This window comes from Bacteroidales bacterium (assembly GCA_035342335.1).
Lineage (GTDB): Bacteria > Bacteroidota > Bacteroidia > Bacteroidales > JAGONC01 > JAGONC01.
In genome coordinates this window covers 115344-172235 of sequence record DAOQWY010000005.1, presented here as the reverse complement: position 1 = coordinate 172235, position 56892 = coordinate 115344, and the positions used below count along the sequence as shown (strand labels likewise).

Annotated in this window: 39 protein-coding genes (1 of these 39 cut by a window edge); 17 read left to right on the top strand and 22 right to left on the bottom strand. The window is 49.2% G+C overall.

Going from position 1 to position 56892, the window contains the following annotated elements; genetic code table 11:
• The 7 genes from PKI34_04395 to PKI34_04365 form a co-directional block, all read right to left on the bottom strand.
• A partial coding sequence (locus tag PKI34_04395; protein ID HNS17047.1) for a hypothetical protein occupies positions 1 to 397 on the bottom strand: 397 nt, incomplete at its 3' end.
• A gap of 524 nt (positions 398 to 921) precedes the next feature.
• The gene (locus PKI34_04390) at positions 922 to 1878 is read right to left on the bottom strand and encodes an FISUMP domain-containing protein (GenBank protein ID HNS17046.1); all 957 of its coding nucleotides are present in this window, start codon (positions 1876 to 1878) and stop codon (positions 922 to 924) included.
• Between the two features lie 214 nt (positions 1879 to 2092).
• Positions 2093 to 2503, bottom strand: coding sequence for a nucleoside diphosphate kinase regulator (rnk, locus tag PKI34_04385; GenBank protein HNS17045.1), 411 nt, complete (start codon positions 2501 to 2503; stop codon positions 2093 to 2095).
• Between the two features lie 110 nt (positions 2504 to 2613).
• Entirely contained in the window at positions 2614 to 3672 is a 1059-nt protein-coding gene (locus tag PKI34_04380) for a T9SS type A sorting domain-containing protein (protein HNS17044.1), read from the bottom strand.
• Between the two features lie 20 nt (positions 3673 to 3692).
• Positions 3693 to 5006, bottom strand: coding sequence for a T9SS type A sorting domain-containing protein (locus PKI34_04375; protein HNS17043.1), 1314 nt, complete (start codon positions 5004 to 5006; stop codon positions 3693 to 3695).
• Between the two features lie 26 nt (positions 5007 to 5032).
• Positions 5033 to 11167, bottom strand: a complete 6135-nt coding sequence (locus tag PKI34_04370; protein HNS17042.1) for an RHS repeat-associated core domain-containing protein — start codon at positions 11165 to 11167, stop codon at positions 5033 to 5035.
• Positions 11168 to 11558: 391 nt separating this feature from the next.
• Positions 11559 to 11861 (bottom strand): hypothetical protein, encoded by a 303-nt coding sequence (locus PKI34_04365; protein ID HNS17041.1) that lies wholly within the window; start codon positions 11859 to 11861, stop codon positions 11559 to 11561.
• Positions 11862 to 12313: 452 nt separating this feature from the next.
• On the opposite strand from PKI34_04365, the gene PKI34_04360 reads away from it, so the two are divergent.
• From PKI34_04360 to PKI34_04345, 4 genes are all read left to right on the top strand, one after another.
• Positions 12314 to 16993, top strand: coding sequence for an FISUMP domain-containing protein (locus PKI34_04360; protein HNS17040.1), 4680 nt, complete (start codon positions 12314 to 12316; stop codon positions 16991 to 16993).
• A gap of 47 nt (positions 16994 to 17040) precedes the next feature.
• Positions 17041 to 17892: a hypothetical protein gene (locus PKI34_04355; GenBank protein ID HNS17039.1), complete on the top strand. Its 852-nt coding sequence runs from the start codon at positions 17041 to 17043 to the stop codon at positions 17890 to 17892.
• Between the two features lie 92 nt (positions 17893 to 17984).
• Positions 17985 to 18884 carry a VOC family protein gene (locus PKI34_04350; protein HNS17038.1) on the top strand — a complete coding sequence of 300 codons (900 nt, stop codon included), beginning with the start codon at positions 17985 to 17987 and terminating at the stop codon, positions 18882 to 18884.
• 60 nt (positions 18885 to 18944) lie between these two features.
• Positions 18945 to 20906, top strand: coding sequence for a hypothetical protein (locus PKI34_04345; GenBank protein ID HNS17037.1), 1962 nt, complete (start codon positions 18945 to 18947; stop codon positions 20904 to 20906).
• 16 nt (positions 20907 to 20922) lie between these two features.
• On the opposite strand, the gene PKI34_04340 is transcribed toward PKI34_04345, so the two are convergent.
• Genes PKI34_04340 through PKI34_04330 form a run of 3 tightly spaced genes read right to left on the bottom strand, consistent with a single transcriptional unit; the run spans position 20923 to position 23350 of the window.
• On the bottom strand, positions 20923 to 22965 hold the full coding sequence (locus tag PKI34_04340) for a copper-translocating P-type ATPase (GenBank protein ID HNS17036.1): 2043 nt from the start codon (positions 22963 to 22965) through the stop codon (positions 20923 to 20925).
• 3 nt (positions 22966 to 22968) lie between these two features.
• The gene (locus tag PKI34_04335) at positions 22969 to 23136 is read right to left on the bottom strand and encodes a heavy metal-associated domain-containing protein (GenBank protein ID HNS17035.1); all 168 of its coding nucleotides are present in this window, start codon (positions 23134 to 23136) and stop codon (positions 22969 to 22971) included.
• Position 23137: 1 nt separating this feature from the next.
• Positions 23138 to 23350, bottom strand: coding sequence for a hypothetical protein (locus PKI34_04330; protein HNS17034.1), 213 nt, complete (start codon positions 23348 to 23350; stop codon positions 23138 to 23140).
• A 161-nt stretch (positions 23351 to 23511) separates the two neighbouring features.
• Between PKI34_04330 and PKI34_04325 the strand changes: the two genes are divergently transcribed.
• The gene (locus PKI34_04325; protein HNS17033.1) at positions 23512 to 24870 is read left to right on the top strand and encodes an alpha-amylase family glycosyl hydrolase; all 1359 of its coding nucleotides are present in this window, start codon (positions 23512 to 23514) and stop codon (positions 24868 to 24870) included.
• Positions 24871 to 24949: 79 nt separating this feature from the next.
• Here the strand turns inward: PKI34_04325 and PKI34_04320 are convergent, their stop codons facing one another.
• The 5 genes from PKI34_04320 to PKI34_04300 all read right to left on the bottom strand — a co-directional run bounded on the left by PKI34_04320 (position 24950) and on the right by PKI34_04300 (position 28646).
• Entirely contained in the window at positions 24950 to 25615 is a 666-nt protein-coding gene (locus PKI34_04320) for a hypothetical protein (protein ID HNS17032.1), read from the bottom strand.
• Between the two features lie 92 nt (positions 25616 to 25707).
• Complete coding sequence (locus tag PKI34_04315; protein ID HNS17031.1) at positions 25708 to 26475, bottom strand: LytTR family DNA-binding domain-containing protein; 768 nt, start codon at positions 26473 to 26475, stop codon at positions 25708 to 25710.
• Positions 26476 to 26478: 3 nt separating this feature from the next.
• Complete coding sequence (locus tag PKI34_04310) at positions 26479 to 27636, bottom strand: histidine kinase (GenBank protein HNS17030.1); 1158 nt, start codon at positions 27634 to 27636, stop codon at positions 26479 to 26481.
• A 12-nt stretch (positions 27637 to 27648) separates the two neighbouring features.
• Positions 27649 to 28023: a hypothetical protein gene (locus PKI34_04305; GenBank protein HNS17029.1), complete on the bottom strand. Its 375-nt coding sequence runs from the start codon at positions 28021 to 28023 to the stop codon at positions 27649 to 27651.
• Between the two features lie 140 nt (positions 28024 to 28163).
• Positions 28164 to 28646 (bottom strand): hypothetical protein, encoded by a 483-nt coding sequence (locus tag PKI34_04300; GenBank protein ID HNS17028.1) that lies wholly within the window; start codon positions 28644 to 28646, stop codon positions 28164 to 28166.
• A 157-nt stretch (positions 28647 to 28803) separates the two neighbouring features.
• Between PKI34_04300 and PKI34_04295 the strand changes: the two genes are divergently transcribed.
• Positions 28804 to 29955, top strand: a complete 1152-nt coding sequence (locus PKI34_04295; GenBank protein ID HNS17027.1) for a TlpA disulfide reductase family protein — start codon at positions 28804 to 28806, stop codon at positions 29953 to 29955.
• A gap of 82 nt (positions 29956 to 30037) precedes the next feature.
• On the opposite strand, the gene PKI34_04290 is transcribed toward PKI34_04295, so the two are convergent.
• The gene (locus PKI34_04290) at positions 30038 to 31141 is read right to left on the bottom strand and encodes an OmpA family protein (GenBank protein ID HNS17026.1); all 1104 of its coding nucleotides are present in this window, start codon (positions 31139 to 31141) and stop codon (positions 30038 to 30040) included.
• 364 nt (positions 31142 to 31505) lie between these two features.
• Here PKI34_04290 and PKI34_04285 point away from each other — a divergent pair, with 364 nt between their 5' ends.
• A complete protein-coding gene (locus PKI34_04285) occupies positions 31506 to 32372 on the top strand; it encodes an SPFH domain-containing protein (protein HNS17025.1) in 867 nt (288 codons plus the stop codon).
• Positions 32373 to 32487: 115 nt separating this feature from the next.
• On the opposite strand, the gene PKI34_04280 is transcribed toward PKI34_04285, so the two are convergent.
• On the bottom strand, positions 32488 to 34125 hold the full coding sequence (locus PKI34_04280; GenBank protein HNS17024.1) for a C69 family dipeptidase: 1638 nt from the start codon (positions 34123 to 34125) through the stop codon (positions 32488 to 32490).
• A 358-nt stretch (positions 34126 to 34483) separates the two neighbouring features.
• Here PKI34_04280 and PKI34_04275 point away from each other — a divergent pair, with 358 nt between their 5' ends.
• The 9 genes from PKI34_04275 (at position 34484) to PKI34_04235 (ending at position 48827) form a co-directional block, all read left to right on the top strand.
• Positions 34484 to 35131, top strand: coding sequence for a DUF47 family protein (locus PKI34_04275; protein HNS17023.1), 648 nt, complete (start codon positions 34484 to 34486; stop codon positions 35129 to 35131).
• An 11-nt stretch (positions 35132 to 35142) separates the two neighbouring features.
• Positions 35143 to 36876: an inorganic phosphate transporter gene (locus tag PKI34_04270; protein HNS17022.1), complete on the top strand. Its 1734-nt coding sequence runs from the start codon at positions 35143 to 35145 to the stop codon at positions 36874 to 36876.
• A 36-nt stretch (positions 36877 to 36912) separates the two neighbouring features.
• Positions 36913 to 38496 carry a porin gene (locus PKI34_04265; protein HNS17021.1) on the top strand — a complete coding sequence of 528 codons (1584 nt, stop codon included), beginning with the start codon at positions 36913 to 36915 and terminating at the stop codon, positions 38494 to 38496.
• Between the two features lie 29 nt (positions 38497 to 38525).
• Positions 38526 to 40550 carry a lamin tail domain-containing protein gene (locus PKI34_04260; GenBank protein HNS17020.1) on the top strand — a complete coding sequence of 675 codons (2025 nt, stop codon included), beginning with the start codon at positions 38526 to 38528 and terminating at the stop codon, positions 40548 to 40550.
• A gap of 67 nt (positions 40551 to 40617) precedes the next feature.
• Positions 40618 to 41265, top strand: coding sequence for a hypothetical protein (locus PKI34_04255; GenBank protein ID HNS17019.1), 648 nt, complete (start codon positions 40618 to 40620; stop codon positions 41263 to 41265).
• Positions 41266 to 41268: 3 nt separating this feature from the next.
• Positions 41269 to 41736 carry a CYTH domain-containing protein gene (locus tag PKI34_04250; GenBank protein ID HNS17018.1) on the top strand — a complete coding sequence of 156 codons (468 nt, stop codon included), beginning with the start codon at positions 41269 to 41271 and terminating at the stop codon, positions 41734 to 41736.
• Positions 41737 to 41755: 19 nt separating this feature from the next.
• The gene (locus tag PKI34_04245) at positions 41756 to 43366 is read left to right on the top strand and encodes a DASS family sodium-coupled anion symporter (protein HNS17017.1); all 1611 of its coding nucleotides are present in this window, start codon (positions 41756 to 41758) and stop codon (positions 43364 to 43366) included.
• A 301-nt stretch (positions 43367 to 43667) separates the two neighbouring features.
• A complete protein-coding gene (locus PKI34_04240; GenBank protein ID HNS17016.1) occupies positions 43668 to 47480 on the top strand; it encodes a tail fiber domain-containing protein in 3813 nt (1270 codons plus the stop codon).
• 168 nt (positions 47481 to 47648) lie between these two features.
• Positions 47649 to 48827, top strand: coding sequence for an MFS transporter (locus PKI34_04235; GenBank protein HNS17015.1), 1179 nt, complete (start codon positions 47649 to 47651; stop codon positions 48825 to 48827).
• Positions 48828 to 48833: 6 nt separating this feature from the next.
• On the opposite strand, the gene PKI34_04230 is transcribed toward PKI34_04235, so the two are convergent.
• Complete coding sequence (locus tag PKI34_04230; GenBank protein ID HNS17014.1) at positions 48834 to 51323, bottom strand: OmpA family protein; 2490 nt, start codon at positions 51321 to 51323, stop codon at positions 48834 to 48836.
• A gap of 160 nt (positions 51324 to 51483) precedes the next feature.
• Here PKI34_04230 and PKI34_04225 point away from each other — a divergent pair, with 160 nt between their 5' ends.
• On the top strand, positions 51484 to 52908 hold the full coding sequence (locus PKI34_04225) for a glycosyl hydrolase 53 family protein (GenBank protein ID HNS17013.1): 1425 nt from the start codon (positions 51484 to 51486) through the stop codon (positions 52906 to 52908).
• 8 nt (positions 52909 to 52916) lie between these two features.
• Here PKI34_04225 and PKI34_04220 read toward each other — a convergent pair whose 3' ends face one another.
• The 4 genes from PKI34_04220 to PKI34_04205 all read right to left on the bottom strand — a co-directional run.
• On the bottom strand, positions 52917 to 54152 hold the full coding sequence (locus PKI34_04220; GenBank protein HNS17012.1) for a nucleoside recognition domain-containing protein: 1236 nt from the start codon (positions 54150 to 54152) through the stop codon (positions 52917 to 52919).
• 98 nt (positions 54153 to 54250) lie between these two features.
• A complete protein-coding gene (locus tag PKI34_04215; GenBank protein HNS17011.1) occupies positions 54251 to 54718 on the bottom strand; it encodes a hypothetical protein in 468 nt (155 codons plus the stop codon).
• A gap of 150 nt (positions 54719 to 54868) precedes the next feature.
• Complete coding sequence (locus tag PKI34_04210; GenBank protein HNS17010.1) at positions 54869 to 56050, bottom strand: cation:proton antiporter; 1182 nt, start codon at positions 56048 to 56050, stop codon at positions 54869 to 54871.
• 29 nt (positions 56051 to 56079) lie between these two features.
• Positions 56080 to 56892: the 3' portion of an alpha/beta hydrolase-fold protein gene (locus tag PKI34_04205; protein HNS17009.1), read on the bottom strand. 633 nt of this gene lie beyond the right edge of the window; the window shows 813 of its 1446 coding nt (coding positions 634–1446); the start codon falls outside the window, past its right edge — the gene reads right to left on this strand; its stop codon occupies positions 56080 to 56082.

Here is a 56892-nt window from a genome sequence, read left to right as displayed (position 1 = left end):
CATACGGAACGGATAACAGCTCGGAAATGCCCATCAGCTCAAAATTTGTTCCCCCCGACGGATCCATTTCAATGCGCAGAAAGTGACATTCCCCTCCCCAGTCAATGGCAGCCATGCTGCCGGAAATGCTCTTGCCCCTGCCGACCTCAATATTGACAAGTCCCAACTCACTGGTAGTAACCGAATGCACCTCCTGGTAGATTTCCGGTCCATTCGTAGCAGATTGCAAGATACTGATCTGCAGGCTGATGTCCTGGCTGGCCAGTACCTGTCCTGTTTTATCCCTTACCACGGCCTGATACTTGAAGGATGGCGGTGCCTGGGACCATGCTGAATGACTCATTTGAAAGACCATTACACCGATAAGGATGATGATCAAGGATACATTTATCTTCATGATGATGAGATTTAGTTGAGTGATGATAGAATTGCCCTGTAAGTTACGACAATATTACCTAAAAGTCAATATCATGTCTGAAAACGATGTCGATGTAACGATGTAGCGATGTAACCATGTAGCGATGTAGCGATGTAGCGATATTCGAAGGATTCATTCTTTATCCCGATGTGAAAGTGTTGAAGGAAATGAAGCAGGTCCCTGCTTGCGCAGGGATGACGGGTCGCAGAGCGATGGGGGAAAAGGTCCCTCACTTCGTTCGGGATGACGGGCGCGCAAGGAGTATTAAAGGAAGCGGCGCGGCACACATCTGAAAATTCACAATGGTGTGCCGCGCCGCTTCCTACTCTGATTTATCGCGAGCCGTCATCCCGAGTGAAACGAGGGATCTGTCAAATGTCAACGATCGCCGTCATCCAAAAGCACAACGAGGGATCTCTTTACCCTCTGGGTACCGTCATTTAACGCTCTGGTTCCGCCTGCGGCGGAATTCAATTAATTCATTCGCCCTTCGCGCTCTGCGCTCACGGCGCAAGCGTATCCTTGAGGCAACGGACAGAAAATCCATACTCCTTACTGTAGTTGTACCGATTTACGTTTGCTGAACTGTATTTCAGGTTTCGAAACCATGCGTAACTGGTAAGCATCTGCGATGATGACCAGAAGTACCCTAAGGCGCCAACATAGAGGAAGTACCCAAAGGTGCCATGGCGGTACCCCCCTGGCAGAGCTGTGAAACCAGATTCATTGGTAGCTCCCTCATTAGGTGAATTCCAGTGGCTGATTCCGGCTTCCTTCAGGTTGCCACCGGAATCTAAACCACGCCATCCTTCTGCATCCCATACAGGATCGCCAACAGGATACTGGCTATCTACTGTACCTTCCAGAATTTTCCATTCATTATCAGTTGGAATATGCCAGCCAATCGGACAGATACCCTGTGCTCCTTCAGTTGTCACATATTGCATGGCCTCACGCCATTCATACATGCCGCCATAAATATCACAATAGGCAGTAATGTCATTGAAACAATACTTTTCAATAATCCCGTTGTTAGTTTGCAATTGCCCACCTGTAGTACTGTTAATCTTCGTTCCTATATTCAGATTTTCAGCCATCCAGCACTGTGTTCCAATCTGTACGGTATTATAGGTCTGTCCTTCATAGAGCACTGGTGCGACACATGGACAGGGAATACCTGGCACCTGCATGATGATGTTCACCAGGGCGATGATGTCCAGCACGTTGATGAAACTGTCGGCATTGATGTCCGCTGCCTCCTCGTTAAACGGATCGGGACTGGCTCCCATGATGTGGTTAACCATAGTGATAATGTCCAGTACGTTGACAAATCCATCCTCATTCACATCGCCGCACAGCATATCGTCCTCCGGCACACTTGGAAAAGATGCCTGTACATTGTTTGTGAAGGCAAATAACATTACCGAAATCAGGATAATCAACGTGTATAACCGTTTCATGGCAGAAAGAATTAAGGTTATTTAGCCCTTAAATATACATATTTTAAGCAGGTTAAACAAATGAGTGATGATATCCGGACTTATTTTATGAACGGAGCTGATTTCTGAATACAAACCAGGAGTTTTTCAACCAGCGGGATGGATGGGTTATGAGAAAAAGGTCCCTCACTTCGTTTGGGATCCGTCATCCGTATGTCAGTGATATACAGATTTTTCAAAGGTGATAATCACCTGCCGCTTCGGGCTGGTAGATGATCTCATCGATTCGGATCCGGGTGAGCCCCGCTGGTACGATCCATTCAATCTCATCCCCCACCTGGTATCCAATCAGCGCAGTGGCAATGGGGGAAAAGATGGATATTTTGTTTTCCTTGACGTTCGCCAGTCTCGGATATACGATCTGGAACTGAACCTGCTTGTTATTGGTCAAAAAGTTCAGCCTGACGATCGAATTCATCGTCACCACATTGGAGGGTATGGCTTCAGGTTCCAGGATCTTTGCCGAGTCGAGCTCCTTCATCAGGCTCTCTGCTTCAATATTGGTGATGGACTTGAATTGTTTTGCGTCGGCAATGCATTTCCTGATCCGCGCATAATCCAGTTTATTTATGATGAGCTTATTCATGTTCAATAGGTTATTATTCATCATTCCGTGGCAAAGATACCCAATAATTCAGTATTGCAAACGATTGAGCCAGGATAGGGTATGCGCTGTTCGAATGGATGATTTTTAATTTATTTACCCTCTCCGAATTGATGGACTACCCTAACCGTCTCCGATCTTCCGCTATTGACTACCCTAACCAGGTACATCCCGGAAGGATAAGCCGCCAGGTCCAGGACGGTTTTACCGGTGCCGATCCCTTCTTTTAGGAAAACCCCCCTGCCATGGAAATCATAGAGGATGATCCTGTTCAGCTCACCTGCATCTGCTGAACTGATTTCGACAATCAATTGCCCGAAAACAGAATTGGGGTAGATGTGTACATATTCATGTTCCGCTGTCCGGCCATCAAGTCCTGTCATCTTATCCGTTTGGAAATCAAAATGATTCAACTGGTCATTCCCTGCAGTAAATATAGTAGCAGGCTTGAGCGGTTCGCTGCAACCTTCATCATCGATAAAGGCATGGAGATAACTTCCCGGTTGGGCATGAAAACCGGTTCTTAGCTTGATGTTATTACCGGCAACCAGGGCGAGTTCACCACCATTCTCAACAATCACGGAGGTTGCATTTCCCGCAACGAAAATGGAGTGGATGGCATCATAACAAAAAGCTTCATTATCAGCGATCGTAATATTTTCCAGAACCAGGTCGTAGTCTTCGCCTTCCAGGAATTCAAGAGCTGACAACCCGAAGCTGTGCCACAACCCATCCCAGTTCGTACAACCGCTGCAGCCGGTCTGATACGTAGCTTCTGCTTCATATTCCTGTGAATCACTCTGTCGGAACACTTTCCACGTGATGGGTTCTCCTTCTGTAAAACCCTGTTTTCCAGCCATATAAGCGTCCTCACCCCAGGCACTTACAGGTATGTTTGAAGTGCCGTTCCAGACAGAAGCACCGCCACATTTTAATGTTTCATTATCAGAAAAAAATACACCAACATAATCTCCTGGACTCAATGGTTCACCGTCAACATTCGGATCTGCACCCAGGGGAATGGCAATGATGTGGAAAGTTGACGTTGTTGTGTATTCCCAGCCAGGGGGAAGTTGTGCATCGTTCAGTAAGGGTATGCCCAGAAATAATCCGGTAAGAATAATCCCAATTCCTGAATATTTTGTTACCATGGTTTATCTTTTTAAATGCCTTATTTCGTTATGATGATCCTGCAGTAACCTGACCTTTCAAAATGTTGAATCCAAATGACATAGGTTCCCGGAGGCAAGGGTCCCAGCTGGACTGAACTGTGGGTGCCTGGTTGTCCGCAGTTCAGCTTCTGCTGTCTCACCAGCTGCCCGTGCATGTCATAAACGGAAAGGTCTGCATCCTGAACCGGGGAACGGAATGAAATCAGAAGTTCACCTTTCGAAGGATTGGGAAAGACATTGAAATAGTTCCCGGCGCTGAAGTTCTCCACTTCCAGCGGCTCAAGGGCGATCCGAATAACAAGGGACAATCCGTTTGTCTGAAAAGTACCTTTGTTGGACAGATCCGTTGAAAAATCCACGATCATCCTGAATTCCTGGTTCGTAGTAGGCCTGAATAACCTGAACGTCATAGGTTCATCTTCAGTCAGGCCCTCGGTGATCTGGTGTGTGGTGAAATCATCTCCAAAGGCAGTCAATCCAACGGGTGTCTGTTTATCAACCACTTCCAGCACTCCTGAACACAAACCGGCTGAATTAAAGACACCGATCACGTCGCCGCTCTCCAGGCTGATCAATGCATCCGTTCCAAAAGCAATGCTGTGTGAATGAGGGGTTGGGTACGCGTCGTTCCAGGGCTGGTTGATCGGGATTATGTCATCGCCCTGGTCAGGACCTTTTGCACCATCTCCGGGATAGGTGACACAACAATCATCGGTGACCAGAATCTGGTAGGCTTTCCCGGTATTTAGCGTTGTCAGGGTATTAATTGACATTGCAGGCCAGTACATCCCCACGCCGGCAATCTCCTTGACGATGATGAGTGTATCTCCCAAAGAATCAAGCAGATCGGTAGTCGTAACGGCAGCAGGGGAAAGCACCGGAATCACATTCCACCCGCCGGTCAGCGAGACCTGAAGGTCTGCGACCGGAAATCCACGAAACGGCAGGATCACCTGGCTGCTCATCTTGATGATATAGCCAGCATATGGATTCCAGGTAATGATGGTATTGATGTCCATCGAAGGCCAGTACACTTTTTCCCTGTCGAGCATGATGATAAGATGGGTATTTGCAGGCTCCAGGAGGACTTCGATGGTATCGTTCCCGGGGTCCAGGTAACTTGAGATGCCACTCCACCCGACCGGCATCGTGATGAGTTGTTCCGTAACGGGAACCAGGATCTCATCCCCGCCGCTGCCCAGTGTGCCACCCTGGTACCCCCCCGAATAAAAGAACTGGGCATCTGTCCTTGAAGGAGTAAAAACATAAAGGAGGATCATCAGGATCAGCTGTACGATGGATTGTGTTTTCATGGGAAGCAGGTGTTTCACATTGGTAATTATTTCGGAAGGTAATGATTCGGTTTGAAGTAGTATTTGCTTTGCAGGTAGGATGTCCAGATATAATCAGGATTGGCCCAGGGCGGGATCGGATCCCACATGATCTCATCATCCGGAAACAAGGGAGCCCGCATGGACCGCCAGGGTTGTTTTTCATCACCTGGCGCTTTGCCCTTCGATCCTGGTGTTCTGGAGGGAGGTTCAGCGGGCTTGGGCGGTTCCTCTGGCACTACGGTTTTTTGTCCCGGAGGGACTGGGCCAGGTGTGGTATTGGTAAGTAACCTGATTGGATCATCCTTGTATTCATTCTTCGGAGCACCCTTCTTTTTTTCATAACTGAGGAGGGTAATTGGTCTGATTTCAGGCTTGCCCTCCTTTATGATTTCTCCCAGATCCTCATCCCAGGAATCCCACCAAAATTCAACGAACTCAACACTTGCTCTTGCTCCTTGAGCTGCTTTCTTAAGCAAATCTATTGCATCCTCATATTCACCTGAACTAATGCCGCCTATGACTTCACCAGCGATGCCTGACACCACACCCAGGACGTTGCCTACTCCCGGAATCAGACCTCCGATCGTACCCATCCCATTGATAAAAGAGCCTGCATCCCCTGCCTGTCTTGCACGTTCCGCAGCTTTTTCAGCTTCTTCGATTTTTCCATGGTCAACGTTAACCTTCAGCCAAATCGCCAGGTAAAGTCTAAAATACGATTTCCAATGTTCCTGCACGATCCAGTGATCTCTCATTTGATAAGCTTCCTTGGTATCTTGATTTATATACAGCTCGGGTGGCCCGTACCAATCTTCCATCGGACCAAACAGTTCCTGAACCATATAAAAAGAAAATTCAATATCAGGAGGATGTGGGATGGCAATCTTACGATATTGTCTGGGTATAAGAGGTTTATTGGGATCAAAATCAAGACCCCACTCTAATTTTAATATTTTAAGCCCTGAGGGGTCGACCAGATTCACCGGATTGTTCAAAACATAGGTATACAGATTGGTTCCATTGACCATACCGGCCGGATCCTTGCTCAGGTACCTGCCAAGTTCAGCATCATAAAACCTGTTCCGGTAAAAATAAAGATTGGTCGCAGGTTCAAATTCTCTTGCGGTGAACTTATAGGGTTGCTCGAAGGTGTAAGCTTCCAGGAAAATATCTCCAAACGGATGATAATCATAGCTGCAAGCAACATTGCCTGCCTGGTCAGTCAGCGCGACGACGCTTCCCAGTCCGTCCTCAGTATAAAAGTAGGTCTCATCTTCCCTTGTAATGCTAAGCGGTTCATCAATGTCAGGACCCTGCAGGTAGGTTGCCAGGGCTTCTCCTGCCTGATCATACTCTGCAAGGGCATTATGCAGATCAGGATGCTGATAGTCGCTCCACCAGCTGTCGTAATCGTAAAAATAGAAGGTTGTGTTGGGATCTGAGCTGCTGCAACGCTCTCCTGTGGGAGTGTAGGTGTTGAGCTGTTCAAACGAGGGTCCCAGTACCTGTGTAAGCCTGTCCTTTTCATCATAGAAAAACTGAGTGACGCCATCGGGCCCCATCCTGATCAACTGATTTCCATTGTTATCATATTCATAAAAATGGATTCCATCAGAGGTCAGACGGTTATCCTCATCATAGTCGTAATAGGTCAACAATCCGTTGATCATTTCTGAAGTGCGGTTGCCAGCGGCATCGTAGGCGTATTCCGTAAGTCCCTCCGGTGTATTGACACTGATGAGCTGGTAAGCATCGTCGTAGGAGTAAGCATGGAATACAGGTCCGGCCAGGTCTTCCGTCCTGTTCCCGACATTGTCATAGAAGTAGGAATGGCTGGCAATGGTTTCCCTTGCGCTGATGGTAAGCTGGTTGGTCAGCCGGCCGGCATCATCGTAGGCATAAGTAGTCTGTATCCCGTTGGGCATCACCATGCTCAACCTGTTGCCGGCCGCATCATACCCGAAAGATAACGTACCCTTTGACGGATCGTTGATACTGACCACCCTGTTGGCATCATCGTAGCTGTAGGTGACCGTCCCTTTTTCCAGACCGGTATAACTGATCCTTCTGCCTGCTGGATCATAGGTATAATATACCGTTTTTGTGAACAGGCCGTGAAAATTGTGCGCAACCGAGGTCAGCCGGTTCAGGGCATCATAGGTCCTGTTGATGATACAGCCACATCCCCCTGTGTTCTGACTCAGGATCAGATTTCCCACGCCATCCCATCCGTAAGCGTCTGTCTCGCCGTCTGGATAGGTTTCCAGGATCCGGCGGTTTCGCTGGTCATAAGTATAGCTGATGGTACTTCCGTTTGCATCGGTGCGGGAGCTGATCTTTCCGACAGGATCATAGGCGTAGCTGGTGATGAAGTTCATCGGGCTTTTCTCGGAAGTGAGCCGGTTCGCGGCGTCATAGGTGTAGGTGGTGGTATTCATTTTACCGTCGGTAACGGTAAGGCGGTTTCCACCTGCATCATACGTATAAACAGTCATGCGGCCCAGGGGATCGGTGATCAGGACCGGGAGGTTCACGGCATCAAAAACATACGTGGTCATCTTGCCGTTGGCATCGGTCACTGAGGTGAGATTGCCATTGGGATCATAACCATACGCAGTAGTTCCTCCCATTGGCCCGGTAACGGAAACCAGCTGGTTCAGACCGTCAAAACCGTAGGTGGTTGTCTTGCCGTTGGCATTGGTGAAAGATGCCCTGTTCCCTGACGGGTCGTACGTATAATAAGAGCTGTTTCCAAGGGCATCGGTCACCGAAAGGATCCGGCCGAAGGGGTCCCAGCTAAAGGAAAGGGTATTTCCGTTGGGATCTGTTTCGGAAAGCTTATGCCCGGCAGGGGTATATGAATATTGCGTCAAACCTCCAAGGGCATCGGTCTTCATGGTCGTCCTGTTTAACAAATCATAGGTGTATGAGGTGAGATATCCGTTGGCATTGGTTTCCGAAAGTTTATTTCCATTGAAATCATAGGCGTGGAATCTGATGTTTCCGATCGCATCCGTTTCGCTGAGAAGCCTGTTCAATGCATCATAGGTAAAAACGGTCGCATGGCCGTTTGCATCGGTGATGCTTGTTCTGTTGCCTGCCTGATCATATGCATAGGATTTAACATTCCCCAGCGGATCAGTCACGGCAACCAGGTGGCAGCAATTATACAGGTATTGTGTGGTATGATTGTTCTTGTCCTTAAAGCTTGTTACTTTCCCAGTTCCGTTATAGGCATAGGTTTCAGTATAACCAGCGGGATCGGTCACCGAGGTGATCCTTCCCAGCGGATCACGGGCATATTGTGTCGCCGATCCATTCCGGTCCGAATAGGCAATCAGGTTGCCGGCCGGATCGTAGGCAAAAGTTTCGGTATTTCCCTGGGGATCCGTCGTAGCGATATGTTGCCCTCTTACATCGTAAAGAAAAGCAGTGCTGTATCCTCTTTCGTCTGTGAAACCAGTCAGCTTTCCGGCCGGATTGTAAGCATAGTTCCTTGTATACCCCATTGGATCCACGACAGATGTCACCTTATTCATGAAATCATATCCATAGGTCCAGGTATTGCCCGCCTTGTCCGTGGTATTGACCGGGTTTCCCGCGGCATCGTACGAAATGGTCTCCGTGTTACCGTAAGGATCCGTAAGCCCGGCCTGTCGTCCGAGACAATCATAGGTAAACTGCGTTGTGCCTCCATTTTTTTCCGTGTGGCCGGTTTGATTTCCCATCAGGTCATAGGTAAATGACTCGGTTCCTCCCAGCGGATCCTGGGTGGTGGTCAATCGGTTATGGCAATCATAGGCATAGGTAAACAGGCTACCCTTCCGGTCTGTGTATGAGATTCTGTTGCCAACCTGATCAAAGGTGAACGATTCCTGAATTCCTAACGGGTCAATGGTGGTGATGAGCCTATTCAGACAATCATAGACATAGGATGTTGTATTACCATCACGGTCGGTTTCCGTGAGCTTATTTCCAGCCGGGTCATAGGAAAAACTATCGGTTAAGCCAAGAGGATCCGTGATCCCGGTATTCCTCCCCATGCAATCAAAAACAAAGGTCGTGGTGTGGCCATTCTTATCCGTTACAGCAGTTCTGTTTCCTGCCGGATCGTATGCATAGATCATCTGGTAACCCTTAGGATCCGTCGTTCTGAAAAGGTTTCCCCTGCAATCGTGCTCTAAAATGGTCGTCTGACCGGTTTTGTCTGTTTCACTGATCAGCAGTCCCGCAGGATCATACGTATACGTTTCTGAATATCCGTTGGCATCGGTTGTGCCCGTTAACTGCCCCCGGCAGTCATAGGAACGGGTAATCGTATGTCCGTTTTGATCCGTATGGCTAATCCACTGGCCAATGGCGTTATAGGCATAGGTTTCCGTACTGCCTGAACAATCTGTTTTGCTCACCATCCAATCCCTGACATTATAGGAATAATAAGTCGTCTGGCCATAGGCATCTGTAACGGAGATCAAGTTACCCGCCTCGTCCCAGTTGGTGGTGGTTGTACCGCCTGATGCATCTAAAGTTGTGAGGATCCTGTTGGCAGCATCATAGGTGTATGATGTGGCGCAGCCTTTTGGGTCCGTTACACTCAGCAGACTGGAATTTTCATTATAGGTATAATTCGTCGAGTTGCCCATCGCATCCGTTCGGGCTGTCATTCGGTTGAGGATATCGAAGGTAAAGGTGGTTGTGTATCCATTTTTGTCAGTCGTACTCAGTTCGTTTCCGACACCATCATACGTCCGTAACTCAGTGAAGGCAAGGGCATCCGTGGTGCTGATCTGATACCCGTGTTCATTGTAACCAAACAGGGTCGTACAGCCATTGTTATCCGTAAAACCGGTCATGTTTCCAAACGCATCGTATGCATAGCTTTGCGTATGGCCAAGGCAATCTGTCCGGCCGGTCTGATTCCCTGAAGCATCGTATGAAAAAGTAGTAGAATTTCCATTCCTGTCGGTTATGCTGGTTACCTGATTGAAATTGTCCTCATAGGTCATTTGCTCTGTGAATCCCAGGCAGTCAGACACACTCAGTATATTGCCCCGGTCATCATAGGTAAGGAGGAGCGTTGCTCCGGTTTCACTGGTATAGGTTATGATGTTGTTCTGATCGTCCCATACGAATTGAATGGTGTTTCCGTCGGGTTGCCGGATGCTGACTACGCGCTTTAAATCATCAAATGTATAGATAAAACTTCTGTCCTCTGCCGAAACAGCTTGAGAAACAGTCGTTTTACTTTCGATGGGATCATAACTGAATGCCTTGATCATATTCACTGCCGGACAGGCGACACTTGCAACGGCCCCCTCCGTGTTGTACGTGATTTCAACATCGCTCCCCCTGGGATCCGTAATGGTGGTCATGTTGCCCGACGTGCCATATGAATAGGTATAGCTGTAGTCCAGAGGACCTGTTACGCCTGTCAGGAACCAGTACCCTGCTGACTGATCGTAGGCATAGCTGAAAATCCTGTCAGGAGTTGTATTGGGGTCCGTAATGGTGGTTAAATGGTTGTCCGTCCAGCCCAGAACCAGTTGTCTGCCCGACGGATCGGTGATCGTGGTCAGGTGCCCGCTCACATACGATAATGTCATCGTATTCCCGTTCGGATCCACGATCCTTGTGAGCTGTTTGTGCCCCGGATCCTCAAAATAATATTCGTATCCTGATTTTGTTCGCAGCAGGTACTTGTCAGGCTCATATTCGGAGAAGCTATCGTGTACACCGGCAGGTGGCTCATAGGCAGTGCCATCCCATACATACTCGTCAGTCTGACCATCCATCCTTTCAAGAATGATCGTATCCACTGAAAGGTCATTTTTGATATAGTACCTCAGGCTGTAGGTATGCGACCAGCCATGACCGTAACCCCAGTCTCGCTGTGTCCTTCCGCTGTTGTAGTAAAAAGTAATGTCCATCGACAAACCTTGGCCGGGAATGACCAGGTCGGACCGTTCGTGAAGAAGGTTACCGGTATAGGTATTCACAAAGATCCCCGGCCAGGGACCTGGTTCATTGGGTACTGTTTCCCTTAATGCAAACACATTTGGGATGGCTATGAAAGTGGCATAGCTAAAAAAAAATGCAATCAGTACCGCCTTGAATAAACAGGGAGTAGATTTTCGAATCATGGGAGGGATTTTAAGTGGTGAAATGATTCAAATTGATGCCCAAATATAATCAATGCTTCTCTGAAAACCAAATTTTTGCAGTAAAAAAAAACAGGTCTACTGCGACAAATTGATCTTTTCCCATTTTTTGCAGTAGCAATGCATCCATCTGCCCCAGTTTGATGCCGTTTTCCTTTACCTCACCGGCTGTCGGCACACCCGGAAAATTCCTGTGCTGCTGAATGTACCCCTCCAATTCCAAACATTGCCTGTGTTCAAAAAGACCCCCTTGCCCGAATTCAAATACTTGATAGGCAACACTACTGACCTGAGTTTCCGTAGTGGAATGAAAACCACTCCATCTTCGTCATCAACGATGAGCCTCCCCACATACCATCCTGGTTCCAGTCGATCAGGAAATACGTTGAATCAGGTTCTGGCCAACGATCGTAAAGGGCGCCGGAATGATCAGGCCGGCATCGCCATCCCCCTGCCCTTCGTAGGCATTATAGGGTGCAAATCCCGGACAAAGCCTGGCATTTCCGTCTGTTTCCATATCAGGCGAAGACCCGAACAAGCCCCCGGGTTTATTGTGCTCTATCCAATCGGCTGATAATACGGTTTTACAGGTAGTGAACTGACCCAGTGTTCCCGTGGCAGGGTAAGCCAGAGAGCCTTCGGGGGCATTTCCAAATTCAGGCGCTTGTGCATACATCGGTTCAATGTTTTAAAAGAAACCACAGACACCGGAAATGAACAGAAATATCAGCTTCTTCATAGCCAGGGAATTGAGAGTTGATGACAGCTTGATCTTTAGCAAATAATTTATAATCAATTCAATAATCAAAACTAAAGTTTCATAAGGGAAAAACTGAAGGATTCGTATTGGATAATGGAGTTCCGCCTCAGCAAGCTCAAATAAGGTTGAACCCGGTCAGCAATGAAAATTGAAAGATGCATTCCATAAGGTAAAAATCCATTCCGCTTCACCTGAATAACCAATGAGTAAGAATCGTCCAGAGTGACATAAATATAGTGATTATAAAAAGTAAAAGCAAGTATTATTTTTGGGAAAGGATCGCAAAAAAAACACTTGACAGGCCCATAATCATTTTCTACCTTTCAGGCAGGAATTATTTGCATTGAATAATTTTTAAGCTACTTAAAATGAACAGATTAACCATCACCCTGATCCTGTGTTTGATCAGCAGTCTCATCTTCGCCCAGGTCCCCCACTCCTTCAGCTACCAGGCCGTGGTCCGAAACAGCAATGGGGAACCACTGGCCTACCAGCTCACCAGCTTCCGGATCAGCCTGCTGCAGGGCAGCGACGTTGGTCCAACCAGCTACCAGGAAACCCACCTGGCAGCCACCAACTTCTTCGGAATGGTGAACCTGAAGATCGGGAGAGGCGACGTGATCATCGGTGCATTTGACACGCTTTCCTGGGGTTCAAACAGCTACTTCATCAAAGTGGAAGCAGACATTTCAGGCAAGAATAACTTTACGGTAATGGGAACCACCCAGCTACTTTCGGTTCCCTATGCCCTGTATGCTGAAAAAGCGGGAGGTGGGAAGCGGGAGGCGGATCTTGATTGGGAGGTGATTGGCAATGACGTGGTAACGGGTCATGGTGGGAGTTACCCCGCCGGGAATGTCGGCATCGGGAATAATGCTCCCGGATCGTTGCTGTATGTGGCAAAGAACACCGGGGAACCCGCCATCACCATCCGGAACATGGGAGGTGGCGGGGGAGCCACCTATTCGATGGTGGACGACTTCAGCGGTGCCAGCTGGAAATTCAAGGCCACCACCTTCGGGGGATTTAAGATCCGGGACCAGGCAAACGCCCTGGATGTGTTCACCATTGAACCTAACAGCGCCGCAAATTCACTGTATATTAAAACAGGAGGCAATATCGGAATCGGGACCACCCTGCCCGCGTTTAAGCTGGATGTGTCCGGAAACGTCAATGCATCCGGCTATTATAAAGGAGGTATCCCATTCCTGCCGTCGGGACTTCAGGACCTGGATGGCGATACCAGGATCAATGCCGAAGAAAATCCAGATGAGGACATCATCCGGTTTTACACCGGGGGACAGGAACAGATGAGAATGATGGATAAACGGATGGAGATCATCAATCCTGACAGAAATATTTTTATTGGTGAACACAGTGGTGAAAACAATGCCGGAGGCATTCACAATGTATACCTGGGCCGGCTTGCGGGTCAAAACAATACAACGGGATCCTATAATGTCATTTTGGGTGATTCCGCCGGCAGGGATAACTCGGAGGGATATAACAACGTCTTTGTGGGTGCCTGGAGCGGAACGTTGAACACCACCGGCATCTGCAATGCTTTCTTTGGTGCGGATGCAGGTGAACGGAACCAGACAGGCACGCGAAACGCCTACCTTGGCTACGGTGCAGGTTATAAATCCACAGGATCAAGGAATACGTTTGTGGGGAGCCATGCCGGGGTGTACAACACAGCTGGTGACAACAATACGTTTGTCGGACAGGCTGCAGGTTATAATAATTCAGGCAACCTGAATGTATTTATCGGGAAATCGGCGGGCGCCAATGAAGGCGGATCAAATAAGCTCTACATAGCCAATTCGGATACATCCGGGCCACTGATCTATGGTGAATTCGACAATAGAAAACTGCATTTTCATGCCAATACATTTCTTATCGGAAAGTCCAATCAGATACTAAGTTACTCCGGCAATGTGGTACTGGGTCCAGGGGCTGGTTTTACCAACGGGCAGACAGGCTCGAGTTCGCAAAATGTTTATATCGGTCAGAATGCAGGTTATGACGATATAGAGAGTGATAATAATGTATTTATCGGAGCCCATAGCGGTAATAAAAATACCAGAAGCCAGGGGAATGTCTTCATTGGAGCTGAGGCTGGCTGGCGCAATACAACAGGAGGAGCCAATACCCTCCTTGGGATGAATGCAGGGCGTCTGAACCAAACGGGTCAGGGAAATGTATTTATCGGGTACTGGGCAGGAAGAAATGAATTTAGATCCAATAAATTGTACATCGCTAATTCAGAAACTGCAGAACCCCTGATATATGGCGATTTTGCAGAAAAACGGGTGAAAATGTGGGCCGACAACCTGGAAGTGGAAGGCAAGACCAGCAGCAGGGATGGATACAATGTGGATGGAGACGACGGCATCTATGATACAGTTTTCATGATCACCAGCTTCGATTTTGCAAGCCAGAAGATCAAATTCCGTAAACAGGTGATCAAGGGAGGCATCATCATCGAACTGACAGGTGAATCGGCTTGGGCAGACAGCATCAACAAGCAGTACCTGTTCTGCGACGACGGACTGACGGATGAACGGGATGGCCGGAGTTATCAAACCGTGCTGATCGGTGATCAGTGCTGGATGGCGGAAAATCTCGACGTGGGAACCAGGATCGATGGAACAATTGAGCAATCGGACAATGGAACCATTGAAAAGTATTGCTATTATGACAACGAAACGAATTGTTCTACATATGGAGGACTTTACTCCTGGAACGAACTGATGCAGTATAAGACCACACCCGGTACACAGGGGATCTGCCCCAAGGGCTGGCACGTTCCGACCGACGAAGAATACAAGATCCTGGAAGGCACGGTCGATAGTTTGTACAAGGTCGGGAATGCGCAATGGGATCTGTTCGGCTGGAGGGGATATAATGCAGGTAAAAACCTGAAGTCAGCGGTCGGATGGGGTAGTGGAAACGGAACGGATTCAGCCGGATTTCATGCCGTGCCGGGAGGAATGCTGCTGTTTGGTAATGACTTCATCGAAGATAGCACCTCTGCTTTTTTCTGGACCTCTTTTTCCGACAATTCGCGGGCATATTTCAGGCAACTCTACCGTGACTACAATACGATTGCAAGAGATTCATCCAATGCTTTCGTGAACGGCTACTCTCTTCGTTGCCTTAAAGGAGCCGGCATTGACCTTCCAACAGTGGTCACAGCAATGATCACCAACATCACCGACACGACTGCAACCGGAGGTGGCAACATTACATCGGATGGAGGCGCTCCCATTACATCACGAGGCGTGGTATGGAGCACGCAGGAGAATCCAACCCTATCTGAAAGTTCAACCACAGACGGGATGGGTAAGGGAACATTTACAAGCATTTTGACCGGGCTGATCAACGACACCAGCTACTATGTAAGAGCCTCTGCAACCAACAGTGCAGGAACAGCTTACGGGGAACAGGTTGGCTTCACCACAAGAGGGAGTCCGTGTCCCGGAATCCCATACGTGGAATGGCAAGGTACAACCTACTCGGCGATACTGGTCGGCAACCAGTGCTGGCTGAGGGAAAACCTGGATGTCGGTTCCATGATCCATGTCGGCCTGAAACAGCAAGATAACAGCATTCTTGAGAAATACTGCTATGGGAACGATCCGGAAAACTGTATAAAATATGGCGGTCTGTACCAGTGGCCCGAGGCCATGCAATATGTCACCCAACAGGGTACACAGGGTATTTGTCCTCCCGGCTGGCATATCCCCCGGGATGATGAAATGAACGTTCTGGCAGGCTTCGCCGACAGTCAATTCGATGCCGATGATGCACTTTGGTACAATGCGGGCTTTCAGGGTTTCGATGCAGGAAAAAACCTCAGGTCCATTTTCTCCTGGACGACCAATGGAACTGATCTGTACGGATTCTCTCAACTGGGTTCCGGTTTTGCATGGGTAGGTACCAACTTCGGTTATTTAAACGCTTATGGCATTATGTGGACCTCCTCGGAAATTGAGGGTGCAAATACCGCTTGGGACAGGGAGATCTATCACAGTCAGGATGGCATCGAACGCTGGCCGGCAGATAAAGGAAGTTTCGGGCTGTCCATCAGATGCCTCAGTGATGAAACTGCCCTGCCTGCGATTACCACGACACCCGTATCCAACATCACGGAAATTTCTGCCACCAGTGGCGGGAATATCACCGATGACGGCGGGAGTGTCGTTACGACTCACGGCGTGGTGTGGAGCACATCCGAATACCCCACCCTGAATGATAATTTCACTACCGACGGAGCGGGAACCGGTGAGTTCATCAGCACTATGACCGGATTCACTTCCAGCACGCAGTACTATGTCAGGGCGTATGCGACCAATGCAACAGGGACTGGATACGGCAACCAGATTCGTTTCACCAGCGGCGGTCAGCCCTGTCCGGGTACACCAACGGTCCTTTATGATGGACAGACCTACCATACGGTCCTGATCGGCAGTCAGTGCTGGCTGGAAGAGAACCTGAATGCGGGTACCATGATCGAAGGCATTAATAATCAGACCAATAACGATATTGTTGAGAAATATTGCTATAACGACGATCCGAATAACTGCCTGGTTTATGGGGCGTTATACCAATGGAATGAAGCCATGCAATATAACACCGTCGAAGGATCGCAGGGCATTTGCCCCGAGGGATGGCACATCCCCACCGACCAGGAACTGAAGACACTGGAAGGAACCGTCGATACTCAGTATGGATTGGGTGACCCGGTCTGGGATGAGGCTGGCTGCCGGGGCAATGATGCCGGTACCCACCTCAAATCCTTCTCCGGCTGGCCGGAATGGTGTAATGGTGATAATCTCTCGGGATTTAATTATCTGCACTCGGAGGGCTATCGCCAAACGGACGGGACTTTTATAGCTGCAGAAGGCGGATCGCCTTTGTGGTCTTCGTCCCAGTACAATGGTAACAGCAGCTGGCCGCGTACATTCCCATGCTACATGGGTGGATTATGCAGGAATTATGACGATAATCGGTACGGTTGGAGCATCCGGTGCATCAAAAATTGATTTTAAAAAAATCCTGTTGTATCTTTATACCTATAAAGCACCCTGCCATGAATATCAAATCCCATTTTATCCTGACCACTGTGGCACTCCTGCCGTTATTGCTGACAGGCTTCTCAGGCAATTTAATCACAACCTCCTTTCTTAAACCAGTTTCCCGTGACATCCTCCAGGGAGACTTTACCGGAACGTATACCCTGAGCTATGAAGGAACCACCCTGACCCTTGCCATCCAGCAGGATCCCACTGGTTCGATTAAGGGGACACTGACAAGCACTACTGGAGTCCATTACCAGCTTGAGGGACAGGTGACCGAAGGCGTTGCAGTGGGAGCTTGTTATGATCAACAGGGGGGCGTCTATTTCGAGGCCTATTTCGCCGATCAGCAACTGGTCTTCACCATGATCGAACCGGATGAATATAACATGCCCAATTACAACACGGCACAGACCCTGACTTTTAACCGGTCAGGGACGGGTACGCAGATTCCGGGAATGGGAGCTCCCCGGACGGCCGAACAGAAACAGCCCTCGGGAAATGCTCCCGCCCCTGCTTCGGACATTATGAATCAGTTAGCCGGCAGCTGGACCACCACGACCACCAATACGCAAACATGGATCACGTTCCGGCCGGATGGAACCTTCTCTGATCAGTATGAATCCTCCTACTCCGGAAACTTTGATAATCAGTACGGCGGCAATGAGGGCAACTGGGGAGCATACAACCAGCAAAACGCCTCCGGAACATGGACGGTCAACGGGACCAGGGAGCAGGGCATCATCACGGTTATTTATAATAATGGCCAGCAAAGGAATGTTGAATACCGCGTCCATATGGAAAAAGGACAGACCTACTGGAACGAATACTGGTTCAACGATGTGTTCTATTACAGGGAAAGATAGTGTTGTTCTTTTATCCTTCCACCAATAATAATTTCTTCAATAATATACGAAATCTTTATATGTTTGCGTTTTTAAAAAAATTTCACCTGCTTATGAAGCCCGGATTCTTCCACCTCCTCGTTTTGTTCGGTGCATTTTCCCTGCTCAATCAAGCATCTTTTGCCCAGCCTGCATCCCCTGTAAGGCCTTTCCAGATGACCATCATGGTCAGTGACCTTGGAAGATCAATCGCCTGGTACAAGGAAATGCTCGGATTTGGATTATCCGAAAAATACAACGTCGCACAGCAAAAATCAAAAAACGCCATCCTTCAACTGGATGGCTTCTTCATTGAATTAGTGCAAAAAGAAAATACCTGTTCCCGTGATCTTGTCAACCTGCCCCCTGATGCTGAGATCTGCGGATTTTTCAAGGCCGGTTTTCGGGTAAACGATTTTGAAAATTTTCATCGGCAGATAAAACAACTTCATCCTGAACAGGTTACAGACATCATAACCAGTCAGATCAGCGGTTCGGTCTATTTCTATATGGTTGATCCGGATCAAACGATGATACAGATCTTCCCTTCCCCCAATGCAAAAGATCCCAATCCAATCAAACCTTATCTGGTCGGCATCATCGTCGACAACATGGAATCCGAAATCAACTGGTATGAACAAAACCTGGGCTATGCGTTTACGCAGAAATGGGATGTGACCGCCGAAAATCAGTACGTAAGGCTTCTGGTTTCCGGTTCTTTCGTCGTTGAACTTCGGAAAGAAAAGATCAACCAGGTGCACACTGCAGGACTTCAGCTTCCCGAAGGTAAGACCACCCTGCTTGGCATTCAGGCAATGGCGTTCAGGGTGGATAATATTCAGACCTATTCCGAGACATTGAAAGAAAACAAGACTCCCCTTCTGAGGGAGATCACCAGAATACCGGCCGGAAGGTACACGGCATTCCTGGAGATCGAGGACGCTGAAAAAAATCCCATCCGGATCATCCAGTAACTGCCATTCCAATCCCTGATTTTCATAACTTGCAGTCCTATCTGATAAAAATTTCAAGGGATGTTGCTACCCAGGCATGCAAAATGGGAAAAGATCCTTTTTGTGGCCTTCGGGCTTCTGCTCTGGATCTATGTCTGGCTTCGGGCAATCCAGGTTCCTTTGATCTACGATGAGATTGCCACTTTTTTTCACTATATCCATTCGAGTTCCTTCCTGCCCTTCCGGTCGCACCTGGATGCGAACAATCACCTCCTGAATTCGGCACTTACGTGGATTTCGTATGAAATCCTCGGGTCTTCTCCCCTGGCCCTTCGGCTGCCAAACGTTCTGTCGTTTCCCCTGTTCGTCTTTTTTGTCTGGAAATTCGCCCGGCAGATACAGTTGCCCCTGCTTCGCTGGATCTTTATCCTGGCACTGCTCTTTGCCCATAATTTTCTGGAATTCTTTGAGTTGACAAGGGGTTATGGCTTGTCGATGGCCCTGATGCTGGGAGCGTGCTGGTACCTGTATGCGCTCCGATTCGGATATTCCATGAGGAACGCCATCCTGACGCTGATCCTGGGAATCCTGGCGACTTCAGCCAACCTTAATCTCGTGTACACCTTCATTCTCCTGCAGATACTGCTGGGGATCCGGTTACTCAGGCCGGACAAGGGGCTTATAAAATTCCAACTTCCAGTGCCCAAATCTCCTCCCCCCACTCCCACTCCAGCTCCGACTCCCACCCCCACTCACACCCCTCCCCCCGCACCCACACCCACACCCACACCCACACCCACACCCATTTCTCCTCTCTCCTCTCTCCTCTCTCCTCTCTCATTTCTCCTCCTCAGCCTCCTGCCCACCGCATTCTTCATTCTTTACCTGCTCCGGCTCAAGAGCGCAGGGGCCCTTTACTTCGGTTCTTCTGAAGGACTGGCCCGCACAACATTTCTTTCGCTTTACGGATTGCTTTTTGAAAACGGACACATCGTTTTCCTGTATTATGCCGCCTTATTGTTTTTTGCATCCGCAGGCATTTATCTGTACCTTAACCTCGCCCGCAAACATAACCCTGACTGGCTGAATCCACGGTCCCTCTTTCTCTTTCTTCTGACCGGGAATATGATTGCTGCCTGGCTTGTCCACCTGATCTTCAAGATGAATTATCACGAAACCCGAACCGCACTGTACCTCTATCCCCTGTTCGTCGGAACAGGGATCTTTGCACTCGATACCTTCATTTACCAGACCAATAAGCGATGGAGTGTCCTCCTTTCGATTCCGCTGCTACTGATCCCTGTGAGCTTCGCTGTGAATGTCAATCTTTCCCACGTTTCTTTTGAGAATGAACGGATACCTGAACGCTTTTACAAAACCATCCGATCCGATCCACAGGCGATGGGATACCCGGCTACAATCGGAGGATACCGTGGCCGGGCAATGCAATGGGCTTACCTCAACTTCAGAAACGGTGGAAATGCAGGTGTGGTCCAGAGCTCAGATTATCCTGGACAGATTGCTGATTATCAGATTGTGGATATTCGGGTAAATTCGGAATGGAAAACGAACTATGACTCACTTGATTTTGATCCTCAAACTGGTTTTTATCTACTCAAAAGGAAGTCCGTACTCCATCGTAACCTAATCGCGGATGTCCCGGTACGTGCAACGGCCCAGGCATCCTATGAGGAATTTATGGACCTGGGGCATGGTGATCTTGATACGCTGATTGGGAAATCACTTTATGCCGGATACAAATTATCCGTTTCATCACCCGTCAAGCCCCTCCAGGTGTGGGTGGTCTTCACGGTACTGGCTAAAGACAGAAAGGTGTTGCGTTATGAACATATTCCCCTGAATTGGTTACGGACGGAATGGCCCGGAGAGGAACATCCGCTGATCAACGGCCTCTATTTGTCCGAATTACCTGACAGTGCACAAACCTATGTCACTTATTTGTGGAATATCAAAAAAGTACCTGTGGAAATCACAGGAGGACAATTCGAACTGTACGATCTTCAAACAACCGATAAGAATTGAATCGTTTGTAATTTAATCACTTCATCCTTCGCAGCCTCAAACTGTTCCCTACGACGGAGACCGAACTGAACGCCATGGCAGCACCGGCAATCATGGGATTCAGCAGAAAGCCCGTGAAAGGATAAAGTACACCTGCAGCAAGGGGGATGCTGACAGAATTATAGAAGAATGCCCAGAAAAGGTTCTGACGAATAATGCGGACAATTTTACCGGAAAACCTCACTGCCTGGACCAATTTTCCGAGATCTCCATGGATCAGCGTGATCTGGGCACTTTCCATGGCAATGTCGGTCCCTGTTCCGATGGCGATCCCCACATCCGCCTGCGCCAGTGCAGGAGCGTCATTGATTCCATCGCCCACCATGGCGACTGTATGACCCTGCTGCTGAAGCTCCCTGATGTAGTGCAGCTTATCACCGGGCATCAGGCCCGACCTGTAGGAACTGATCCCGGCCTGGCCGGCTATAGATGCAGCGCCCGACTCATGATCGCCGGTAAGCATGACGACCTGTAAACCCATCTGCCTGAACTGGCGGACAGCATCCGCGGCATTATCTCTGATGTGGTCCGACAGGGCGACCATGCCAAGGACCTTCTTTTTGTCAGCAAGCAAAAGAACCGTCCAGGTCTTACTTGTCCATTCGAGGTATTTACCGGCAATTTCAGGTGTAACCGCACGATGTGAATCATTCATAAAAGCCATGTTTCCAATGAGATAAGATTCACCATGGATAATGGCTCTGATTCCCATACCCGGAACCGCACTAAACGCCTCCGGATCATCGGGTTGAATCCCTTTTTCTTTATAATAGCCACAGACCGCAAGTGCAAACGGGTGTTCCGACCTCGATTCGGCTGAAGAAAGGACCTGTTCCAGTTCTGCATGATCTCTTTCCCCTTGGCTCCAAAAAACCTCTGTGACGGATGGTTTTCCCTCGGTGATCGTACCTGTCTTATCCAGTACGATGACATCTGTTTTATTCAATGTCTCGATGCTGGCTGCATCGCGGACCAGTATCCCCATCTCCGCGGCCCGTCCGACACCCGCCATCACGGCCGTGGGCGTAGCCAGTCCCATGGCGCAGGGGCAGGCAATGATCAATACGGTGACCAGGATGACAAAAGCAAACGTCAGCTGAGGAGGAGGACCGAACACGTACCATAATGCAAAACTGAGCAGGGCAATGGCCAGCACCACAGGAACAAAAACCGAGGCTATCCTGTCGGCCAGACGCTGGATCGGTGCTTTGCTGCCCTGCGCTTCCAGAATGAGCCGGATGATCCTGGACAACACGGTCTCCGCACCCACCTTCTCGGCGATCATTCGGAAACTTCCGGTCGTGTTCAGCGTAGCTCCAATCACTTCATCCCCCTCCTTTTTCCCGACAGGTACCGGCTCCCCGGTGATCATGCTCTCATCAACGAAAGAAGCACCCTCCGTCACCCTTCCGTCTGCCGGGATCTTTTCACCGGGGCGAATCACAATTACCTCACCCAGCCTGACATCTTCGACAGGAATCTCTTCTTCGGCTCCGTTCCGGATCACCCTGGCCTTCTTTACCCTTAGTCCCATCAGTTTGCGGATCGAAAGAGAGGTGCGCCTGCGGGCTTTCTGTTCCAGGTACCTGCCCAGCAGAACCAGCGAAATGATCACCACTGCACTTTCATAATATACATGCGGCTCAATGCCGTGTTGTTTCAAAAAATTCGGGAAAACTGTATTGAAAATGCTGAACAGAAATGCCGATCCTGTTCCCAGGGCAACAAGGGAATCCATGCTTGACGAACCATGCCTGAGCCGCTTCCATCCATTGATAAAAAATTCCCTCCCGAACCAGCCAATGACAGCCAGCGTCAGGATCATCATGATATGGTCATCATAAGGGAAGGAAGGAAGAAACATGGCAATGACAAAGACCGGAATGCTCAGGCCAATGGCCCACAGCGTATTTAACCTTGCCTGGCGCAGACTTTCAGCTTCCATCTCCCCGGCCATCCCGTTATCACCGGATGAATCCACCACCAGTCCATATCCCAACGCATCCAGGGCAGATCTCATTCGTTAAGGATTGGTCATTGTCACGTCAAACTCGATCATAACCGTGTTGGAAGCCAGGTTTACGCTGACCCTGTGGACTCCCGCGATGGATGACAGCAGGCTCTCCACACTCCCTGCGCACGAAGCGCAGGTCATGCCGGTAACAGGATATGTCTGTCTGACAATTGCCATTTCAGCCAAGGAATTGCGCTTTATAGCCTGCTTTTGAAAGAATGTTGATCACTTCATTACCGGTGATCTCCTCTCCTTCAAGGGTAAGGATCTTTTGGGGATCATCGAGATTCACTTCCCACCGTTTGATCCTGGAATCATCATCAAGAAAAGGAGTTACCGCACGCAGGCAGTTTTTGCAGTTGATATTGGTCCGGAATTTCAAAACTGACATAGGATGTAATTTTTCGTAGCATATTTTACAATATAACGAATTTCCTGATGGAATGTTCATCGTTAAACTCTCTGTGCCCCTCTGTGAATCCTTTGAGTGCCTCTGTGGTTAAAACAAAAATGTATCGTTAATATCTGTATTTTTGCTAAAACCGACTTCCCATGAGAATACTGACATTCCTCTTGTTCACTGCACTTTTCATCACAGCCTGCAAGAAAGACCCGGAAGGGACAGTAAATCCCCCGGATCCGGTGGATAGCAGCTCGTTTGCTGTGCCAAAAACCGAAGATATCGTATTGTACGAGGTGAATATCCGTGCGCTGAGTGCAACCGGAGATTTTCAGGGAGTCATTGATCGTCTGGACGAGATCCGTGCCCTGGGAGCCAACGTGATCTGGCTGATGCCCATCCATCCTGTAGGGCAGATCAATTCTGTCAACTCACCCTACTGCGTACAGAATTACAAGGAAGTCAATCCAGAGTTCGGCACGCTTCAGCATTTTCAGGAGCTGGTCAGGCAGGCTCACAACCTGGACATCGCCGTGATCATCGACTGGGTTGCCAACCACACTTCCTGGGACAATCCCTGGATAACCAACAAGGACTGGTACACCCAGGATGGGTTGGGAAACATCATACACCCGTCGGGCACGAACTGGCAGGACGTTGCTGACCTGAATTTCGGCAATGCACCGATGCGGCTTTCGATGATCGAAGCCATGGAATACTGGGTGAATGTGGCCGATATCGATGGATTCAGGTGCGATGCGGCTGACTTTGTACCCTTTGATTTCTGGCAGCAGGCCATCACTGCCCTGACCAATGACCTGGATAAGCAACTCATCTTGCTGGCAGAAGGTGCAAGGAACGATCACTTCACGGCCGGTTTTCAGATGAATTATGCCTGGGATTTCTACAATAAGCTCAAGGGCGTGTTCACTCAGAACCAGTCGGCAGCCGATCTGTTTACGGTCAATGTAAATGAGTACAAGAACATTCCACCGGGCAAGCATAAACTGCGCTTTACCACCAACCACGACGAATCAGCCTGGGATGCCACACCCGTAGTGCTCTTTAACGGCAAACAGGGCGCAATGGCCGCTTCGGTGATGGCCATCTGCCTCAAAGGCATTCCCCTGATCTATGGCTCCCAGGAAGTGGGTGTAAGCCAAACGGTTCCCTTTTTCGAACACACAACGATCGACTGGTCACAAAATCCGGATATGCTGGCGGAATACAAAAAAATCCTTTCGCTGTACAATTCATCCGAAACGGTACGATACGATTCAGCGATCGAACTGAAGACCTATATCCATAAAGACATTCTGGCCTTTCAACGGATCAACCAGCAGGAGAAGGTGATCGTACTGGTCAATGCACGAAACAGGGTAGTTACCTTCACCGTTCCTCCTGAGCTGGCAAACACATCGTGGAAGAATGCTTTTGACGATGTACAGGTAATTCTCCCTGCCAGCTTTGAATTTCAACCTTACCAGTACAGGGTGCTGAAGAACTTTTGAATGCCGATTGCCGATTGCCGATTGTCGATCCCGACTTTCGTCGGGACGTCGCTTCGCTCCGCTGCTGACTGCTGACCATCTACGGCCTATCCTTCCACCCTTCGACCTGGAAGTAAAGCGTATCGGCCTCTCCGACAACCATCTGGCGGTTTTTGATGTCATTCCCCTGTGAATCCACTTCAACCGTTGACCAGGGACCGCGGTTGAACTTGAACTCGATATATTCCCCCACTCTTTTAGGTATTTTAAGCTCATATAATCCTTCAGCATTTCGCCTCATCAGGTAGTTCTTATCATATAACCACCAGTCACGCAGGCTGCTCACGAAATAAATGTCAGCGTCGGGGGGAGTATTTTCAGGTATCCGGTCAAGGATCAGGATCAGGCCCTCGCAATTCAGCGGGAACTGATCATGCCAGCTCTCAACGGTATGGTGGAGCGTATCATCCTGTTTGATCATATAAAAACGATTCGTAATATCAACACCGCACCTGTCGGTCTCCACCGAACGCCAATCCCCCCGGGTGAACTTGTACTCAATTTTCCCAAAGCCGGAAGGCAATACGATTTGATAGGTACTGTCGGCTTTGAGTTCCAGCTGGTACCGCTCATCTCCGGGGTCCCACCTGTTGAGGTTACCAGCAAAGTAGATGGCCTCACCCGGCGGTGTATTCTGCGGTACCTCATCCACCACAACCACCACCTGGTGGCACGATGCCATCACCACCACGATTAAAAATCCCATACTGTATTTCAAAAATATCCCAATCATAAATCATTCAAAATCATAAATCATTCAAAATCATAAATCGAATATCGTTAATCGTTAATCAGATATCATTTGTCCATCCACTTCAGAAATTCCTGCACCTTCACGCGGCTGACCAGCACCTTTTCGCCGGCTTCGGGTACAAGATCAATCACCAGCCGGCTGTTGAAATACTTGCTCACTTTGACCACTGCGTGGATGTTCACGATGTAACGGCGCGATACCCTGAAAAATTCCAGGGGATCCAGAACCTGCGAAAGCTCATCCAGGCTATGATCAATGATATAGGTCCTGTTTTCACGTGTGACCAGCATCACTTCATTATCTTCTGCCTTAAAATAGCCAATGTTGGTTGCGTCCACGTGTTTATACTGGTCACCCAGCCTGATCATGAACCGGGACTTGTAATCCGGACGAAAATTCTTCAGCAGCTTTTCGATGTCAATACTCACCATACTTTTGACGCTGGTTGAATATTGCTTACTGACCTGTTCCAGTTTCAGCAAGGCACGTTCCAGCTCATCAGGTTTGATGGGTTTCAGGAGATAATCCACACTGTTCACCTTAAAGGCCTGGATGGCATATTGATCAAAGGCTGTTGTGAAGATAACGGGAACCGTGATGTCGACTTTCCTGAAGATCTCAAAGCTGAGGCCATCTGCCAGTTGAATATCCATAAAGATCAGATCCGGCATAGGATTCATCTGAAGCCATTCGACCGAATCTTCCACAGAGTCCAGACTGGCAACGATGTCCATCGAACGTCCGGTTTCTTCAAGAAGCCTGATTAATTCCTTCCGGGCATAGGGTTCGTCTTCAACGATCAGGGTGCGCATGGGTCAGTGGATTAAAGGGATCTTAACGATAAAGGATGTTCCATCTTCTTCCACCCTGACCGGTTTGTCGGTCAGATAAGCATAGCGGATGGTGATGCTGCGAAGTCCAAATCCGGAGGATGGTGCATTTTCTTCCTTCTTTTGCAGGTTGTTGGTCACAACCAGGTAATCACCCTCGTCAACGGAAAGTGCTATGGTCAACGGTTTATTTCCGGAAATGATGTTGTGTTTGATGGCATTTTCGATCAGCAATTGCAAAACAGCAGGGATGATGTGACGCTCTTTGATGCTGTCCGGAATGGCGTCGTTCAGGAAGAGCCGGTTCTCATACCGCAGCTGGAGAAGATACAGGTAGGAACGCAAAAACACCAATTCATCCCTGAGGCGAACCGTTTCCTGATCCCGTGTATCCAGGATGTAGCGGTACACATCCGACATCTCCCTGATGAATTGCCCGGCTTTTTGGGGGTCTTCATGAATGAGTGACGAAAGCGTGTTCAGGTTATTAAACAGGAAGTGGGGATTCACCTGTGCCCGAAGCGTTTCAAAACGGGATTCGGCACTTTCCTTTTTGAACCTTTCCACCAGCAACAGGGAATCACGCCACCTCCGCGAGAGAAATATCCCAAGGTCTGTCAGGACGATTCCCGTTATGATCAGGATGCCGAAAAAAGCAATGATCAGTTCATTAAAAAAACGAACGAAGATATCACCTGAAAAGGCCAGTATCCATAACCAGCGAACTCCGATCGTCAGAAAGAGTGACAGGGCGGCACCCAAAAAAAACTCGATCAAAAACCTTTTCAGCAGATTCTTATCCCAGGGGTGTGCTTCGTTCAGCCGGAGGATCACAAGCCTGAAAATCTCTCCGCCAAGCAGGACTCCCGCCACCGGATACAGGTAGAAGGACCAGGAGCTGAAAACCCTGTGCCACGGATAGATCAGTGCAAAGCAGGCATCGATCAGGAAACCGCAGATAAAACCCGTTGCCAGGAGGGCTAACCAGCGAACCAGGCTGTTGTGGAAAACGGGTTTGCTCATCGGATCCACGGTTTTTATCCGGATTTTAAAGTTACGGTTTTCAAATGTACGAAATTTAAATCCGGTGATGGGTACCTGAGCAAGTATTTCAAAGAACCGGGGATGCCCTGCAGGATGCACAAGAGCTCCGCTTTACTGACTGACAAGACCTGCCTGCGGATTGACCACTGATTCGGAGAAAACAACCTCACTGCCCGACCGCACACGGATCTCGTAAAGTCCGCCGGGGCAATCGTTCAGATCGTAGCTCAGCTTTACGCTATTGATCTTTTTAAACTTCCTGTCGGCAAGAAGCGTACCCTCTGCATCATAGAAACCTACCCTGACAGCATCTCCGGGCGACTTGACCATCCGGAATGTGACCAATCCATCCTTGCTGATGTAGACAGCGCAATCTACGGACCTGGCTGCTTTATTTGTGGTATCTCCGGAAGCAATTACGCTACTGAAACCTGATGTCATTCCCAGGAAGAGGACACCCAGAACGGTTAAAACCAGTGCTTTCATGACGTTTTGATTTGATGGTTAATAATGCGTGAATGAATCATGAACCAAAATTAGGTTCATCCGCAGGCCGGTAAAACAGAAAAGCTGTGAAGTGTCAGATCGGGATGGTGAAGTGAAGGATGCCGGAAGTGAACGGATGGCTATCCGAACATGATCTGTTCCATGCTGTCGTAATGGACCAGTTCATCGTGAAAACGAAGTTCGGCATTATAGCAGTCAACACGGTTGCAGATCAGGATACAATTCGACCAGTTGATCCTTTCATCCATATAGATCGTGACCAGGTTTCCGCCGCAGGAGCAGGGATGATATACCGGGAAGGGCTTTCCGCAAACCGGACACATCAGCTCAAGAAGATCGCCCTTATTTAACTGAATATCCAACGATATCCTGGATTTCATTCCGTAAACCGGACTCAGCGCCACTAATCCCGTTGAATCCCCCTTTTTCACTTTCATAAGAATACCTTCATAACCGTCGAAAATAGCCCTGCTGCTGACCAGGTCATGTCCTTCCGGACAGAAACACTGACTGATGACCAACAGGGAGGATACCTTGCTAAAAGCCTTTGTCCGCTCAGGAGTCGGGATGAAAAGCATTCCCTTTTTATCGTACAAAGCCATGATTTTGAAATTAATGGATTACGGATTGTAGATTCGGTATAAATATACGCAAAAATGGCAGGATAAATGCAGGCATCCGGAAAAAAACTAAATTTGTCGCCATTCATCCCCACCCCCGGGAGGGGTACATTAAATCATCCTTTATCGGTCAAAGCGAATGTCCATTAATACCAGAGATATCGTATTATTTGTCTTGTTTTCATGCAATTTTTCCGGTACTTTTCTTCACGCGCAGCCCGTTGCAGTGTCCGAAATCATTTCGGAGAATAAGATCACACTTTTTACGGACCAGAAACTTATCCTGGTTGATTTCTGGGCCACCTGGTGTGTACCCTGTGTGCCAGCCAACGAACAGCTTGAAGTACTGCAGGAGAAATGCAGCGGTCAGATTTTCATGATTTCATTGTCTGACGAACCGTCTGAGCGGGTCAGGAACCATATCCTTCTTAAAACGATGAACCTGATGGTTGCCATTGATGATGAGCATTATACCACGGATAAATATGAAGTAAAAACAAGGCCGTTTGCGATCGTACTCAACCTTGCAGGAAAAGTGGTATGGAAGGGGCACCCGGCAGAACTGCAAGCAGCGACCATCGAAAAACTTTATCAGGAAAATGCCGGCCTGGGTGCAACCGGCCTGGAAAGCATCGTGAGCATCCTGGGTAAAGCTGAGGTTCCGCCAAAAAAGGAATACGTTGCCGGGTTTCCTGAACTGGACAGTGTTGCCGATGGAATGCTCATACAAATGGCCGAAACCAACGCGTACGACTACTACCGGACCGACTCGGCGGTCCTCTTCCAGGGAAACCTCAGTGAAGCTTTGCAACAGATCCTTTTGCTAACAAAATGGGAGATGGATATCCCGTCAGGCAAAGACAGGCCGGTCAGGTTGCTGATAAGTGAGGATCTATGGAATGACCAGCCCGAAATGATCGTGCAAAGGATTAAAGACCTGTTTGCCCTTGACATCAAGGCCAAACCCGAGAAAATGGAGGGGTATCTGATGGTTGTCAGAAGACCAAAACTCCTCTGGGACAGGAATCAGTTGGATCTGAAAGCCGGTACGCCTGGATTTGTCATCGGCAATGACAGGCTGCAGGCAGATAATGCAACGATTGGCGAAATGTGCCTGGCATTGAGTGAAATCCTTGACTATCCGGTTTTTTATCTGGGGAATGACCGGGAAGCCCACGACTGGGACTTTCACTTCCGTTACGAGAATCTGATGCAGGAAGAGTTAGAGGATTCGTTCGGCATCGAACTGGAGAAAAAATGGATTGAACGGACCCACTATAAAATAAGGTGATGGAAGATCACCATTATATGGTTAAAAAAAGGCAGGATCTAAACAAATCCTGCCTTGACACCAAACGTTATCCGGATATTATTTACTGAAGGATCCTGAATTCGGTCCTTCTGTTTTCCTGATGTTCAGCTTCTGAACAATCCACTCCATTGGAGCATCTGTTCTTCAGCCTGGTTTCGCCATATCCCCTGGCCACCAGCCTGTTTCTCGAAATACCATTGGAAACCAGATAGTTAACTACTGATTGTGCCCTTTGCTGTGAGAGGGACGTGTTATATTCATCGTTGCCCCTGGAGTCGGTATGTGACATGATCTCAATCCTCAGGCCCGGCTTTTCTTTCATCAATTTCACGAGTGTTTCATCCAGGATCCTGGTGGATTCAGGTGTCAGCCGTGCGCTGTTGTATTCATAAAGAATGGGTAATATGTTCACACCCGTAATGGAGCAATCCACCTCTTCCCAGACAGCCATTCCGCCCTTTTTGGTCAGAATGGTTTTTGTGACGGTCTTGGTGACAGCTGGAACCACCTCTTCGATCACCTGGGCAGGTTTGTCGATGACCTGCCGCTTGATTGTTGCATATTCAGCAGGGATTTCAACTTCCTCCATCCGGGCAGGAGTTTTGACGACCTGTTTTTTGTAGGTCGCTCTCACTTCACTAATCGGATTTTCCCTGGTGGAGGCATCTTGGGCCAGGGTGGTGATGTTAACGGTCTGGGTTTTCTCAGGATATTCAACAAAACAGGCAACAACGCAATCTTCCTTGTTGGCAGAGGGACAATTTTCCAATGTAGTATATTCCCACTTGGCGGTTTTGGGGAAGATCTCAAAAGTTTTTGAAGCGCTGCCAAAGGTGGCAGGAACCACTTCAAGTGTTCTGCTGGCCTCCTTGGAAACATAAGGAACCTCAACGGTTTCAAATACTGCCGGAACGTAAGTAAGTCTCCTCGTTGCTTCTTTGATCAGCACCTTTTCTTCAACGGTTCTGTACGTTGCCGGGATCACCCGGAGTTTTTTATAGGCCGGAGAAACTTCAATCGTTTCGGTAACTTCTCCAAACTCATCAGCGGTAATGCACTTGATGTAGCATTTGCCGGGAGTCGGATTTTCCGGTAATTCCTGACTGATGGCATTATATGCGCATAGCGCTACCAGGGCGACAATCAGGGTAAAAAGTTTTTTCATGCGTTTTAGTTTTAAGTTATGAAAAGTGTAACATAGATTGGGTAAATTCTTCCTGCTAAGTACAAAAGTACATAAACTCATTATATCAGTGACCTTTATTCTGTTTAGACTTTTCACACTTTCGCATAAACTTATCAACAGGATTTCAGCGATGATTCATTTCGGCTGGTTTTCAACCGTTTACCGTCGAATGGATGCATTCAGCTTCAGCATAATTCTCCAAAGGAGGTGTACCTTCCTGGTGCCGTCCGGGCAATAAATTACCATACCGGTTTAAACTTTTCCTGATAATTCCTATATTTGTTCAATTTCATTCTTACAAATCATTTCCTGATCTAAAAATCATCAAAATCCGGAGGTCACCATGAATCTTTACATCATTATCGGAATCGTAATCGTCCTGTTATTTTTTTGGGGAATGCGGATCGTCAGGCCAACCCACAAAGGACTGATCGAGCGTTTCGGAAAATACAACCGGTTTGCCAATGCAGGTTTTCACTGGATCATACCCCTGATCGAGAAAATGTACAGGGTCAACATCACGGAGCAAATGGTGGATGCGGAGCCTCAGGAGATCATCACCAATGATAACCTGAATGCCCGGGTGGATGCCCAGGTGTACTTTAAGGTGAAAGAGGACGAAGAAAGCGTTAAGAATTCACAGTACCACGTCAATAACTACAAGATCCAGATCGTCAACCTGGCCAGGACCACTCTGAGGAACATCATTGGTACGCTGACGCTGAAGTCGGCCAACAGTGAGCGGGGAAAAATAAATTCCGAATTGCACCGGACACTCCGGGATGAGACCCAGAGCTGGGGAATTGAGATCGTGCGTACGGAACTGAAAGAGATCGATCCGCCGAAAGATGTTCAGGATACGATGAATAAAGTGGTGAAGGCGGAGAATGAAAAAATTGCAGCGATAGATTTTGCCACGGCCAGGGAAACGGTCGCTGATGGAGAAAAACGTGCCAAGATCAAAGAGGCGGAAGGGATCAAGCAGTCCAGGATCCTACAGGCGGAAGGGGAAGCTGAAGCCATCCGCCTGGTGAATGAGGCTGCGGATAAATACTTCGTGGGCAATGCACAGTTGCTCAGGAAACTGCAAACCCTGGAGGTCTCCCTGGAGAACAATGCGAAAATTGTCGTCCCTGCCGGATCCGAACTGGTCAACATCATCGGGGATATGGCCGGCATCGTTCCCCTGCCCAGAAAAGGCAAGGAATAAGCTATCAAATCAATCCATACAATCCCTGCCTGCTAATTCCTGACTGCTGATCGCGACTTTCGTCGGGAGGTCGCTTCGCTCCGCTGCTGGCTGCTGACTGGCTACTGCCAACTGATCACTCCCTGTTATTTGTATACTTCACAATGATATCATCACGGAGCCTCAGGAACATCGCTGTCACCTCATCCATCAGCCCGTTCGAATAATCCGTCAGATATTTCCGTGCTTCAGCAGGATCGGATCCATAAAGCCGGAGTGCCTCTGCTTCTATCTGATCTTGTTTCTCAAATATTTGATTTTCAAAAGGATCCCTGACCCTGCGCACATCCAGGATCACTTCCTGGAACTTCAGGGTGGCCAGGTTGTCAACAAAATCGATGGCCCAGCGCGCCGATCGCTCGTCATATTTTTCAGGATCGTATATGTTATAAGTTTCATCAATGGACAGGTTTCCTGCATAGATCGGGACGTAGGGGCTGAAGTAGGGATTATCGAGGTAGACCCAGTAGACACCGCCGATCTCGTTGGGCAGCCATCCGCGCAGCTGCATCACCATTCCGTAATGGCCCCTGTGGCGGGCCACCGGCCTGCGATAGGTTATCTCAAGCAATTTCCGGAGTTCACTTCCAGGAAATGGCGTGGCCAGGGGGCTCCTGACATATCCGTCTTTGCCGTCCGTAACAAGCCATTGCGGGCCGGAGGTCATATCGTAAATGGTACCTTCAAACGTCGAACGTTGAAAAGCGATGACATCCTGCACAGAGATCTTTTTCTCCGGCACGACGGAGAAAGGATAGAGAGAAAGCGGTTCAACAATCTGGAAATATTGATTGATTCCCTTGTAGGGATTATCGTGCAGGAAACGGTCGGGCCATTGCTTATAATTCGGAGCGAAGGTCTGGAAGAACAGCCAGAAGCGGCTGGTGGCATACTCAGCGGGCAGCGGTGCGTAGATCTCCTGCCAGATAAAGGGCTCACCGGAGGAAGGATCGTACCAGCCGCGGTCGATGGCTTCCTGCATATAGTTGCCCGAAACCAAAAAATTCTCTTTGTCTTTTACGTTTATCTCCTTGATGATGCTAAAATTCGGGATCATGGTTGCCTGGTCGTCGGGCAGGCGCTGTGCCGCCCAGATGGCGCCCGGCCGGCCGCTTTCCGGTGTCCATCCAGGTCCCACACCGAACACCTCCAGGATCCAGATCTCATCCGTATCGGCCACCACCAGTGTTTCGGATCCGGTGCCGCTGGTGGGCAGGAATCCGTATTGCGTCATCAAATCCCCTATGAACAAGACTGCCTCCCGGGCGTTTTTATGGCGTTGCAATGCAAAGATCATCGCCTGTTCGATGGTCATGATCTGTTTGCCGGTTTCCGTGCTGACAACCAGTTCCGGCCGCTGGTCGGTGGTGCTTTCGGCAATGCCCAGCTGGAACTCGTTGATATGCGAATAGGCCGAATGAAAATAGGTATAGGTCTGCCTTACCTGCGGAATGTATCCCAGGATCCTGCCATCGTCGTCCAGGGGCCTGTTCGGATCCTGAATGTCAAGGTAAACGGGTGCCAGAGCACCGGCGTCAAAGGTGCGTCCGGGAACCACAAAGATCCGTGAGTCGGGCCCTGCGTCGGTATGGGAAATGAGGACCGACCCGTCGGCCGTAGCTTTCTTACCGGCAGCGATGACGGTGCAGGCTTTGGAACGGCTGATACCAAGGGCAATACACAGTCCGGCAAGCAAAAATAGTGTAATTCTCATATGTTTAATTTTGCAGGTAAAAGTACTATTTTCTTTTATCTGCCGTGGTCCATTCCGGCAGATCCTTCACCGGGTTGGGAATGATTGACACGCAAAAATGAAAGAAAGATGCACCAGGGAACGGACAAATGTCCTCGTCCACTCTCATCCACGCCAAACAATACCACTACAATACCCGGAGTCGGACCTCTATTGTTGTATAATTATATAACAATCTATTTCTAATTAATTGATTTACATTTATTTATTAGTTACCTAACCCCTACGATAAACTAACAAATGCATACTGATAAAAATGAAAACATAACAGTATGAAAAATATTATTTTATCTTTGAAAATCAAAAAAATCCAGCTGCAATGTTATCATTTAAACATGCCAACAAATCGATCCGGCAGATCGATGAATTTTTGGATAAGGTGGATGAAGGCAACCTGATCTTCAAGGAAGGTGTGAAAAATTACCTGACCGGCAACGGGGATAGTTTTGAGGATAATCTTAAAACGCTTTCGTCGCTGGAGAATGAAGCGGACATCATCCGGAAAAAAATCGAAAATACGCTCTACACCCAATCCCTGATGCCTCAGCTCAGGGGCGATATCATGCGGTTGCTCGAAGCACTGGACAATATCCTTGACCTGGCCAAGCACAACCTGTTCCAGTTTGACGTGGAGGTGCCCTTTATACCGGCAGAACTCCATCAGGAACTGATCAAGCTCACCGAGATGTCGGTTGCAGCGGTGGAGTCGCTCATACCGGCTGCACGTGCCTATTTCCGTGATCCGGATTCCATCAAGGAGAACATTCACAGGGTATATTTATTTGAAAAAGAGGTGGATAAAATGGCAGATAGCATCAAGCGCAAGGTTTTTCAGGAAATGCCGGGACTGAAACTCAGTGAGAAGTTTCATCTCCGGTATTTTACCCTGCACATCGAAAATCTGTCCGACGAAGCACAAAAGGCGGCTGACCTGCTGAACATCATGGCTATGAAAAGATCGATATAACCGATGTACCCATGATGCTCCTGATCTTTTTATCGAGCGGAATCTTTCTGGGCTGGTCGCTTGGAGCCAACGACGGAGCCAATATATTCGGTTCTGCTGTTGGCTCCAGGATGCTCAGTTTCAGGCGAGCCGCGATCATCGCCGGCGTCTTTGTGATCATCGGAGCCGTGTTTCAGGGCAAGGGAGGAGCGGAAACCCTGAATGAGCTCGGCAAAGTGGATGCCCTGGGTGGGAGTTTCACCGTAACCTTATGCGCCGCATTCACGGTCTTTGTCATGACACGGCGCAGCCTGCCCGTTTCAACAAGCCAGGCCATTGTTGGCGCCATCATTGGCTGGAGTCTGTTCACAGGGAATGAGACAGACCTTTCCGTGCTCCGGAATATCGTCGTTACCTGGATCAGTAGTCCCATTCTGGGCATGCTCTTCGCAGCAGGCCTGTACCTGCTGTTGCGATGGATCTTGCGAAAGGCTAAAATACACATCATCCGGCTTGACTCCTATATCCGCACCGGGCTGATCCTGGCGGGAGCATTTGGAGCCTACAGCCTTGGAGCCAACAACATAGCCAATGTGGTGGGTGTCTTTACCAACAGCGCACCCAACATCCTGCTGGATTTCGGGATCTTCACCCTGGATGGAGTCCAACTGCTCTTTTTACTGGGTGGAGTGGCTATTTCCGCCGGGATTTTCACTTACGGGCAACGTGTCACGCAGACCGTAGGAAATGACATTCTCTCACTTAATCCCGAAGCCGCCATTGTCGTGGTGCTTTCGCAGGCCCTTGTCCTGTTTTTGTTCTCATCCTCAGCCTTTTCAGATCTTGTGGCAAAAACAGGGCTGCCCTCCTTGCCCCTGGTTCCCATTTCAAGCACACACGTTGTCATCGGTTCCGTACTGGGAATCGGTCTGGTCAAAGGAGTCCGTGAAGTTAAAGTGAAAACCCTTGGTGGCGTTGCGGTGGGCTGGATTGCCACCCCGGTCATCGCCGGGATCCTTACTTTCTTCCTGTTGTTCTTCGTACAAAATGTATTCGACCTTCAGGTCACAAAAGACGTTCAGCTCCCGGGTGATGAAACGCTTACAGCCTTACCCCCGAAGACGGTCGACCTGGTGATTTACGGATCACTGATCCTGCTGGCAGCCATCATCCTTGTCCTGATCTTTGCTGTCTTCCGGCAGCAAAAGCTTCGGTGGAAAACAACCAACGAACTGCTCGTGGAGCAAAATCAGAACTACACCGTCAGGCAATCCCTCCATGAAATGAAGGTCCAGGAAATCCAACGGCAAAAAGACGAATTAAATGCAAAGCTGGAAAACAAAAGAAAGGAATTCACCGACATCGCACTGAACCTCACCGAACAGCGGACCTTCCTGGAATCCATCCTGGAGGAGTTTGATCAGATCCAAAAATTAACGGATAAATACGAAGCGGAAAGGCGATTCAGGCAGCTTTCAGCCAGAATCAGGCAGCGGATGAGTTTCAGCTCGGAAAAAGAAAACTTCTACAGCCAGGTCGAGCAGATCCACAAAGATTTCCAGATGAAACTAACCACTGGTCATCCTCAGTTAACCATGCAGGAAAAACACCTTGCCATGCTCATCCGGTTGAATTTATCCACAAAAGAAATCGCAACCCTGCTGAGCATTTCACCCAAAAGTGTTGAAGTAGCACGCTACCGGCTCAAAAAAAAGTTGAATCTGAAACAGGATGACAGTCTCACAAAATTCATCAACGAACTATAAATTTATTTAAGTATTATTAATCAAATTCATTTCATTATGAAAAAGTATTATTTCATTTTAATCCTGCTGATCTTCCACAGTGGTCTTCAGGTGAGTGCCCAGGTGCGGACGGTGACCGGTAAGGTTACCTCAAACATCGGTCAGGAAGCAGTGAAAGGGGCCACAGTGACCCTTAAGGGGACGGACATTTCCGTTCTGACCAATGAAAATGGGATGTACTCCATCCAGGTGAGTGCAACCTCATCGGACGTACTTGTTTTCACCCATCCCGATCATGACAAAATTGAAATTGATCTGAATGGTAAAACCATCATGGATGTCATGATGATCTATAATGTGCGGTACAACCAGTATGGAGTGCGCGTCAACCGGAATCCGTTGTTTGCAGAAGAGCGGAATGGGATCCTGGTGTTTGAAAGTCATAAGAATGACTACCGTTTCTGGTTTGATGCCCGGGTTCAGGCCGACGGTGCCTGGTTTTTCGGTGATGTGATGAACCCGATCGGAAACGGCTATTCCATCCGCAGGGCGCGCCTGGCAGCCAAAGTTGAAGTGGGAAAACACTGGTATGGAGAAATTGACCTGGATTTTTCCAACTCGGAGCTGGAACTTAAAGATGCCTATCTCGAGTACAGGTTCAACAAGGGTTTAGAATTAAGATTGGGAAATTACAAAGAATTTTATTCGATGGAATCGACCACCACATCCCGTTACCTGACCTTCATCGAGCGCCCCATGGCGGTCAATGCCTTCGCCCCATCCAGGCATATCGGGCTGGGGGCAACCTATCACCGTAACTGGTTGCTGCTCCAGGGAGGCATCTTCTTCCAGAATGTAGGCGATGTGGAAGAAAGGATCTTTTCGGAAGACAACAACAAAGATTACGGTATGGACGAAGGGTACTCCCTCACCGGACGGGTAGTGCTGATGGGTTTCCATAACGATCCAAACAAGGGATTACATCTGGGGGTTTCCGGATCGTACCGGACGCCGAAAACCGATGCCGAGGTTGTGGGCACCCTGCGCTACAGCACCCGCTCCCTCACCAGCATCAACCGGAAAAAATACATTGACACCGACCTGGTGGGGCCCATCGACCATGCAACCCTGGGGGGTCTTGAACTGGCTGCCTATCATAAAAACCTGAGAATTCAGGGTGAGTATCTGCTCAGCGGCGTGGATGATACGGTCAAGGGCGTAAACCATCACTTTGATGGATTTTATGTTTTTGGCAGCTGGCTGATGTTTGGCGGAAAATATAATTACAATACCGCTGAAGGTGAATTCACCCAGGTGAGCAGAGGCAAGAAATGGGGCGATCTTGAACTTGCCCTGCGTTACGATTACCTGAGCCTGAACAGCGGAATGGATAAGCTCATGGGAGGGGCCGGTGAAGGTTATACCCTGGGATTGAACTATTATGCCACCAATAACGTCAAGATCATGTTCAACTATGCCTACCTGAACCACGACCGGTACGCGTCTGGCAAGGGTAAATTATATGTTGGTCATGATGCCGACGGAAACCTAACCCGTGATCCAAAACTGGTTGCCGATGAAGCAGGCAAGGCAGGGGAAGAGTACCATATGGTAACGGTCAGGTTCGAGATCGATTTTTAACAGAAACCAAATCCTAAAACAACATAAAGATGAAAACACGATATTTATGGATTATGCTCTTTTTCACCGGGCTTTTTATTTCCGGTTGTGTCAAAGATGAAATCTTTGAAGGGCCTCCCGTGATCGCCAATATGACCATGAGTCCTCTGGCCCCTGGAGATAACGATATGGTTACCATCACGGCTAAAGTGACCTGCAATGATGGTGTAAAAGCAGTCAACCTTCGGTATAAGGAAGGTACCGCGGATTTCACTCCTGTGGCCATGACGGCCTCCGGCAGCAATTACTCCGGGCAGATCCCCGCCCAGGCCAGTGGCGTTCAGGTACTTTATTACATCGAAGCAGAATCCAATGCAGGGAAAAAATCGACCAATCCGGCCGGTGCGCCGACTTCTGCTGCAAGTTACACAGTAGGGGCTCCTTCCATTCTGATGAATGAAATTTATTCCAGAGGTGTACCGGAAGATCCCGACTGGATCGAGATCTATAATAACTCTGACAGTCCGGCTGATCTTTCGGGCTATAAGATCTACGATCCGGGCGGACAGAGCGGGACCAAGCAGAAACTGGAATTTCCTGCGGGAACCATTGTAGCTCCGAAAGGATTTTGCGTGATCGTGGTCGATGTGGGCGGGGAAGCGGGTTTTGGACTTTCCAGCGGCGGTGATGAAGTATGGTTCGAAAATGCAAGCGGATCGGTCATTGACAACATCGCCTTCCCAGGGTTCGAACCCACCCAGTCCTGGGCCCGTGTTCCCGACGGATCGCCCACCTGGCAGATCGTGAACACCATTACACGTGGCACGGCGAACAGCAGCGAAGTGCCTGCACCCACCCTTTTTATCAATGAGGTCTTTTCGCAGGGCAGCACGGAAGATCCTGACTGGGTTGAGATCTACAACGCTTCCGCCTTCGATGCTGACATCAGCGGGTATAAGATCTATGACAGCGGCGGACAATCGGGATCCAAGCCCAAGAAAGAGTTCCCTGCCGGGACCACCATCACGGCCCACGGCTTCGTGGTCATAGTCACCGATGATGCTGATGCGAGCGGTTTCGGGCTCTCCAGCGGCGGCGAAGAGATCTGGCTGGAAAATCCTTCGGGCAATGTCATCGACCACTGCACATTCCCTGCCCTCACCGCAGCTCAGTCCTACGGGCGCTATCCCGACGGATCCGACACATTTCAGACATTCTATGTCATCACCAAAGGAGCGGCCAACGACAACACACCTCCTCCGCAGATCAGGATCGTATTAAACGAGCTCTATTCTCGTGGCACCACTGAGGATCCTGACTGGATAGAGGTCTTCAACGATTCGGACATTGACGTTGACCTGTCAGGTTACAAGATCTACGACAGCGGCGGACAGGCAGGCACCAAGCCAAAGAAGGAATTTCCTGCAGGAACGATCATTTCCTCCAAAAGCTTCGCTGTGATCGTTACCGATGACGAAGCTGAAAGCGGATTCGGGCTGTCGAGCGGCGGTGAACAGGTATGGCTTGAAAATACCGACGGCTCGGTCATTGACAGCATTGCCTTCCCTGCCCTGGAGGAAACACAGTCCTACGGCCGTTATCCGGATGGGACAGAAAACTGGCAGGTGCTGTTCACCATTACGCGGGGAACGGCAAACAGCACTGCCGTCCCGGGTGGAGTCGTGATGAATGAGCTTTATTCCCGCGGTGTGACAGAAGATCCCGATTGGGTGGAGATTTATAACGATTCCCCCGTCGAGTTTGACATAAGCGGTTACAAGATCTACGATACGGGCGGGCAGGCCGGCACCAAGCCAAAGAAAGAATTCCCGGCCGGAAGCATTGTACCTGCCATGGGCTGGCTGGTGATTGTTGTTGACGACGATGATCCCAGCGGATTCGGCCTCTCCAGCGGCGGCGACGAAGTGTGGCTGGAAGACCTCAGCGGCACAGTGATCGATTACATCGCCATCCCGACCATGGAAACGACCCAGTCGTACGGGCGTTATCCCGACGGAACGGAAAACTGGCAGCTGCTGAACACCATCACGCGGGGCACAGCGAATATGCCTTAACAGAGGGGTTATATAAAATCGCTTCCTAATCGTAGTCAATGATAAATCTAATCGGATATAAGAAATCATGGCAGAAAATATGACAATCGGACAGGCAACCAAACCAAGGTATGAGTTCCGCTCCTTTGGTCAGAATTTTGACAGCGCCTGGAAGCGGATGGCCCGCCTCTCGGTACCCATCCCCGAAAAGGTATGGGAACGCTATTCAGAGGAGATCTACATCTTGTCGCGGACCAATGATACAAACAATACGAAAATACGAGACGGCAAGATGGATATCAAAACCTTTGTCCATTCCGTTGATGGACTGGAACTCTGGAATCCCCTGATGAAAGGTGAGTTTCCCCTAAAGACCGAAATGATGGTAAATGATGTCTTTTCAGCATTCCAGGTAAAAAGGCCGGAGCTTGTCAAGCCGGAGTATTCGTACGCAGAATTCCTCGAAATCATCAAAGGTCATCCCGATTTACAGGCGGTCCGGGTCAATAAAAGAAGGTTCGGTTATATGGTGAATGATACAATCTGCGAATATGGAATTGTCCTGATCAATGGTGCCAGAGCGGTAACAATCAATTCTGAATCCACTGAAATTGATGACATTAAAACAACAATAAGGGATATCGGCCTGGAAGGTGTGGAAAACATCAACTACCTGCAGGCCATCAAACGTGTGATCGGCATGATCTATAAACCACTGGCTAACGAAACAATCTGAAAGATGGCACAGGAAATCGAACGGAAATTTCTGGTGAAGGGTGATTTCAAACCTTTCAGCATCAAAGCAACACGCATCACCCAGGGCTATTTATCTTCGGTACCGGAGCGTGCAGTCCGGGTGAGGATCAAAGGCAACAAAGGGTACATTACGGTCAAAGGGATTGGCAACGCATCCGGTGCCAGCCGTTACGAGTGGGAAAAAGAAATACCGGTTGAAGAGGTGGAGGAGTTGCTGAAAATCTGCGAAACCGGCATCATCGACAAAGTCCGGTACCTGGTGCCGGCAGGAAAATATACCTTTGAGGTTGACGAATTCCAGGGTGAGAACCAGGGGCTGGTCGTGGCAGAGATCGAACTCCCATCGGAGCAAGAACCCTTTGAGAAGCCTGATTGGCTTGGTGCAGAGATAACCGGAGATGTTCGTTACTATAACGTCATGCTCATGAAGCACCCATTTACAAAATGGTGAACTGACTCAACACGGGATGATGATGGAAGAAAAGAAGCCCCTTCAGGCAGTGCATGATCCTTTGGACATGCATCAGTACCGCATCGAGAAATTACCCAAAAGGGAAAAGTCGGAATTTGAGCGATGGCTGACGCTCCTCGGCCCTCCGATTGCTTTGATCACCTTTGTCGTTTTTGGTTTCTTTACGCAGTTGACCTTTCTGACCGGCATGGATCCATCCGGACTGATCTCGGAGGAGGCGAAAAAAGCATTTGAAAAACTCGGGCCGGTTGCTTTTTCCAGGAGCAATCACCTGATGCTGGCGATCTTTGCCGCCAGCATCCTGTTGTGGCTCACCGACGCCATTCCCAACTACCTCACCTCCCTGCTGGTCATCATCAGTTTGATCCTCTGCAATGTTCTTCCCGAGAAAGAGGCGCTGGCGCAGCTGGGTCATCCGGTCATGTGGCTCAACATCATGTCGTTCGTTCTTGCCAGCATGCTGGTCACAACAGGAGTCGCAAAGAGGTTCGCCCTGTGGTTCCTTCTGCGGTTTGGGAAAAGTGCCGGTTCGATCTTCCTCAGTTTTCTGGTGATCAATGTGGTGTTATCTGCCTTCATTTCGGCAACCACTGCCAAGGCAGCGATCCTATTGCCCATCTTCATGGTGATTGCCGCCATTTACGGTGCCCGCAGCGGCGACGGCAAAACAAACTTCGGGAGAAACATTGTCCTGCAGAACCTGCTGCAGATCAACCTGGGGGCTGGAGCCTTCATGACAGGTTCGGGTGCAAACCTGCTGGCTGTGGCGATCATCGGGGGAGCCATCGGAGGCAAGATCTATTTTACCGACTGGTTGATGGCGCAATTCCCTGTGATGGTCGGATTGATGCTCATCGGCTATCTTCTGGCGATGAAAGTCTTTTTCCCTCTTCAGCCTGAGGAACGCAAACCGCAGATTGAAGGCGGAATGGAGCGGCTAAGGCAAGAATATAAGACGATGGGGAAAATGAGCTTCCAGGAAATCAAATCCGTGATCCTGTTCATCCTGATCCTTGGTTTCTGGGCAACCGACCGGTTACACGGCATCAGCGCCACCTCTGTGGCGTTCGTTGGAGCGGTCATTGCCTTGCTGCCCCGCATCGGCATCGTGAAGTGGAACGATGTGGATATCCCCTGGCACCTGATGCTTTTTTCGGCTGGAGCCTATGCACTCGGGGCAGGGCTTTCCTATACCGACCTGCCGGCCATCAGCGTCAATGCTGTCTTCGACCATATGGGCATCGGGGATCAGACTCCCTTCTGGGTGCTGTACCTTTTGATGACGGCTCTGATGCTTTTCAGCGCCATTCTCTTCCAATCGAAGACCATGCGTGCCATGATCTTCATCCCCATCGCCATCGGAGTGGCAGGCCGGTTCGGTTACGATGTGGTCAGCCTGGCCCTGCCCACGGCTTTCATGATCGAACACGTTTACGTATTGCCATTCAACAGCAAACCTGCTGCCCTGCTGTACGAAACCGACATGTATTCCTACACCGACACGGCGAAGTACGGGATCACGATGATGGTGATCTCCTGGCTGGTGATCATCCTTGCCGGTGAAACCTGGTTCCGGCTGGCGGGGATCACACCCAACGGGGTTTTTTGATATGGCCGATTCCTGAAAGGATATAGATCCCTGCTTTCGCAGGGATGACGGTGGCCGATGCATTACAGGTTCGGGGGCTTTGATTTGCACGCAAATCAAAGCCCCCGAACACTTCCGTCCTATAATGACCGTCACCCCGATGAAAGCCGGGACCTGCAGGCAAATCCCAAATTCCAAACAAATCCCAGTACGCAAATTTTAAAATACTTAAATGAAAATGATACAAGATATTGACATTGTCATTTTACTGTCGTACATTTACAACGTTATCCGGAAACCATATCTCTAAATTCGTTTTAAGATGAAAACACAACTATCCCTGATCATTCTTATCCTGTCCGGGATGATCGTTTCCATGAACTGTTCACTGCAGGCCCAGGCGCCTCCATCCTTTAAATACCAGGCCGTGGTGCGTGACAAGTCCGGCCAGGTCGTTGCCAATCAGCACATCACCCTGCGGATCAGCATCCTGCAATCCGGCGTGGATGGACCGGAAATATACAGCGAGCTGCATTCTGTTGCCACCAGTGAATTAGGTTTGATAAACGTCGAAGTTGGGAGAGGCAAAGATCCAACGGGCAGCCTGGCTGCCATTGGATGGGGATCGGGCAGCCATTTCCTGCGCATCGAAATGGATCCGTCAGGAGGGATGGATTTCGAGCTGGTGGGCGTTTCCCAGTTGCTTTCAGTCCCATATGCCTTATATGCCGAGCAGGCAGGAAGCGGGGGGCGGGAGGCGGACCTGGACTGGGAGGTAATCGGGAATGACGTGGTGACCGGACACGGCGGGAGTTATCCCACGGGGAATGTCGGCATCGGGAACAATGCTCCCGGATCTCTGCTTTATGTTGCAAAGAGCATGGGTGAACCAACCATCACGATCCGCAACCTTGGCAGTGGAGGGGGTGCTACCTATTCCATGGTGGATGACCTGAGCGGTGCTGACTGGAAATTTAAGGCCACCATGTACGGTGGATTTAAGATCCGGGATCATCCGAATGCACTGGATGTGCTGGTCATGGAACCCAACAGTGCAGCCAATCTCCTTTACGTCAGCTCTTCGGACAATGTCGGCATGGGGACTTCCACTCCGAATCCCTCGGCAAGGCTGGATGTGAGCAGTACCAATAAAGGCTTTCTTCCGCCGAGACTGACAACAGCCGAGAGAAACAGCATCGTCAGTCCTGCGGCGGGGCTTATGATCTATAACCTTACTGATCTTAGCCTCGAAATCTTCAACGGCACATCCTGGGTTTCAGCTGCCTCTTCCGGCTGGTCGCTGACCGGCAACAGCGGCACCGATCCTGCGACAAATTTCATTGGGACGACAGATAACCAACCGTTGATGTTCCGGGTGAATAATCTTTCCGCAGGTGAGATCAATCCGGTCAATACCAGTACTTTCTTAGGGATTCAGGCCGGAGACAACAATACTTCAGGGTATTCGAATGTGGCGATTGGAGCCAAGGCATTGCTCAGTAATACAAACCGCAGCAACCTGGTAGCTGTGGGTGACAGCGCGTTGTACAATAATGGTATGGGCGCTACATTATCCTACCACGCAACAGGGAATACAGCGGTTGGATCCAAAGCTCTTTACAGTAATACAACGGGGTACAGCAACACTGCAAACGGTTACCAGGCATTGCAGGCCACCACTGCGGGATCCTGGAACACAGCTACAGGTTACCAGGCTCTTTTAAATAATTCATTGGGTAATTTTAACCAGGCATTTGGTTATGAGGCACTTCATTCCAACTTAACCGGTATTTACAATACAGCGGTCGGAAGCAATGCTCTCTATTCCAATATCAACGGTTATAACAACCATGCGTTTGGAACTGAGGCACTTTATTCCAATGCATCTGGTTGGTACAATCTGGCATTGGGAAATAAGGCACTTTATTCCAACACGACAGGTGACAACAACACGGCCGGCGGTCATTCTGCCCTTTATTCCAACACAACAGGTCATTCAAATGTCGCAATCGGAGTCGGTGCTTTATACAGCAACACTGTCCAGAGTAACCTGGTAGCAATCGGCGACAGCACCTTGTACCACACTGATATGGTTCAATCATTCAATAATGTCGCCATCGGCTCCAAAGCACTCTATGCTAACACCATTGGTAATAATAATACGGCGTGCGGATACAGGGCACTTTATGATAATACATTTGGAAATAAGAATACGGCAGCCGGAAGCTTTGCTCTTTATCATAATACAAATGGTTATGATAATACGGCTCTGGGATCAAATGCACTTAATTCTAACACGGGAGGTGACCATAACACCGCCTCCGGAAACGAATCACTCTATCACAACACGACAGGTAGTAATAATACTGCTATTGGATACAAGGCATTGTTCTATAATGTAGAAAATAATCGCAGTACGGCTATTGGTTTCGAAGCAATGCATTATGCGGACAACAGGGAGACAAATTCCAGGGAGACCTATAATACAGCTGTTGGATATGGTGCGCTTGAGGGCAGCACTACTGCTGCAAACAACACCGGTCGGTACAATACGGCCATAGGTGATGAGGCACTTACCGCAAACGCCAGCGGAATCAGGAATACGGGCACCGGATGTTCTGTACTTAATTCCAATACAAGCGGTTCCTATAATGCCGCTTTCGGAAATGAGGCACTCCGGGATAACACGATCGGCTATTTCAATGTAGCTGTCGGTCTGTGCGCACTGGCAAGCAATACAAACCGGAGCAACCTGGTGGCCGTGGGCGACAGCGCCCTGTACAACAACGGCCTGGGCGCATCCGGTGACCAGGCTACAGGGAACACCGCCATCGGATCCAGGGCACTTGTGAGCAATACGACCGGTTACCGGAATACAGCCAGCGGATACAAGTCACTGCAGGCCAATACAACCGGAAACTGGAACACGGCCAACGGTTACCAGGCTTTGTATTTAAATTCAACAGGCTCCGATAACCAGGCGTTCGGACCCCAGGCACTGTATTATAACACGACAGGCAGCCACAACCATGCGATCGGAAGAGGTGCCCTGTTCAACAACACGACCGGCTACTCCAACATTGCCATTGGTACCAGGGCGCTGTTTGAAAATACCGACCGGAGCAACCTGGTGGCCATCGGCGACAGTGCTTTATACAAAAACGGATTGAATGTCCTAATACCCCTCGATGCAACAGGAAACACTGCCATCGGATCTAAAGCCCTCCGGTATAATACAAACGGGTATCGTAATACTGCGATTGGTTACCAGGCACTTTATTCCAACACTTCCGGGACCAATAATGAGGCAACCGGTTCTCTGGCACTTTATTCCAATACTACCGGGAAAAATAATACCGCAATGGGAACAGGTTCTTTATACTCAAATTCCGAAGGATGGTATAATATTGCTATTGGCCCGGAAGCTTTGTATAATAATACCACCCATGATAATAATACAGCCGTGGGAACGGGTGCTTGCTCTTCCACCAATTCAAATAATAACACTGCTGTCGGTTATTACGCAGGGAACTTACATACGTTTAGCAACGGAACATTCCTTGGAGCAAATGCCTATCCCGATGATAATGGGTACACCAATTGCATGGCACTTGGGTATGACGCAAAAGCAACAGCTTCCAACAGGGTGGTCATTGGAAATACTTCTGTGACCAGCATCGGAGGATCCGTTGGTTGGACAAATTTTTCAGACGGTCGTTTCAAGAACAATATCCGTGAAGATGTTCCCGGCCTGGAATTCATCAATCAGCTGCGGCCCGTCACCTATACGCTGGATGTTACCTCATTGAATACCGATCTGAATAAAAACAGACCGACTACCCTGCGGGAAGGGGAAAAGCCCAGGATGGAGTCTCAGGAAGACATCGAAAACCGTCTGGCCAAGGAAAAGATCGTGTACACCGGCTTCATCGCCCAGGAAGTGGAAGCGGCGGCCCGGGCGATCGGATATGACTTCAGCGGGGTGGATGCACCGCAAAACGCAGATGGCCACTATGGACTCCGGTACGCTGAGTTCGTGGTGCCTCTGGTGAAGGCCATACAGGAGCAGCAGGTGATGATCGAAGCACTTCAGGAGGAAGTGAGGCGGTTAAAGGAAAAGCAGGCTGCTAAATAAGATCAAAAAGCAAAAAGCAAATTTCAAAAAACAAAAAGCAAATTTCATCATTACTTTTGATCTTTGAAATTTACTCTTTGCTTTTTGATTTTACCATAATGAGGCCACGAGCTGAGCTAGTAGAGCTTTTAGTTATGGGCCACTGATCCGATGATCCACAACGGCAAATTGATCCGCTATACCACGTTCGCCCTGCTGTATTTCGCACAGGGCAGCATCCTGGGGTATTTCACCGCGCTGAACGCCCTTTACCTTCTTTCGCACGGTCTTTCAATGAGCCATGCAGGACTTTTTTCCGCCATTGCCCTCATTCCCCTGATCCTGAAGGTCTTCCTGGGAATGCTGAGCGACAGGGTCAACTTCCTGGGAATGGGGCACCGGAAACCATACATCGTAGCGGGATTACTGTTGCAGGCCAGCATGCAGGTCATTTTTCCCTTCATTCATCCGGCCGAATCCTTCGGATGGCTGGTGGTCATCGGCTTCCTCAGTCTGACAGGCATGGCACTGTACGACACCTGCACCGATGGTCTTGCCATTGATATTACGCCCGCCGAGGACAGAAGCCGGTTGCAGGGGATCATGGTTGCGGGCCGGGCGATGGGCATCGTCCTCATTGCGATGCTGGCAGGGATCCTGTCGGACCTGTCGGATTGGAAATGGGTCTTCTGGATGCTGGCAGCTATGACGTTGCTACCCCTGCCCTTCATCCTTACCTTCCACGTTCCGCCCCATCCGCAGGAACGCAGTTTCGACTGGAGTGCATTCCGCATCTTCCGGGAAAAACCCATCATCGCCCTGGCATTCCTTGGTCTGATCAGCTCCCTGATCACCGGCGGCACCAACCAGCTGGTGAATCCCTTTTTAAAGGAGAGCTTCAACATCTCTTATACCTCCGCAGGATTCTATTCGGCGGTCTTTGGGCTCGGAATGATCGGGGGAGGATTCACCGGGGGACGGCTGATCCGGAAGACCGGAAACCGTCGGGCCGTGATCACTGCCCTTGTGGCCTCTCTGGTTTCGATCCTTGCACTGACACGCATCGTCAGTCCTGATATGGCCTGGCCTCTGCTTTTTTGTTTCGGGCTTTCGTACGGATATTACGAAACGATTTTTTTTGCCACTTCCATGTCGATGACCCATATCCGCATCGCAGCTTCCATGTTCGCCATTCTGATGGCATTTGCCAACCTGGGTTCTGCCATCGGGCTTGTGGGCGGGGCAAGACTTTCAGAGTTCATCGGTTATCGATGGACCTTCGTGGTGTTCGCACTGCTGAACCTGCTGGTGATTTTCCTTTTACCCGCACTTTTCGGAAAAAGGAAATTGAAGATGAAAGAAAGCTAATCCCTCTCAGAAGAACACCTTGAACTCCACTCTTCTGTTCTGGGCTCTTCCGGCAGCCGTATCGTTGCTTTCCACAGGCAGTGTTTCGCCAAATCCTTTGGCAACCATTCTGGTAGCTGATATTCCCTTATCGGTCAAATATTTCTTCACAGCATTGGCACGACGCTGTGACAGGTCCATATTTGACGCATCATCACCCTGTGAATCAGTATGACCATTGATCTCCAGATTGTATTCCGGATTCTCCTGCATGATGTTGACCACGTTGTCCAGAATGGGGTACGAAGAGACCTTGATGACATCTTTTGCAGTTTCAAAGTTGATACCTCTCAATGCCTGATCGAACACCTTCTGGGTTTCTTCCTTAACAGCCGGGCAGCCTTTGTTCTCAACAATACCTGCAACCGTTGGACACTTGTCGTCAATATCCACAATGCCATCCCCATCGGTATCAGGGCAACCTTTCAGCTCCTTTGGTCCTTTATCGTTAGGGCATTGGTCATCAGCGTCAGCAATTCCATCTCCGTCGGTATCGGGACACCCTTCAAACAGAGCTATTCCCTTCACGGTAGGACATTTATCATCGGCATCTTTGATACCATCACCATCTGTGTCGGGGCATCCCCTGAAAGCGGCAGTTCCCTTCACCGAAGGACAATCATCTTCAGAGTCCTGGATCCCGTCACCATCTGTATCGGGACAGCCATTGAAGGTTTCAATTCCAGCCACCGTCACACATTTGTCAAGGTAATCGGGTATACCATCTTTGTCGGCATCCACCGGGCAGCCATCCTCCGTTACGCTGATACCCAGCGGAGTATTCGGGCAAAGGTCAAATTTATCCGGTACCCCATCTTTATCTTTATCTCTGAACGGTTCGCAAAACGTGAGATCCAGACCTATGGCAAATACCTGTGTGAATTTGCCATAGGTTTCGGTCACCGGTATGGTCATTTCATCCGTGAAAGTATAGGAATAGTCCTTTTCATCATCCTTATAATAAACCAGCATGCAACCAAGGTTCAAGCCGATCTTGGGTGTGATCTGCCAGGCGCCACCGAAACCAACGGTGTTGGAGGTAAGGCTGTAGCTAAGATTCGACTGATAGTCCTGCATCACATCGCTGGCTGAATAAATGTAACCAGCACTGACCAGGAACTTTTTGGAGATGTTGTATTCAAGCCCGGCTCCCAGTTCCCACATATTATGATCAATAAGCGACTCGTTATTGATGTATTGACCCAGGTCGTTGGTCTTGCCATAATTGGCCTGTTTATCCCAGTAGTAATTAAAATCGGCATAGGCCCTGAACTTATTCGTTAAGGGATAAGAAGCTCCGACTGCCAGCATGCCGGGCAGATCGCTGCTTGATTTCTCACCATCGGGGAACATGCCTGTATCGTCGGTTTTCGTGTCATTGGTCACGTCGATCTTTGTCAGGAATTCATAGCGCAGGGATAAAGTCAGTTTCTTCGCCAGGGTAAGATTTGCGGCAATGATGGGCGTAATGCCTGATCCGGTTTGTTCGGCATCCACTTCCTTATCACCGGTCTGAGCCGCAAGTCCATCCATCTGACCCGCTCCTGCCGTGGCTTTGGTGGCAGTGGCATCGAAGATCGCCTGAGAATCCCCGATCGGAGTATCCACCGGTTGTCCGGCACCCTGGAGGGCCTGTTCAAAGCCTGCCTGTTGCTCTGCCGTAATAAAACCCAATGAGGCTATCTGTTCATAGGTATAACCACCCAGCCCGGCAGTGGTCAGCTGCTGGGCACCGGCAGAGGCCATGGTATAATTTGAGGCAATACCTGTATAGTAGTCCGACATTTCCATTCCCCAATCTTGTGCGCGTACGAACTGAACGCCACCGGGGTTCACCATAATGTTGCGGATACTTCCCTTGTAGGTGTTCTTTACGGTAACATAGCGTAATCCCACATAAAGAGAGACCACCGGTGAAACCTCATAGGAGAGCCCTCCCTGGTATCCGAAGTAGACCGAAGTGCCTTCAAAACTAATATCGGCCTTGTAATCCGTGACACCGAAATCGCTGTTCAGCATCGGGACAAGATTGGAAATGGGAATTTCAAATTCGGGCACACCCTCGTCGTATTTCGCTCCCCCTCCTCCGCCAATCGGGTTGAATCCAAAAGACAGGGCAAATTTTCCGAACTTATAACCAGCATAAAAACCCGGAAATACAGGAGCTGATACATCTCCTGTGTACTTTGCTGTCGGGGCGCCATGCAGATAGGGATAGCTGTTCTTGATCGTGTTTGTTTGAAAAATGGTCTGGTTGTTCAGGGATAGGAAAAGTCCGTTGCACAGATTGGTCAGGCCAGCCGGATTATAATACACTCCATCCAGTCCAAAAGCCGCGTTTCGTGCTCCCAGCCGAATAAAGGCTGCACTCTGGTTTGTGTTGGTCACAATGCCTCCGGCCATGGCATAAAGGCTTATGGAGAACAATACCGTGAACAGGTAAAATGTTTTTTTCATGGGATAGGTTTTAGTTCATGTTCATTAAGGGAAGGAATCACAATTCCCGTCGCAATAATATTTCGCAATATTAAAATGAAAAATCAACGTTTCCAAATTTTGATGAATTGCATTGCTGATGCAGAGGTTGTTGTACTTTTATGGGTTAATAATTACCAAGATGAAATTACTCGCCATTATTACCCTGATCAGTATCCTTTTTCTTGCTGGATGCAAGCCTCCGTCCGATGCTGAATTCGGCTCTGTAAGCCGCGTCGCATCAGGCAAGCCCGTATCTGTGATGCTGACCAGTTACAGCACGACCCTTCTTGCTGATGGCCGGGATGAGACCCGTCTTCGCATCGCCGTCACCGACAGCCTTGAACGTGAAATCACCACTGCAACGGATTCCATCAGGATCTATGTGACAGGGAAAGGCAAGATCATCCATAATGATGGCAGCGAACTTTCATACCGTATGGATACGACCGGACAGGAGTATGCACTTTGTCAGCTGAAGGATGGAATCTGTAACCTCCTGTTCAGAACAGGTACCGAACCCGACAGGGTCAAGGTTGAAGCAAGGGCGGAAGGTATGTGGCCCGGCAGTCACGAGATTCATACCATACCTGCTGATGTTGTTATGATGAAGCCGACTTCGGAGCAATGTCCGCCCACTGCAAAACCAATCGACCGGATGATCGGTGCGGATATATCCTTTCTGCCCCAGCTGGAGGATCGGGGAACGACATTTACAGAAAACGGGGTACAAAAAGATGCCCTTTTGCTGTTGCAGGGCCATGGGTTCAACTATATCCGTCTGCGTATCTTTGTCGATCCCGCGCATGAAAAAGGCTATGCTCCCGGTAAGGGCTACTGCGGGCTTGACTATACCCTTGCCATGGCGCGCCGGATTGAGGATGCAGGAATGAAGCTGCTGCTGAACTTCCATTACAGCGACTACTGGGCCGATCCTCAACAGCAATACAAGCCCCACACCTGGGAAAAACTGGATTTTGAATCGCTGAAAGATTCAGTAAAGACCTATACTTCGAATGTTATCCGTGCGCTTCAGCAGCAGGGTACGCTGCCTGCCGTGGTACAGGTGGGCAATGAGATCAACCACGGCATGCTCTGGCCCGAGGGGTATATCAGTCGTCCGGATCAGCTGGCAGAACTTCTGAAAGCAGGGGTGGAAGGTGTGAATGCCGTTGATCGCGGCATCCCCGTCATGATGCATATTGCCCTGGGAGGACAGAATGAGGAAGCCGTGTTCTGGCTGGATAACATGATCGCACGCGGTGTTGAATTTGACATCATCGGACTCTCCTATTACCCGCGCTGGCACGGCACCCTGGAAGATCTCCGGAATAACCTGCTCGACCTGGCCCGGCGGTACCATAAACCCCTGAACGTGGTCGAATACTCTGTATTTAAGAAAGAGGTGCACGATATCGTTTTCAGCCTTCCCGATGCATTGGGCAAGGGCGCCTGCATCTGGGAACCGCTCAACTGGCGAAGCGGACTGTTCAATCAAAATGAGGAGGTTACGGACTTGTTCGCGGTGTACGATGAAATCAACAGGAAGTATTTGAATGACGAATAGAGGGATGCTTACTTCATAAAGAAAAGATACCCGACAAAGATCGCTGCGATGATCCCGGCAAGGTCGGCGATAAGCCCGCATCCGACTGCATGGCGTGTCTTGCGGATGTTAACGGATCCGAAATAAACGGCGATGATGTAAAACGTGGTGTCGGTGGCGCCCTGAAAAATGCAGGAGAGGCGTCCAACGAACGAGTCGGCGCCGTACTGGCTCATGGCATCCACCATCATCCCCCGTGCCCCGGAACCGCTCAGCGGTTTCATAAGCGCAGTGGGGAGCGCTGCAACAAACTCCCCGTCTGCACCCAGTACATTGACAAACCAGCGGATACCATCCACCATGGCATCCATCGCACCAGAGGCACGAAACACACCCACGGCCACCAGTATGGCGATAAGGAACGGAATGATCTTCACAGCGATCCAGAATCCCTCTTTGGCTCCTTCAATAAAGGCCTCGTAGACATTGATTTTCCTGTAAACAGCAAGGGCGATGAATGAGATAATGATGGCGAAAAGGATGAAATTGCCTGCAACAGAGGAGATGGCACTCACCTGTTCCTGGGGTATGGAAGAAAAATACCAGATGATCCCTGCCACCAGCAGGGTGAAGCCACCCAGGTAGGTGAGTACAACCCGGTTGAGAAGGTTTATCCGCTGGATCAATGCCACCGAAATGAGTCCCACCATGGTTGAGAAAAACGTGCTGAGGAGAATGGGAATGAAAATGTCGGATGGGTCTGCAGCGCCCATCTGGGCACGGTACACCATGATACTGATCGGGATGATGGTCAGCCCGGAGGTGTTCAGTACCAGGAACATGATCATCGGATTGGAGGCGGTCTCCTTGTTCGGGTTGATCGACTGCAGCTCGGTCATCGCCTTTAATCCCAGCGGGGTGGCGGCATTGTCGAGCCCCAGCATGTTGGCCGCGATATTCATCATGATGGCCCCCGATGCCGGGTGATCCCTGGGTATGTCGGGAAAAAGACGCCGGAACAGGGGCCCGATGACTCGGGACATCAAGGTGACGATCCCTCCCTGTTCACCCACTTTCATCAGACCCAGCCAGAGTGTCATCACCCCGGTCAACCCCAGGGAGATCTCAAAACCGGTTTTGGCCATGTCGAACGTGGCATTCATCATGGCCGGAAAAATCTCTGTATTACCGAAAAAGATCAGTTTGATCCCCCCCAGGATGAAGGCAATAATAAAGAAAGCAACCCAGATGTAATTCAGCACCATACCAGTGGCAATGGATGAAGCAAGCCCTGCGAAGATAATGAAAGGCTGGATTTATGATGCAGTAGCGAGAAAATTTAACTCCAGGCAGGCAGTCTGGCTTACTTTTCAGACTGGTGGGAAGCAAGGATCTGACCGGAGACCTTCTCGAACAGACTAAAGGCTTCCTTCACATACTTTGCTTCCACGTCAGCAATATGAGGGATGGGTTGTTTTGTTCCGGGCATCAGGACGTTCATCACATAGTCCACCTTTTTTTTATCCTGTTCATTCCGGGCATGAAGCATGACGTCCCTGTAGCCGTTGTAATCCATCACATAGATCCTGTCAAAGTCATCAAAATCCGATGGTCCGAAAAGCCGGACGAGATGCTGGCTGAGGTCAATTCCATGTTGCTTTGCCAGATCCAGCGTGACCGGATCAACGGGTTCTCCGATCAAATGGGGCTCCAGTCCTGCCGAATCGATAAAAGCGTGGATGTTCCTTTCCTGAAATTTTTTCTGTAAAATGCCGGCCGCCAAAGGGGAACGACACGTATTATGGTTGCAGACAAATAAGATTTTGATCATAGTACGTAATCTGGTTAGCTAAAATACACCTGATTTTAAAAGACAAGAGGTTTAAGGGCCTTCCTTGCTTAGAAGTCATAAAATTACTCCATTTTAGCATTACGTGAAGAAAATTCACGATAAATTTTGATTTCAATGATCCTACCTTGCTCAGGCTGTGCGTGATTCATTTCGGAATGTCATCAGCCCGACCGACATGAGGATGCTGGTTGCCAGGATGACCAGAAACAATAGTCCGTTGTCGATACCAGGAATTCTAAAAGTGCCGGGAATGGTCAAAAACAATAAAATACTGATCAGTCCCCGGGGAATTATGAAGAGTTCAGGCCTCAGGCCCGAACGGTTGAAGCATTTGAGGTACACTGCACGGATGAAATAAATGACAGCCAGAATGATCAATCCGTACCTGGCGACTCCCCAGTTGTTCAATTCATGGAGGCTGATGATAAATCCAAAGATGACGAAAAAAAAGGTTCGCACCAGGAAGGCACTTTCTGCCGATAAACGGTGAAGCTGAAGGAGATCTTCCCTGTATCTGGGATACATAAAATATTTCCTGAAAAATGGCAGCCGGATCTGGTCCGCATTGTTCAAAAACAATCCCAGAGCCAGCACGATGATGAGGGTTGACAGGTGCCACAATCGGCCCAGACTGTAGACCAGGATCAGGATGGCCAAAATCAGGAAAAATTTAACCGGGTGATTGATGCGCCCGATGATGTACAGGAGCAGAAGGCAAAAAACGGAGGAGATCACCACGATGATAAGGGTATCCAAACCGAGCCACACAAAAGAGGAGGTATTTATCTCTTCATTGATTAACAGAAAGTTAAACAGAACAATGCCAAGAATGTCGGAGAAGGTTGACTCATAAACAACGAATTCCTTCTTCTCCCTTTCAAGGTTGGAGACCGACGGGATGGCAATGGCAGAGCTGATCACGCTGAACGGAACCGCGTTGAGGAAACAAATCTGGTAGGGGAAATCCGTGAGCAGGTGGATGATCCATCCGATCAGAGCTGCGGACGCAAGAAGTATGATCAGCGCTGATAAAAACGACCTGCGTATCAGTTTGTTCCGGTTCTTTTCATACTTGAGTTCAAGTGCACCTTCGAACACGATCAAAATGAGTCCCACGGTGCCCAGGGTAGGAAGGATGACAAAAAGGTCAATTGTGGGCAGATGAAATGCCGTTACAATGATCTGCAGTCCAATCCCCGTCAGAAGCAGCAGTAAAACGGAGGGAAACCTGGTCCGGCGTGCTATGATATCGAACAGGTAAGAAAAGATGATCAGACTGCTGATGATGATCAGGATCGTATAGGTATTCATCGTGTTTGATTAATCATCCCATTTCAATTTCACTCCACGATCGCAATCTTTTCACGCCATCTTAAAGTTCCTGCCTCTATTGATAAAAGATAAAGACCGGGGCAATACCGACCGGTATCCAGTTGAAAAAACTGATCACCGGCATGCAGATCAGCACTCATTTCAAATACCAGTTGTCCTGATGAGGAAAATAGATGATAACAGGCTGTCAATGACTCAGGGAGCGTAAAGGCCACATTAAGCTGATTGATTACGGGATTTGGAAAAGCTTTCAGCTGATCCCTTTCGGGAAGCACGTTGTCGCCTGTGCCCATGAACGCCGGCGGAAAAAAACAGGGTAACATTACATCAAGGGTGGCGCGCCAGAGGCCCCAGCTGTGTCCTTCCGGCAACTCCTGCCAGGAGAGCGCATAACCGTTGCTGAGCAGAAAATCGCGGAAATCACGCATATTTTGCCATAGGCTCTCGTAGGTGCCCCAGATCGAAACCCATTGGACCGGCTTCACCTCCCCCAGGGTGATCAACTGGTATGCCTCATAATTGTTCGGTTGAAAAGCGGCAGAGTGCAGTCCGCATTTTCCGAACAGGTCGGAATGATGATAACTGATCAACGCGGAAATGTTTCCGCCGTAAGAATCCCCGATCACGGCGCGGGCATTGGGTTGTGCCAGAGTAAGGTATTTCCCGTCGATGTAAGGAACCAGCTCGCTGGCAAAAAAGGACTGGTACTCCTCCCGGAGCCCTCCTGCATACTCGGTGTTCCGGTCGTTGGGACGCACGAACACGCCAATCACCGGGCAACAGAGTGCACTGTCGATCAGGTTGTCCAGTACCCTATCGGC

Bases quoted from the DNA above. Each gene is read 5' to 3' on its own strand.
- PKI34_04390 (HNS17046.1), bottom strand. From the start codon at position 1,878: ATGAAACGGTTATACACGTTGATTATCCTGATTTCGGTAATGTTATTT.
- rnk (HNS17045.1), bottom strand. From the start codon at position 2,503: ATGAATAAGCTCATCATAAATAAACTGGATTATGCGCGGATCAGGAAA.
- PKI34_04380 (HNS17044.1), bottom strand. From the start codon at position 3,672: ATGGTAACAAAATATTCAGGAATTGGGATTATTCTTACCGGATTATTT.
- PKI34_04375 (HNS17043.1), bottom strand. From the start codon at position 5,006: ATGAAAACACAATCCATCGTACAGCTGATCCTGATGATCCTCCTTTAT.
- PKI34_04370 (HNS17042.1), bottom strand. From the start codon at position 11,167: ATGATTCGAAAATCTACTCCCTGTTTATTCAAGGCGGTACTGATTGCA.
- PKI34_04365 (HNS17041.1), bottom strand. From the start codon at position 11,861: ATGTATGCACAAGCGCCTGAATTTGGAAATGCCCCCGAAGGCTCTCTG.
- PKI34_04360 (HNS17040.1), top strand. From the start codon at position 12,314: ATGAACAGATTAACCATCACCCTGATCCTGTGTTTGATCAGCAGTCTC.
- PKI34_04355 (HNS17039.1), top strand. From the start codon at position 17,041: ATGAATATCAAATCCCATTTTATCCTGACCACTGTGGCACTCCTGCCG.
- PKI34_04350 (HNS17038.1), top strand. From the start codon at position 17,985: ATGAAGCCCGGATTCTTCCACCTCCTCGTTTTGTTCGGTGCATTTTCC.
- PKI34_04345 (HNS17037.1), top strand. From the start codon at position 18,945: ATGTTGCTACCCAGGCATGCAAAATGGGAAAAGATCCTTTTTGTGGCC.
- PKI34_04340 (HNS17036.1), bottom strand. From the start codon at position 22,965: ATGAGATCTGCCCTGGATGCGTTGGGATATGGACTGGTGGTGGATTCA.
- PKI34_04335 (HNS17035.1), bottom strand. From the start codon at position 23,136: ATGGCAATTGTCAGACAGACATATCCTGTTACCGGCATGACCTGCGCT.
- PKI34_04330 (HNS17034.1), bottom strand. From the start codon at position 23,350: ATGTCAGTTTTGAAATTCCGGACCAATATCAACTGCAAAAACTGCCTG.
- PKI34_04325 (HNS17033.1), top strand. From the start codon at position 23,512: ATGAGAATACTGACATTCCTCTTGTTCACTGCACTTTTCATCACAGCC.
- PKI34_04320 (HNS17032.1), bottom strand. From the start codon at position 25,615: ATGGGATTTTTAATCGTGGTGGTGATGGCATCGTGCCACCAGGTGGTG.
- PKI34_04315 (HNS17031.1), bottom strand. From the start codon at position 26,475: ATGCGCACCCTGATCGTTGAAGACGAACCCTATGCCCGGAAGGAATTA.
- PKI34_04305 (HNS17029.1), bottom strand. From the start codon at position 28,023: ATGAAAGCACTGGTTTTAACCGTTCTGGGTGTCCTCTTCCTGGGAATG.
- PKI34_04300 (HNS17028.1), bottom strand. From the start codon at position 28,646: ATGGCTTTGTACGATAAAAAGGGAATGCTTTTCATCCCGACTCCTGAG.
- PKI34_04295 (HNS17027.1), top strand. From the start codon at position 28,804: ATGTCCATTAATACCAGAGATATCGTATTATTTGTCTTGTTTTCATGC.
- PKI34_04290 (HNS17026.1), bottom strand. From the start codon at position 31,141: ATGAAAAAACTTTTTACCCTGATTGTCGCCCTGGTAGCGCTATGCGCA.
- PKI34_04285 (HNS17025.1), top strand. From the start codon at position 31,506: ATGAATCTTTACATCATTATCGGAATCGTAATCGTCCTGTTATTTTTT.
- PKI34_04280 (HNS17024.1), bottom strand. From the start codon at position 34,125: ATGAGAATTACACTATTTTTGCTTGCCGGACTGTGTATTGCCCTTGGT.
- PKI34_04275 (HNS17023.1), top strand. From the start codon at position 34,484: ATGTTATCATTTAAACATGCCAACAAATCGATCCGGCAGATCGATGAA.
- PKI34_04270 (HNS17022.1), top strand. From the start codon at position 35,143: ATGATGCTCCTGATCTTTTTATCGAGCGGAATCTTTCTGGGCTGGTCG.
- PKI34_04265 (HNS17021.1), top strand. From the start codon at position 36,913: ATGAAAAAGTATTATTTCATTTTAATCCTGCTGATCTTCCACAGTGGT.
- PKI34_04260 (HNS17020.1), top strand. From the start codon at position 38,526: ATGAAAACACGATATTTATGGATTATGCTCTTTTTCACCGGGCTTTTT.
- PKI34_04255 (HNS17019.1), top strand. From the start codon at position 40,618: ATGGCAGAAAATATGACAATCGGACAGGCAACCAAACCAAGGTATGAG.
- PKI34_04250 (HNS17018.1), top strand. From the start codon at position 41,269: ATGGCACAGGAAATCGAACGGAAATTTCTGGTGAAGGGTGATTTCAAA.
- PKI34_04245 (HNS17017.1), top strand. From the start codon at position 41,756: ATGATGGAAGAAAAGAAGCCCCTTCAGGCAGTGCATGATCCTTTGGAC.
- PKI34_04240 (HNS17016.1), top strand. From the start codon at position 43,668: ATGAAAACACAACTATCCCTGATCATTCTTATCCTGTCCGGGATGATC.
- PKI34_04230 (HNS17014.1), bottom strand. From the start codon at position 51,323: ATGAAAAAAACATTTTACCTGTTCACGGTATTGTTCTCCATAAGCCTT.
- PKI34_04225 (HNS17013.1), top strand. From the start codon at position 51,484: ATGAAATTACTCGCCATTATTACCCTGATCAGTATCCTTTTTCTTGCT.
- PKI34_04220 (HNS17012.1), bottom strand. From the start codon at position 54,152: ATGGTGCTGAATTACATCTGGGTTGCTTTCTTTATTATTGCCTTCATC.
- PKI34_04215 (HNS17011.1), bottom strand. From the start codon at position 54,718: ATGATCAAAATCTTATTTGTCTGCAACCATAATACGTGTCGTTCCCCT.
- PKI34_04210 (HNS17010.1), bottom strand. From the start codon at position 56,050: ATGAATACCTATACGATCCTGATCATCATCAGCAGTCTGATCATCTTT.